Raw genomic sequence first — 57671 nt, forward strand, 5'->3', positions numbered from 1 at the left:
GGTGCCGTTTTTCAAGCTGCAACTGCTTGCGCGCAGGAATTTCACGCATGGACTGTCGACCCTGGTCGGCACCGTGATCCTGCTGGTGGGCGTCGCGGCGATACCCGGCCAGTATCTGGCGAAAGTCCATACCTACCGACCGCTGCAGACCGCGCCGCTGTCGCTGTTTCTGGCCGTCCCGCTGTTGGTCACGCTGCCGCTGACGGCCGCGTTGCTGAATACGCGCCGCGCCGATCACCGCTGGGTGATCGCCACCGGTCTCGCGCTGATGCTTGCTACCTGTGTGTTGGGAAGCTTCATGACCTCGGAGTGGATCCGCGACAACTTCTACCTGCTGCAATCGTTGCAGATCGTCGCGCAGCCGCTGGTGATCATGTCGATCCTGATGGGCGTGACCACGGGGCTGCCGCCCACCGAAGGTCCGTTCGCTTCGGCGATGTTCAATACCGTCAAGACGTTTTCCGCGGCGGTGGCAAGCGGGCTCATCGAAGGCGTGGGAACCGCGCGCGAGCATTTCCATTCGAGCATGCTGGTCGACCAGCTAGGCAACCGCCCGCTGATGGCGAACCAGGGCTTCGAAGCGAACTACGGTCTGGGTCAGCTCGCGCACCGGCTCCACGAACAGGCGGTCGTGCTGACTTCCGCCGATCTGTACCGCGTGATGGCGTGTGTCGCCATTGCGCTTCTCCTACTGGTTCCAGTGCTGCCGGTGCGCATCTATCCGCCGTGGAGCACGACGCCGCCTTCTTCGCATTGAGAAACGATTCCCATGTCAACGACTATGCCATCCCCATTGAAGATCTTTCGTATCGCCGCGGTCATCGGCGTCGTCGGCCTCGCTGCATGGGCCGCGACGAGGCTGCTCGCGAGCCCGACGACCGAGTCCACCAACGACGCCTACGTCACCGCGGACTTCACGCTCGTCGCGCCGCGCGTCCCTGGCCAGATCACCGAGGTACTGGTCAACGACAACGAGGACGTCAAGGCGGGCCAACTGCTCGTGCGCATCGATGACCGCGACTTTCGCGCGGCATTGATGAGCGCCGAGGCGGAAGTGGTCGCGGCGAAGGCGTCGGTGGCGAACTTCGATGCGGAGATCGCGCGGCAGCCGTCGCTGGTCGAGCAGGCGCGCGCGACGCTGCGCGCCGACGACGCCTCGCTCGGTTTTGCGCGGGCCAACGCGTCGCGCTACCAGAACCTTTCCGACGCCGGCGCGGGCACGGCGCAGGAGCAACAACGCGCGTCGAGCTCGCTCGCGCAGCAGCTTGCGCAGCAGTCGCACGACCAGGCGGCGTTGCTGGCCACCGAGCAGAATCTGGACGTGCTGCGCACGCAGCGCGACAAGGCCGCGGGCGCGCAGCAACACGCCGAGGCGGCGCTCGAGCAGGCCAGGCTCAACCTGTCGTACACGGAGATCCGCGCGCCCGTCGACGGCAAGGTCGGCCGTCGTTCGGCGCGGGTCGGCGCATTCGTGACGCCCGGCGCGCCGGTGCTGGCGATCGTGCCGCTGTCGGATGCGTACGTGGTCGCCAACTTCCAGGAGAGCCAGATCACCAATATGCGCCCGGGTGAACGCGTGCGCGTGACCGTGGACAGCCTGCCCGGCGTGGTGATCCTCGGCCGCATCGATAGCCTCGCGCCGGCGACCGGCGTCGCCTTCGCGCCGATCGCGCCCGACAACGCCACCGGCAACTTCACGAAGGTGGTGCAGCGGGTGCCCGTCAAGATCACGATCGATCGCGGACAGGCGAGGGCGTCCGCGTTGAGCGTGGGGCTGTCGGTCGAAGCGGACGTCATGGTGGGCCGCGGTGGCGAAGGGACGGCCGAGGGAGCGGAACGGGAATGAACACGAGCGAATACTCTCTGCGCGCGCTCATCGCGGCGCTTCTGAGCTGTGTCGCGCTGACGGCGTGCACGGTGGGTCCGAACTTCGAACGTCCGCAAACTGCCACGCCGCAGGTCTTCGAGCGCACGCAAGCCGCGCAGTCGCCGAGCCGGGCCGTGCAAGCCCAGTTCGGTCCGGATTGGTGGACGCTGTTCAACGATCCGGTACTGAACGATCTGGAAAAGCAGCTGGCGGACGCCAACCTCGACGTCGCAGCGGCTTCCGCGCGTTTGCTGCAAAGCCGGGCCGAGCGTCGCGTGGTCGGCGCCGCCGAATACCCGACGCTCGACGGCGCCGTCTCGTACAACCGCGAACGCGGCAGCGAAAACGGCATCCTGTCGCTGCTCGGCGTCACGCCGACGCAGAGCCAGCCGCAATCGGCTTCGGGCAGCGCGCCGCTCGGCGTGGCGGCCATGCCGGGCTCCAAGGGCTCGCCCGCCTACAACCTGTATCAGGCCGGCTTCGATGCGTCCTGGGAGGTCGATTTGTGGGGACACGTGCGCCGCAGCGTCGAGGCGGCGACCGCGATGTCGCAGGCCTCGTACGAGGACCGCAACGCGGTGCTGTTGAGCGCGCGCGCGGAGCTGGCGCGCGACTATGTCGAGCTGCGCGACACGCAGGATCTGCTGCAGATCGCGAAACAGAACCTCGACATCGCCAACGACGTGCTGAAGCTCACGCGGGTTCGCGCGCATGAAGGCGTCACGACCGATCTCGACGTGTCGAACGCCGCCGCGCAGGTGGAAAACATCGAAAGCCTGATTCCGACGCTGGAGTCGCGCAGCGAGACCACGATCAACGCGATCGGGCTGCTGCTCGGGCAGGAACCCGGTGCGCTGCGGCAAACGCTTGCCGACCCGCGCGAGGTGCCGGTGCTGCCCGCGCAGGTGCCGATCGGCTTTCCGTCCGAGCTCGTGCAGCGGCGCCCCGATATCCGCAAGGCGGAGGCGGACCTGCACGCGGCAACCGCGAGCGTCGGCGTCGCGAAGGCCGATTTCTATCCGCGCATCACGCTGAACGGCAGCGCGGGCTTTCAGAGTCTGCAGTTGTCGAACCTCGCCAGCTGGGCGTCCGGGCAGTTCGTCGTCGGGCCTTCGATTACGCTGCCGATCTTCGAGGGAGGCCGTCTGAAGGGCACGCTGCAACTGCGCGAAGCGCAACAACAGGAAGCGGCGATCGTCTACAAGCAGACGGTGCTGCGCGCGTGGCGGGAAGTCGACGATGCGCTCGTCACCTACGACGCCGAACAGCAGCGCCGCGATCGGCTCGCCACGGCCGTCGGCATGAACGAGCGCGCGCTGGCGGTGGCGCGGGAACGCTACAAGGCGGGCGCGCTCGACTATCTCGACGTGCTGAACGTGCAGCGGCAATTGCTCGAAGCGCAGAGCAATCTGCAGAAGAGCAAAGCCACCGCCGCGACCAATCTGATCACGCTATGCAAAGCGCTGGGCGGGGGATGGGAGTCGACCTACGGCGGCTGACGAAGGGCTCGGCGAAAAGCGTGGCTGACGTGGCCATCGTGTCCGGAGTAAAGAGCGCAGCGACGCGTGCGCAGTCAGGTTTCGCCGACGCCGATCGGCTCGCCTGAGATGCGCGCGTGTAGCCGCGGCGTCGCGAAGTCGAGGAACGCGCGCAGCTTCAAAGGCAACGGCGTTTGCCCCGCGTGCACCAGATGGATCGGCAGCGGCGTCGACTCGAACGCTTCGAGCACGACACGAAGTTCCGTCGCGCGGATCGCGTCCGCCACCTGGTAGGAGAGCACACGTATCAGCCCGACGCCGAGAATCGCCGCCGCGATCGCGGCGTCCGCCGTGTTCACGGCGAGGCGCGATTGCACCGGCACGGACAGCACGGACTTGCCGGACCCGAAGGTCCAGGCGCGCGTCGACTCGAGCGCTTCGAACGTGATGCAGCGATGCGCGCCGAGATCCGCCGGTCTGGCCGGCACACCGTGCGCATCGAGGTACGCGGGACTGCCGCAGATGACCCGGCGCACCGCGCCGACGCCTCTCGCGACGAGCGTGCTATCGGGCAATTCGCCGATCCGGATCGCGACGTCGGCATGCTCGTCCAGCAGATGCACGACGCGGTCCGTCAGCACGAGATCGATGTCGATTTCCGGGTAGTGCGCCAGAAAATCCGCGACGACCGGCACGACATGCAGACGGCCGAAAAGGACCGGCGCGGTGACCACCAGCTGGCCCCTGGGTGCCGCGTATTCGCCCGTTGCGGCGCGCTCGGCCTCGCCGATCTCTTCGAGGATGCGCCGGCACGCGGCGACGTATGAACCGCCGGCTTCGGTCAACGAGAGCTTGCGCGTCGTGCGGTGAAGCAAACGTGTTTTCAGATGCGATTCGAGTTCTCCAACCTTGCGGCTGACCGTGGCGAGCGGCAGGTCGAGCCGGCGCGCTGCCGCCGACAGACTGCCGGCGTCCACGACCGCGACGAGGATGGACATTGCTTCGAGACGATTCATGACCCTATCGATAAATGGAAGGATGAATCTCGATACTGATGGATTCTCTTGATCAACGCAAGCGCGTAACGTTCATGAGTGGAAGCCGGAGCGCGGCATGTGGCCGCAAAAGCCGGAGCAAATAAACAACAAGGAGCCTGCAGTGCGCGACTCAACCCACCTCACCGATCGACCCGCCGCGCCCGCATTCGCGTCGCGCGGCAAGATCCTCATGATGGCGATCGTCGCCGGCGCGGTGATCACCAACATTTACTGCACGCAGCCGATCCTGCCGCTGATCGCCGCGGGTCTGCGCGTCGACGTGACGACGGTCGACCTCGTCGCCGCCGCAGCGCTGCTCGGCTTTTCGAGCGGGCTCGCGTTGCTGCTGCCGCTCGGTGACCGCTTCGACCGCCGCAAGCTGGTGCTGATCCAGATCGCGCTCGCCTGCGTGCTCGGCGTCGCGGCGGCCGTCGCGCCCGGCATCTGGGCGCTCGTCGCGGCGTCGTTCGGCCTTGGCATCGTGAGCTGCGTTCCGCAGCAGCTGGTGCCGTTCGCCGCCGTCATGTCGATGCCGAGCGAGCGTGGGCGTAACGTTGGGACCGTGGTGAGCGGGATCATGGTCGGCATCCTGGCCGGCCGTACGATCGCCGGCGTGATCGGCGCGGCGTACGGATGGCGCGCGGTGTACGGCGCCGAAGCGGCCTTCATGGTGCCGGTCTGGATCGCGGCCGCGGCACTGCTGCCACGCGGCGTGCCGTCGACGGATCTATCCTATGGGCGCCTGCTCGCTTCGTTGTGGCCGCTCGCGCGGGATAACCGGCCGATCCGCGAATCGATGCTGATTCAGGCCTTGCTGTGGGCCTGCTTCAACGCGTTCTGGGTCAATCTCGCCGCGCTGCTCGCGAGCGGACCGTGGCATCTCGGCAGCGCGTGGGCGGGCGGCTTCGGCGTGATCGGCGCGGCCGGCGCGTTTGCGGCTTCACTCGGCGGCAATGCGACCGACCGCGTCGGCTTCCGCAAGGTGATCGGCGCGAGCATCGGCATCGTCACGCTGTCGTATCTGCTGCTGTCGGGCGCGGCGAGCTCGCTCACGCTGTTGATCGTGGGCGTGATCGTGCTCGATATCGGCGTGCAGTCCGGCCTCGTATCGAATCAGACGCGCGCGTTCGCCGTCGATCCGAAAGCGCAGGGCCGCATCAATAGCCTTTATATGACGGCCACCTTTTTCGGTGGTGCGGTCGGTGCCACGGTCAGCGGCTGGTTGATGACACGCTATGGCTGGACCGGCATCGTCGTATTCGGCATCGCGCTCGGCATGCTCGCCGCCGCGATTCACTGGATGGGCGCGAATCGGGGGACGGTGGTCGACGTCCAGGCAACCCCCGATTGATCGCGCGTTACCGCCTGGTTCGAACGTTGTTGACTGGAGAGGTGAATCATGAAGTTCTCGATGAAAACTGCAATCCGCACAGACGATACTCCGACGATCGTGCATGCGATGAAGTCGGTCGATCCCGACGCGAAAGTCGAGGTCGATGTTGGCGCGCAAAGCGTGAGCGTCGACTCGTGGCTGATGCCCGAGGAGTTTCTCGTCGCGTTCTACGACGACAACTACGAGGTGAAGATCAAGGAGTGGTGACGCGAACGACGCTCGAGCGCTCGAGCGCTCGAGCGCGTTTCGCGGAGGGCGGATCGCCAACGGCGGGAATGCGCCGCGCTGCGGCGCGATGGCCGTCGCGATTCGAAGCCGCTTCGACGTCATGGACCGCCACACCGATTGATGTCCCGGATGCGCGCCATCATGTCCCAGGGATGAACCATTTATCCGCGCAAGCCGCGTCCATTGTCGTCAGAATTTGAAGGACCAGTTCCACGCGAGTCAGTTATGAGCAAAACCCCGAAAATTGCCGTGCAGGAAATTCAGAAGTCACCGTTTGCCGGTGAATCGTTGTCGGGTGCCGACATCATCTTGCGCGTGCTCAGCGAACAGGGCGTCGATACGGTGTTCGGCTATAGCGGCGGCGCAATCCTGCCGACCTACGACGCGGTGTTCCGTTTCAACGAACTGCATGCGGACGATCCGGCGCGGCAGATCAACCTCGTCGTACCCGCCAACGAACAGGCCGCGGGCTTCATGGCGGCGGGCTATGCGCGCGCGAGCGGCAAGGTGGGCGTTTTCATGGTCACGTCCGGCCCTGGCGCGACCAACGCGGTGACGCCGATCGCCGACTGCAACGGCGATTCGGTGCCGGTCGTGCTGATCTGCGGACAGGTGCCGCGCGGCGCGATCGGCAGCGATGCGTTTCAGGAAGCGCCGGTGTTCAACATCATGTCGGCGTGCGCGAAGCAGGTGTTTCTCGTCACCGATCCGGACAAGCTCGAACAGACGCTGCGCACCGCATTCGAAGTCGCACGCACCGGGCGGCCCGGTCCCGTCGTCGTGGATGTGCCGAAAGACATCCAGAACTGGACCGGCACGTGGCAAGGGCAGGGTACGCTCGCGTTTCGCGGCTACTCGGATCGTCTTCGCAAGGTGGCCAAAGGCGCGCATCTCGACGAGCGCAAGCGCGGCGAGTTTTTCGAGCTGCTCGCGCAAAGCCGGCGTCCGCTGCTGTATGTCGGCGGCGGCATCATCACGGCGGGCGCCACGGCGGAACTACGCCAGTTCGCCGAGCGCTACCGGATCCCGGTGGTGCACACGCTGATGGGTCTCGGCACGATCTCGGTGAAACACGAACTGGGCCTCGGCATGCTCGGCATGCACGGGGCAGCGTGTGCGAACTATGCGGTGGAAGACTGCGATTTTCTGATCGCGGTGGGCGCGCGGTTCGACGACCGGGTCGCCGGCGGCCGCCCGCACGCGTTTGCGCCGCGAGCACGCTACGTCGCGCACATCGATATCGACGAAGCGGAAATCAACAAGGTGAAGCGCGCGCACTGGACCCATGTGGGCGACGCGAAGGATGCGTTGCTGTCGTTGATGGAGCACGATGCGCAGTTCGAGGCGCCGTCGGCGTGGGTCGAGCACATCGCCGAACTGAAGCGGCGTTACGGCATGAACTACGACCGCAACAGCGAGCTGATCCAGCCGCAGTTGGTGGTCGAAAAGTTGAGCGAGATCACCGGCGGCCGGGCCATAGTGACCACCGGCGTCGGTCAGCACCAGATGTGGGCCGCGCAGTTCTTCGACTTCGTCGAGCCGCGCAGCTTTCTGAGCTCGGGCAGCATGGGGACGATGGGGTTCGGGCTGCCCGCCGCGATCGGCGCGCAGATCGGGCGCCCGGATGCCCTCGTGATCGACATCGATGGCGACGGCAGCATGCGCATGAATATCGGCGACCTGGAAACGGCGACTACCTATGGCGTTCCTGTCAAAGTGCTGCTGCTCAACAACGTCGGTGACGGGATGATCCGGCAGTGGCAACGTCTCTTTTACGACGGACGCCTGTGCGTGAGCGACAAGTCGCTTCATCGGAAGGACTTCGTGATGGCGGCGCAGGCCGATGGGTTCGAGTTCGCGCAGCGCGTCGAATCGCTCGCGGAACTGGAAGGGAAACTGAGGGCCTTTGTCGAATTCGCTGGACCGGCGTTCCTCGAAGTCATGATCGACCAGAACGCCGATGTGTTTCCAATGGTCGGGCCGGGACAAAGCTACGCGCAGATGATCACCGGGCCTTTCATCCCGTCTCGCGATGAGCGGGAAGCCGGGGGCACGCACGCGGTGCGTCAGGCGGCGTCGGATATGTTCTAAATGAAGTGAGCCGGCCCACCGCCGGCTCATGAACCCGTTCGAGCCGCGCGGCGCGAAGCGGGAAGGGCATGGGCCACGCGTGGCGCGCGCCGATCAGGCGGGTACGATCTCGGCGATGACGACGATCACGACGGCGGCGTTGGCCGGGCCCTGGCTATGCGAGAACGCCGAGCGCGCATGTCCCGCCTTGTCGCCGAGCACGGCGGCGAACAGGTCCGAAGCGCCGTCGACCACAGCGGGCTGATCGAAGAACCCATCGGCGGAACTGACGTGCCCCTCGACGCGAACGATGTGATGCAGACGCTCGAAACCGCCGAGATGACGCGAGATCTGCGCGAGTGCGTTGAGCGCGGCGAGTTGGGCAGCCTTGCGGCCCTGTTCGAGCGTCAAGGTGTCGCCGACACGCCCCGTATAAGCCATCTTGCCGTTGGACAGCGGCACCTGCCCCGAGACGAAGAGCAGGTTCCCGGTTTCGCTGACGGCCGTATAGCTGCCCAGCGGTTGCGGCGGAGTGGGCAGTTCGAGACCGAGTTCGGCGAGTTTCTGTTGAACGGACATGGTGAGCTCCTTGAGTGTGGTGTCGAGCGCGTGAATCGGATCACGCGCGCAATGTGCGGAGACCCGCACCGACGGTGAATCGCGTCGTGGGTGCGGGTGGGGTTCGACTTGCCGGTCGTGCAGGGCAGGCGCTAGACCATTTAATTGCCGGCGCTCTGGCCGCCGTCCACGTGCAGGATCTCGCCGGTCACGAACGGTGCCGAGTCGAGGTAGAGGATCGCGTTGACGATGTCGCTCATGTCGCCCATGTGGCCGACCGGATGCATCGCGCCGAGCGTCGCGTGCGATTCGGCCGGATGCATCGGCGACTTGATGATGCCGGGCGACACAGCGTTGGCGCGGATACCGGCGCGTGCATATTCGATCGCGAGCGAACGCGTCGCGGCATTCAGACCGCCCTTCGTCAGCGACGCGAGTACCGACGGAACCTTGCTGTTCGCCTTGTCGGCGAGCGTGGTGGTGATGTTCACCACGTGACCGCTGCCGTGCTTCTGCATCGCGTCGATCGCGTACTGGGTGATGTAAAAGAAGCCGTTCAGGTTGACGTTCAGGATTGCCGCGTAGTCTTCGGCGGTGTACTGCGTGAAGGGCTTCGCGATGAAGATGCCCGCGTTGTTGACGAGCGTATCGACACGGCCGAAGTGCTCGATGGCGGCGTCGACGACGCGGCGCGCGGTCGCGGCGTCGCCGATGTCGCCGGCCACGGCGACGTAGTCTGCCTCGGCGGCCGGTGCGATCGAGCGAGCCGTGGCGACGACGCGATGACCCTGCGCGCGGAACGCTTTGCCGGTTTCTGCGCCAATGCCTTGCGATGCGCCGGTGACGATGACGACTTTGGAAGTGCTCATGGTTTGTCTCACAGTGTGATTGATCCGGCCTGCCGGCCGTTCGAATCGATGGACCCGATGCAGCGCACTGTAGGCGCAACCGCCGCGAATTCGAACACACACCGTGGACAAAGAGTCTTGCGTCACGAGAACAAATCTCGTGGCATCGGCCGCCTAGAGCCAGCGCCAGATGCCGGCCGGCACGCCGGCGAGCGGGATATGAGCCCAGCTCGCCACCAGCCAGAAAACCACGCCGCTTGCCAGCGCGTGCATGCCGAACCCGCCCAGCCGCGCGCGGCCGGCGGCGATCGCCGCGAACGGCAGATAGCTCGTCTTCGACTCCCATGCGGGCCACAGCTCGGGTTGCAGCTGCCGCTTCTTGCGGTCCTGCAACGCGGCACCGACCAGCGCGAGGACGACGATCGCGCCGGCAAGCACGATGTTGCGGGTGACCGGGAACAACGCGATATGACAAAGACCCCATAGCGCGAACGACCACATCATCGGGTGACGTGTGACCGCGTACACGCCGTGCGCCGCGTCGGGAAACGCGGCGGACCGGCCGACGCTGGGCAGCGCGGGGTTGCGGATCAGCGAGCCCATCAGAAGGATCGATGCGATCAGCATAATCACGGTCACGACCGCCCACAGCGCGGCGCCTGCCGGCCATAGCGGCGCGGAAACGGGCGTCCTGTCGTAAGCCATCACCATCCAGCCGAATGTCAGTATCGCAATCAGCGAATAGATGCCCATGGCTCCCCGTTCGCCGACTGCATGGACCATCCCCGCGCGCAACGGATGGGACAGAAGAAAGTGGCTGCCGACAAAAGCGAATGCCGCTACGACAAGTGTGTCGATGCTATCCATTGGCCCGGCTCCTCAAGTCAGATGATCGGTCGAACAGGTGCACTGCAGAATACTATGTCGCGTGCCGCATCGAGCGCGGCGAGCGTCGCGCGGTTTCGATTGCCGCGTACCGGCGCCCGGCACGGGTTACAAACCTTTACACGGCCTGCCGACGGGACATCAGTCGTCCCTCGTTAAAGAGAGTAGGTGATCGAACGATCGCCGAAACCAACTTTACAAGGGAGAGAGATCATGTTGAGGCGGAAGACTCTTATTGGCAGTCTCATCGTCGCAGCCGTCGGAACACTCGCCATCGGATCGACCGCGCAGGCGGGGCAGTGGGCGGCGAACCATCCCCGGCGCGTCGAAGTGAACAACCGCCTTGCCAACCAGAACAACCGCATCCATCGAGACGTTCAGGACGGGCAGATGTCCAGAGGCGAAGCCCGCAATCTGCATCGCGACGACCGGCAAATCCGGCAGGAGGAGCGCGATATGGCGTCGCAGGATTACAGCCATCTGACGCGTGCCGATCAACGCGCGTTGAATCAGCAGGAAAACCAGGTTAGCCGGCGGATCGCCCAGTAGCTTTCGTTAGGGTTCCGATCGACCCACGCGCGCTCGGGACCGGGCTTGCCAACCGCTGCCGAAGGGTGACCGACACGCGCTCGGTCGCCTTCGACGCAATAAATTAAACGCCTCAGGTATTTGGTCGAAAAAACGAGGGATCGCAGAATGTGAAGGTAAACGTTGAGCAAATAGCCCGCCGATAGTTATCATACAAATGTCCAATTTCGATGAGATCGACAGCATGGATGCGTTCGTTATTCGAGTGATACTTGCCGATGATCATCCTGTCATGCTCAGCGGTATCGAGCATGAGTTTTCAAATGTAAAAACGATCCAGCTGGTAGGAACAGCGAGGAATTCGACTGAATTGATCGCGCTTCTCGCCAGCACGCCATGCGACGTTGTCGTATCCGATTACGCAATGCCTGCGGGCGAATACGGTGATGGAATCGCGCTGTTCTCGCTGATCAAGCGTCGCTATCCCGAGATCCGGATCGTGGTTCTAACCATGCTGGACAACCCCGCCGTGGTACGCGCGCTCGTGACGCAAGGCGTAACGTGCATCGTGAGCAAATCCGATGCTGCTGGCCACCTGATCCCCGCCGTTCATGCCGTTCATAGCGGCGGCAAATACTATTCGCCAACGATCAACCAGATCGTCCAGTCGATTGACTGGAACCGCCGGGGCAGGGGCACAACGGACGTGCTGAGTCAGCGCGAATCCGAAGTCGTGCGTCTTTTTGCATCCGGGCTGACTGTGAACGAAATTGCCGAGAGGTTGAGTCGCAGCAAGAAAACCATCAGCACCCAGAAATCGAAGGCGATGGAAAAACTGGGCATTGAACGGGAAGTCGATCTGTATCGATATGCGTTGGAAAATGGACTGGTGACTTCGTCGCAGAAGACTTCGGACAGTTCCTCCACGGAATAAACGCGGGAACCGAGCCTGCGCTTTCAAAAGACATTCAATAAGCAATGCTCTTATCGGATGGCTGAAGTCTTGTGGATCTGCCTTCCGTCGTTGACCGGACAGTCGCAATGACGAACGTAGGCGTTGACAGATTCTCAACTTACTCCACGTCCAACACAAAGATCTGGACTGAATGACCGTGACTGTCCGGCACTTGTAGCGACCGCACGCTGGCTGTTCACGACCACGCCCGTCGATCCGCCATTTTCTCTGAATTTTCTCACTTATCGGACTGCGCCTATTACTGATGGGATGCAGCGTAGCTAAAGTCTTGCCCTTTCATTGTCAATAGGACAGAACACAAGAAGCACGAAGTCGCTCTTTGGCAATTTCTGTCACAAGGGAGCAGGGCAGCGGAAACGAATGACAGGCATCGATCGCACGGATGCTTGAGCGGGCCGTGCAGGGTAGTCGACAGGTGCGGCATCACCGCGTACGCGCCTATGACCTGGGGGCTTTGCGGCTCATTTTGGTCACCGGGTTGCGGCAGACGAAACATGTGTTGCTCGAGCCTTGAGATAGGGCGATTCAGGCTTGATCGCTGGCGCTAGCGAGCGCAGCAACGTCCCCGCGGGACAGCACTGGTGATTCGCGCCGAAGAGTTTTGCCTGCATGCCCGTCGTGCTTCTCGAAATCTGTCCTGACGCCCCATTTCGAATGGCGTTTCCAACGCCGCCAATTACCACTACTACGGAAGCCGACTATGACCTCAACCAGAATTCGCGTAATGCTTGCAGACGATCATCCCGTGATTCTCGAAGGCGTGAGATACGAACTGGAACGAAGCAGCACGATCTCGGTCGTCGGGACGGCAAAAAATTCGACCGAACTCATGGACGCGCTGGCCAACTCGCCTTGCGACGTGCTGGTCTCGGACTACGTGATGCCCGGCGGACGTTATGGCGACGGGCTGGGACTTTTCGCTTCCATTCGTGAGCACTATCCCAACGTGCGGCTAGTGGTACTGAGCATGATGGAAAATCCGGCGGTTCTGCGCCTGCTCATGAAGGGAGGGCATTGCTGTATTTTCAGCAAGGCTGATCCGATTGGTAACCTGACGGTGGCGGTACATGCCGCGTACGCGAATGGCCGCTATCTGTCGCCCCGCATCGCGGCGATCTCGGATGCGATCAAACCGGGTGCGCGCGGCAGCTCGGTCGGGTCCCCATTGACCCGGCGTGAACTGGAGGTCGTACGCCTGTTTGTTTCCGGGATGACCGTGACGGAAATTGCAGAGCTGTTGCGTCGTAGTAAAAAGACGATTAGCACGCAAAAGAGCTCGGCAATGCTCAAACTGAGTATCGAGCGAGACGCGGACCTGGTGCGCTATGGAATGGAAAACGGGTTGGTGTCGGCCGCGGAGCCGGCCACTTCGGAGTACCGCCCGACGAGTGAGTTTTCGGCTTCACCCCTGAATCAGCGTCAGCATGATCAGAGTGCCGAGTTTCCTGACGACGCTGCCGGCCTTGGGCTGCGCCGTTGATGCCGATTCGGGCGCTCGCGATTCACAAATCATCTGTCGCGATCCCGCACGCGATCGCGGTCACATTACATCGATCACTGCGCCTGCAATCCGCGGGCGTTTCCTTGTCGCAGGTCGCGAGAAGCCGAGTTTTTGGATTTGAGTGCCGCGATGTCGCGGGTGGCGGCCGCTGGAAAAGACTCAGTTCCCGAGTGAAAGCCGAAAAATCACCAACACGACATTATAGTACTAATGTCGTGTATCAGAATTAGATATGTAGCATATTTAGCGTTTTACGTTGTATTATCAACATACCCCAGTTTCCCACGGCCGCTTCCACATGACCCTCGAAGCCGACATCGAAATCGCCCGCGAAAACGCGCCCGACACGCAAACGCTCTATCGCGAGGTGTGCGCGCTGCTGTTTTTCCGCTACGGCGAAACGCCGACGGCGAACCGCCTGTACCAGCTGGTGCGCAAAGGCAGCATGAGCGCCCCGGCCAAAGCGTTGCGCGAATTCTGGACCGACGTGCGTGACAAGACGCGCGTCGACGTCGGCCGGCCGGATTTGCCGCCCGAGGTCGCAGCGGCCGCCGGCGAGTTCGCCGCCCAGCTGTGGCGTCAGTCGAGCGATGCCGCGAACGCTGCGCTCGACGTGTTCAGGCAGGACGCGGACGCGCAAATCGCCGCGGCGCGAGCGCTGGCCGAGCAACAGCACACGCAGCGTCAGGCAGCCGTCGAGAAAGCCGAACGGGCGGCGAACGAAGCCGCGACTTTGTACTCGCGGATTGCCGGCCTGGACGCCCGCATCGTCGAGTTGCAGACCGCGAACGACATGCTGACGGCGCAACTGGCGACATCGAAGGAAGAAATCGCGTCAGGAGCCGCCGCGCTCGCCGATGCCCGGCGCGATTTCGCCGACGAACTGGCGAAGCTGCGCCGCTCACACGAGCAGAACGAGCAGCGCCTCGCCGCGGCGGAAAAGCGCGCATTGCTCGAAATCGACAGTGAACGGGCCGCGGCGCAACGTCTGCGCAAGGAGCTTCAGGCGAGTCAGGAGCGGACGGCGACGCTCGAAGCCGAATCGCGTACCGAGCGCGACGCGCTGCGCGACGAGTTGGCCACATCGAAAGCGGAACTGGCCGCCTCCTCTGCGCGGCATGCCGCGACCCAGGGGCAACTCGCGCAAAAGGATGCGTTGCTGGCTGAACGCGTGGCGGCGACCGAACAGTTGCGCCAACGTATCGACACGCTGTCGCGGCAGATCGAGACGGCGCGAACAGAAAAAGCCTCCGCGCGCCCTGCCCGCCGTGCCCGCGAAAAATCACCGGTGCCGGGCCGCGCACCGGCGGGCTTCTCCGGCGCACCGTTCGTCAAACGTTCGGGCAATGCCAAGCCACGCGAAGGCTAAGGGTCACCTGCGTCCCAGCATGCCACCGTCCGAACCACAAAAAGTGGTTACCCCGAATTCTCCAAAACCGGTTATTCCACCAAACCAGTCGACCGTCTAACCTGATCTCACGTTAAACCCACCGCAAGGACGGACAACATGAAGATCATGCACGTCGACGCCAGCGCGAAGCGCGAGCGATCGAATTCCCGCGCGCTCGCCCGCTACTTTCTCGAGCGTCTGCACGAACAACGCGTCGAGTTCGAGGTCGACTATCTGGACGTAACGGTCGACACACCGCCGCACGTCACCGAAGCGTTCGCGATCGCCACCTACACGGCCGCGCACGAGCGCACGGCGGCGATGCAGGCGACGCTGGCGTTGTCGGATGCGCTGTGCGCGCGCCTGCTGGCCGCCGACGCGCTGGTGTTCGCAATGCCGATGTACAACTGGTCGATGCCGTCGGCGTTCAAGGCGTTCATCGATAGCGTCACGCGAACCGGCGTGACCTACCTGAACGCGGAGGACGGCAGCATCGTCGGGCAACTGGGCCGGCACAAGGTGTTGTTCATCACGAGCCGCGGCGCGGATTTGCGCGCGGGCTCGCCGTACGAATCGATGGATGCGCTGACGCCGGCATTGAAGGCCGCATTCGGTTTTCTGGGCGTTGCCGCGCCGACGTTCGTCGATGCGCAGCCGCTGCAGTTCGCCAATCCCGAAGCGCGGGCGGCGGCGCTCGAAAGGGCGCGCGGAGAGTTGGCCGCGGTCGCGGCGCGGTGGGCAGAGGGCGCGCCCGCGGCAAATCACGAAGCCGAGGCGCTGTGCCCGGCTGACGCGGAGTGACGCGATGAACACGATCCGCACACTGTTCGCGTCGGCGTTGCTCGCCGGCGCCGCGCTCACCGGCGCGTCATCGCCCGTCTATGCCGCCGAAACCGGCGAGGCGAGCGCAGCCCCGCATGAAACCATCACCCCCGCCTTCGCCGTGCCGATCGCGAACGTACCGGGCAAGACGATGACCGCGCTCGTCGTCGACTATGCGCCGGGCGGCAAATCGGCGCCGCATCGGCACGGCCAGGCGTTCGTGGTGGGGTATGTGCTGTCGGGCGCGATCCGCAGCCGTGTCGATAACGGCGCCGAGCGCGTCTACCATGCCGGCGAATCGTGGACCGAGAAGCCCGGCGCGCATCACATGGTCAGCGAGAACGCCAGCACGACCGAGCCGGCAAAACTGCTCGCGATTTTCGTCGCGGATACGAACGACCAGCACCTGGTGACGTTCGATAAAAAGTAATCGCCAGCGGGCGGCGGCACTCGCCGGCCGCCCGCATCGATGCAAGTGCAACGAGCCGCGGGCAACGCTGCATCAGAACCGCGGATGACACTCGAAATTGATCGACGATCCGTGCTCGGTCATCGCGCTGACGCCGCTGACCGTCTCCGTATTCACGCTGCTTTGCATGCCGCGACGGTCGCAGTAGTCGCGCGCTTCGTTCATCGCGAGTTCATGCGCGCGCGCCCAGGCCATGCGTCCTCCGGTCGCGCTGGCGGCGACCGTGTAGCTGCCGGGCTTGCCGCTCTCAATCACATCCGTGCTCGACGCGCAGCCGACGAGACTCGCGCACGCGAGCGCCACCGCGGCCGCCCCGCGCATGCGCGTGAGGAGCGGCGCCCTCTTCCTTTCTGAACTTTCCATTCGTGCGACGGACGCGATTTCGCGTACCGGTGCCGATTTGCGCGCTTCGGCAAGATTGTCCGAACCCTGATTCGACATCGTGGAACACCTGCATTTTTAACTGATTAGTCAGGCAGTCATTATCCGGAATCGTTCGCGCAAGATCAGCCGATACAACCGAAAACACTGTTGCACGAGCCTTAACAATGAACGCGTGTGCCCCGCCGCGACGACGTCGGCAATGAGCGGACCACATGGTTCACAAAAGAACTTCCGGAAACGCTTCCAAGCGTTTAGTCTGTAGCGATGCCCGTTCGACGGACAGGCATATGGAACCGCAGACGAACCCCACAACATAGCGGCATACACCGGTCGCCGAACCGGAGGAGACATCAATGGATCTCGAAGCACGTACCCTGCACCGCGTCACGATGCGGCTGATACCGTTCCTGATGCTGTGCTATTTCATCGCCTATCTCGATCGCGTGAACGTCGGCTTTGCGGCCTTGCAGATGAACAAGGCGCTCGATCTGTCCGCGAGCGCGTTCGGCTTCGGCGCGGGCGTGTTCTTTATCGCTTACTTCTTTTTCGAAGTGCCGTCGAATCTGCTGCTCGAACGCTTCGGCGCGCGCCGCTGGATCGCCCGGATCATGTTCACGTGGGGCATTCTCGCGGGGGCGATGGCGTTCATCCCGGACATCTCGCGCTTCACCGGGCTTTCGCCCGCGCACGTGTTTTTCGGCCTGCGCATTCTGCTCGGCGTCGCCGAGGCCGGCTTTTTCCCGGGCATCATCTTTCTGCTGACCCTGTGGTTTCCCGCCGCGTACCGCGGACGCGTGGTCGGCTATTTCATGGCGGCGATTCCGCTGTCGACGGTGATCGGCGGACCGATCTCCGGCGCGCTGCTGTCGCTCGACGGGCGCGGCGGACTCGGCGGCTGGCAGTGGCTGTATCTGATCGAGGCGGCGCCCGCGATCCTGCTGTCGTTCGCGGTGCTGTTCTATCTGACCGACAAGCCCGCCGACGCCACCTGGCTCAGCACCGAGGAGCGCGACTGGCTGATCGCGCGCCAGAAGCAGGAGCGTGAGCATCGCGAGGCGGTGCGCCATTTCAGCGTGAAGGAAGCGCTGATCAATCCGCGCGTGCTCGCGATCGCGCTGATCTATTTCGGGGCGAACGCGACCAACTACGGCCTGAGCTTCTTCCTGCCGCAGATCGTGAAGTCGTTCGGCCTCACCAACCTGCAGACGGGTTTCGTGACGTCGCTGCCGTACGTGGTCGGCCTCTTCAGCATGATTCTGTGGGGACGGCATTCGGATCGCCACCTCGAACGCCGCTGGCACGTCGCGATCGCGCTGTTCGTCGCGGCGGGCGGCATCGCGGCCGCGGCCGGGCTCGACAATCCGGTGCAGAAGATGATCGCGCTGTCGATTGCCGGCTTCGGCATCTTCGGTTGCCTGCCGGTGATCTGGACCTTGCCGGCCGCGTTTTTGTCGGGCGCGGCGGCCGCGGGCGGCATCGCCGCGATCAATTCGCTCGGCAATCTGGCGGGCTTCTTCGGTCCGTTCGCGATGGGCTGGATCAAGGACAGCACCGGCGGCTTCGGCGCCGGGCTGCTCTGCCTCGCGGGCGCGGGGCTCATTGGGATGGCGGCGGTATTGCTGCTGCATCACGACACGTCGCTCGAGACCACGCATGGGAATCCGCATGCACGGCCGCCGGGTGACGCGGGCGTCGCGCGGTACTAGCCCCTCTGCCTCAGCCGGTTCTCACCCAGTTCTTACCCAGTTCTCACCCAGTTCGACACGCACCCGGGCAGCGCGCCCGGGTCGCCTTCAGTTCGCCCCGCTCCCGTTATTCGACCCCTCGCCGCTCTGACCGCCCGCGTCGGGCGGCGTGACGTCGTCCGGCGTCGGAGTCGGCGCGAGCGCTGCGGCACCGCCGCCGTGCGTTTCACCGTCGACGGAATTGCCGGGCGCCGGCGCGGGAGTCAATTCCAGGCCCGGCGCCGGCAGGATCGGCGGCAATCCGCGCGCTTCACCCTGGAGCGGGGACGCTTCCGCTGCCTGTGACGCGGCCGCCGCCGCTGCGGACGGTGGTGAAGGCGTCGCCGGCTGCGCCGGTGCCGCCGGCGCGCGCCGCACCGGCGCATGGGCGACGACCCGCTTGTCCGGCTGCGCGGGCGTGAACAGTTGCCCGAACCAGTCGCGCAAGCGTTCCGCGTGCTCCGCGAACCAGCCCGGCTGCTGCACGGTATCGAACTTCACGTGGCTGTCGACGAGCCGTGAGCGCTGCGCGCGCTGGAAGAAATCGCCGACGATCGGCAGCGCGCTATGCGCACCCTGCCCCCAGTAATCGCTGCGCAGCGTGACGCGGCTGTCGTTGAAGCCGACCCACGCGCCCGCCACCAGTTGCGGCTGGATCAGGATGAACCAGCCATCGGCATTGCCCTGGGTCGTGCCGGTCTTGCCCGCGACGTCGCCGCGCACGCCGAAGCGCGTGCGGATGCTCGCGCCGGTGCCGCGGCTGACCACGTCGCGCATCACGTCGACGAGCGTGCGCGCCGTGTCGGCGGGCAACTCGCGCCTCGGCGTGGCCGGCCTGAATTCGGCGAGCACGTTGCCGTTGCGGTCCTCGATGCGCGTGACCATCAGCGGCTCGACATAGTCGCCGAGGTTCGCGATCGTGCCATACGCCGACACCATTTCCTTCAGCGTCACCGGGCTCGTGCCGAGCGCGAGCGACGGCACCGGGTCGAGCTGGCTGTCGCGCACGCCCATCGCGCGCGCGAGCTTGACGACCTTGTTGGGGCCGACCGACTCCATCACCTGCGCGGTGATGCGGTTGCGCGAATACGCGAGCGCGTCGCGCAGAGTGATCATGCGGCCGCTCGGCTCGTCCTCGTCGTTCGGCTTCCAGATTTCGCCGCCGGCGAGTTCGATCTGGACCGGATTGTCGGGCAGCTTGTCATCCGGCTTCGCGCCGGCCTCGAAGGCCGCCGCGTAGACGAACGGTTTGAACGTCGAGCCCGGCTGACGGCGCGCCTGCTGCACGTGATCGAACGGATCAACGGTAAAGTCGCGGCTGCCGACCCACGCCTTGATCTCGCCGGTGCGCGGGTCCATCGCGAGGAAGTCGGCCTGCACGCGGGTCTTCGTGTCGCACACGCTCTGCACCAGCTTGCGATCGGCGAGCAGGCGTTTGAGCGCGTCGTCGTCGGACAGGCCCGCGTCTTTGGCCGCGCGGAAGTCGGGCGTTTCGCGCAGGAACGTGCGCAGCAGGTCCTTATCCGCCGAGCAGCCCGCGCGCGTGCCCCACGCCGAGTTGGCGATGCCCTGCAACTGGTTGCCCTGCAGCGTGACGGCCTGGGTCGCCATCGTTTGCAGGCGCGAATCGATCGTCGTGCGCACGACGAGCCCATCGGAATAGATGTTGTAGTCATTGCGATCGGCCCACGCGACGAGCCATTTGCGCAACTGCTGCGTGAAGTGCGGCGCGGGTCCGGGCGGCTCGACCTGGCGCTCGAAGTAGAGACGCAGCGGCTTGCGGCTCAGGATGTCGTACTGGGCAGGCGTCAGCTTGCCGTACTTGACCATCTGCCCGAGCACCGTATTGCGCCGCAGCAACGCGCGCTCCGGGTTCAGCACCGGGTTGTAGTACGCATTGCCCTTCAGCATGCCGGTCAGCGTGGCCGCTTCGAGCACGTTCAGTTCGGCCGCGGATTTGTCGAAATAGGTGCGCGCGGCCATCTCGATGCCGTACGCGTTGTACAGGAACGGCACCGTATTCAGGTAGGTTTCGAGGATCTCGTCCTTGGTGTAAAACGCCTCGATCTTCAGCGCGGTGATCGCTTCCTTCAGCTTGCGCGTCAGGGTCGGCGCACGGCCGATTTCGTCGGGATACAGATTGCGCGCGAGCTGCTGCGTGATCGTCGAGCCGCCCTGGCGCTCGCCGGAAAACGTGTGCAGCGCCGCCGACGCGGTGCGCCGCCAGTCGAGCCCGAAATGCTGATAGAAGCGGTGATCCTCGGTCGCGATCAGCGCGTTGACGACGGTCGGCGAGATGTCGTTCAGCTTGACCCACTCGCGGTTCGACGGCTTGAACTCGGCGAGCAGCTTGCCGTCGGCGGAAACAATCTGCGCGGGTTGCTCGATCTTCGCGCGGCGGATGTCGCCGATGCTCGGCGTGAACGGAATCAGCAGCAGCACGTACAGCACGAACAGTACCGGCAGCGCGGCGAGCCCCCACGCGAACGTGCGGCGGGTCGGGTGGCGCAGATGCCACGCGGCCTTCGCGAATAGCGGGTTCGCGAGGGTCAGCCCTTTGTCGAGGGCCGCCAGAAAGGAGGAAAAGAGGCGCTTCACGTGCTGTCGTCGGCTGGGAAAGGCGCAATCGTACCAAGATGTGGGGAGTGCGCCGATTTTTGCTTGATTCGCCGATGGCGTTGGGCTCCGGCGGGGCCACTATAATGTCGCCAATTCCGACAAGAGGTGCTTCATGATCATCAAACCGCGTGTGCGTGGCTTCATCTGTGTATCGACCCATCCGACCGGCTGCGAAGCCAACGTCAAGGAACAGATCGAGTATGTGAAGGCACGCGGCCCCATCGCCAACGGCCCGAAAAAGGTGCTCGTGATCGGCGCGTCGACCGGCTACGGCCTCGCCGCGCGCATCAGCGCCGCGTTCGGCTCGGGCGCGTCGACCCTCGGCGTGTTCTTCGAGCGCGCCGGCAGCGAAACCAAGGCCGGCACGGCCGGCTGGTACAACACCGCGGCGTTCGAGAAATTCGCCACCGCCGAAGGCCTGTACGCGACCAGCATCAACGGCGACGCGTTCTCCGACGAAGTGAAGGCGCGCACCATCGAAGTCATCAAGCGCGATCTCGGCCAGGTCGATCTGGTCGTCTATAGCCTCGCGGCGCCGAAGCGCCAGCACCCGAAGACCGGTGAAGTGTTCAGCTCGGTACTGAAGCCGATCGGCAAGTCGGTCAACCTGCGCGGCATCGACACCGACAAGGAAGTGATCAAGGAAACCGTGCTCGAACCGGCGACGCCGGAAGAAATCGCGCAGACGGTCGCGGTGATGGGCGGCGAGGACTGGCAGATGTGGATGGACGCACTCGGCGAAGCGGGCGTGCTCGCCGACGGCGCGAAGACCACCGCGTTCACCTACCTCGGCGAGAAGATCACCCACGACATCTACTGGAACGGCTCGATCGGCGCGGCCAAGAAGGATCTCGACCAGAAGGTGCTCGGCATCCGTGAAAAGCTCGCGGCCAAGGGCGGCGACGCACGCGTCGCGGTGCTGAAGGCGGTCGTCACGCAGGCGAGCTCGGCGATTCCGATGATGCCGCTCTATCTGTCGCTGCTGTTCAAGGTGATGAAGGAGAAAGGCACGCACGAAGGCTGCATCGAGCAGGTCTACGGCCTGTACAAGGACAGTCTCTATGGCAGCCAGCCGCATCTGGACGACGAAGGCCGTCTGCGCGCGGACTACAAGGAGCTCGACCCGCAGGTGCAAGGCCGCGTGCAGGACCTGTGGAATCAGGTGACCAACGACAACATCTACGAACTCACCGATTTCGCCGGCTACAAGACCGATTTCCTGCGTCTGTTCGGCTTCGAAATGAAGGGCGTCGACTACGACGTGGACGTCAATCCGGACGTGCAGATTCCGAATCTCGTGCAGGTTTGATCTGCCGGGGGGCGGGCCCGCTTCGCGAGTTCGCCCCTGGTGTTGCCCCCCGCCTGACTCCCTCCCCTCGCTCCTTCAACACCTCAGCACGGATACGTGCCCTGCAACGCGCGCAGAATCGCGAGCCCGATCGGGAAATCGTCGGAAATGCCCGGATGGTTCGCAAAGAACGCATCGAGCATCGGATAAACCGTCTGATTGCCGATCGCGAGCGTTTCCGGCGGACAGTACAGCGGCTTCTGTTTCCTCGAGATCAGATCGCCGTTCGCCCAGCCGAACGCGTTGATCGTGCCGGTGATGTACGCCGCGTAGATCGAGTTGTTGTCGACATGCGCCCATTTTTTGTATTGGGCGGCCGTCATCTCGGCGCTCGCGTTCAGAGTGAAGCATGCCGTCAGCAAAGCCAGCGCGAATTTCGTTACCCGCATTTTTGGACCTTCAATGTCGCTAAATGGCCGCCATTGTAGGCGACACAGGGTGCACTGCGCAGAAGCGCCTGCGCGCTCCGAATCGTAAGCATCGACGACGGTTTTTTGTAAGCCCCGAGCGTATCGACGTTCAGGGCGTGCCGTTGCGGCAATACTTGCGATAGCCGTCGCGCCCGGCGAGGCGCGCCATATACGCGGCCAGCGCCGGAAAATCATCGTGCTGCTGCGGCGTTTCGAGCCAGCGGTTCGTCGACAGCGCGATCGGAATATCGGCAAGCGAAAACGCGTCGCCCGCGATATACGCGCCGGTGCGCGCGAGTTGCCGCTCGACGATCGCCATATGCTTCGACCAGTTCGCGCACGACGCGGCGATCTGCCGTGGGTCCTGATGCTCGGGCGAGTGCCGCACGAGCGCGAGAAACGCATAGCTCCACGAGCGGTTCAATTCGCTCGCCTGCCAGTCGATCCATTGATCGCAACGCGCGCGTTCGAGCGGATCGGCCGGATACAGCCCGTCGCCGCGATAGCGATTCGCGAGGTAACGGATGATCGAGTTCGATTCCCACAGCACGAAGTCGCCGTCGCGAATCACGGGGACCATCGCGTTCGGGTTCAGCGCGCGGAATTCGGCGACATCGGTCGAGCGAAAGCCCGAGCCCCAGTCTTCCTGTTCGAACGCAAGCTCAAGTTCCGCGCAGGTCCACAGCACCTTGCGCACGTTGATCGAGGTGGTCTTGCCGAGTATCTGCAGCATGGATCGTCGTGGATCGCGTGGGTTGAACGGGTTGAAGGAATAAAACCTGGAAGCCTGCCAGTTTGCCTTGCGCGCGGCGCGCCGTCATCCGGATTTCAACGTCGCCTGCTCGCGGATCATGTCGTACAGCGCCTGCGCGGCCGGCGACAACTGCGCGGTCTTGCGCGCGACGAGCACCAGCGTGCGCGACACGGTGGGCTGCGTGAGCTCGACGGTGCGCACGCTGGGATAGGCGCCCTTCTGCAGCGCGAGCGCGGGCACCACGGCCGCGCCGACGCGTTGCGCGACGAGCCCGAGCGCGGTCGAGCTGCGCTGCACCTCGTAGAACGAGCGCAACGCGATTTCGCTCGATTCCAACGCGACGTCGAGCAGCGCGCGGTTGCCGCTGACCTCGCCGGCGAAAATCAGCGGGAACGCCTGCAACTGGCGCCATGCGATGCGCCGCCGCTTCGCGAGCGGATGGTCTTCGTGACAGATCAGCACGTAGCGGTCTTCGGTGAGCGGCACGCTGGCGAGCTCGGGATGATGTTCGCGGGCGATGTTGATGCCGAACTCGACCTCACGGCGCAACACGGCCTCCTCCACCGCCGACGACGCGTGATCGAGAATCTTGATGCGATTGTGCGGATAGCGCGCCGAGTACGCCTGCAGGATGCGCGGCAGATACTGCACGCCGACGGTCGGCACGCACGCGATCGACACGTCGCCGCGCCGCGCGATACCCGTTTCGCGAATCTCGACGAGCGCGTCGGCCAGCTCGCCGAGCAGCCGGCGCGCCTGCGGCAGAAAATTGCGGCCGATTTCGGTCAGCGCCATCGAACGCGTGGTGCGCTCGATCAGCGTGACGCCGAGATAGGTTTCGAGCTTGCGCAGCCGCTGGGTGATCGCCGTTTGCGTCACGTGCAGCGAATCCGCTGCGCTCTGGAAGCTGCCGCGATCGGCAATCGCGACGAAGGCCTGTACGCCGAGCGTGTCGATTTTCATTAGAAAAATGAAGCAATCGGAATCATAAATTCATTTTACTCTGCCCCGTCAGCGACCGAGAATGGCCGCAACGAACCCCGCGAAGGAGCAGAAGATGACCGACAAAACCACCAACGAGCACAGCGATTGGTACGCGAAGCAGTACATGCTGTTCGAGAACGAGCGCACGCGGCCGGTTCGCGATCTGCTCGCGGCGGTGCCGTTGGACGGCGCGCGGCTCGCGGTCGATATCGGCTGCGGGCCCGGCAACTCGACCGAGGTGCTGGCCGAGCGTGTGCCGGGCGCGTCGGTGAGCGGCATCGACAGTTCCGCTGACATGATCGCGGCGGCCCGTCGGCGGCTGCCGCAATTCCGTTTCGATATCAGCGACGTGTCGACGTGGGACGCGCGCGGCCCCTTCGACATGATCCTCGCGAACGCGGTGCTGCAATGGGTGCCGGACCACGAGCGGCTGTTCCCCGCGCTGGTGGCGAAACTTGCCACGGGCGGCAGCCTCGCCGTGCAGATGCCCGTCAATCTGGACGAACCGGCGCACCGGTTGCTGCGCGAAATCGCCGTCGACGGGCCCTGGGCGCCGAAGCTGAAAGGGGTCGAGCGCACCATGCGCCACGACGCGAGCTGGTACTACGCGCTGCTCAAGCCGCTGTGCGCGCGCGTCGACGTGTGGCGCACGGTCTATCACCACCCGCTCGCGGGCGCCGACGCGGTGGTCGAATGGTTCAAGGGCAGCGCGCTGCGGCCGTTTCTCGTCGCGCTCGACCACGCCGAACGCGGCGCGTTCTTGCAGCGCTATCGCGACGAAATCGCCAAAGCCTACCCGGCGCTCGCCGATGGCACGGTGCTGCTGCCGTTTCCGCGGCTTTTCATCGTCGCGACGCGCGGCGAGCACTGAGGCCGCACCGGGAACTGCTGCCGGCCGGTAAATACCGGCGCGGGCGGTCATGCACGGGTGGTCCTGGGGGCGATCAGGTCGCCCCCGCACCGCGCGGATGCATCGCCCGAAAACCCGTTTGTGGCGGTACCGCACGCTAGGGTAGGTCAGGAATTGCCGCCCGGGAATTCCGCATGCTAATGTTTGTAAAAAGCGGAGGACGGCGATTGCCGGCCTCACCGGGAAGCCATTTACCGCAGCGAGCGTCGCCATGAGTGATGTACGCCAACATCTGAGTCCCCGTGACCGCCTGGAGCTGTTGTGCTGGCTCACATGCGGAAGCCTCGGCGCTTATTATCTGAACGAAGACTGGCCCGACGCGGCGTTTCACGTGCAGGCCGCGCACAAGTGGCTCGACCGCCGCGCGCGCGAAGCCGACTGGCTGTGCATCGCGAAGCTGTCGGCCACCGCGGTCGAAATCGCGCGGCGCCACGCGCAGTTCGTCGACACCGACTGGGCGCGCGACGCGGTCGAAGAAATTCTCGATACCGACGAACTCGACCCGCAAGCGCGGCTCGTCCGGCAGGTTCTGGCCGACTGCCAGAGCGCGCTGGCCGACAAGCGGATCGCCGATTAGGCGCAGGCTGGTTTTCTTCCTTTTTTTGCAGCGGTTCGGGGGCCAATTTTTGGCCCCTTTTACGTTGTTTCGCGCTGTTCGGCTGCTTGCCCGAATTAATCCGTCGCCGTTGCGAGGCATCAAGCTTCGGGTCGGTAAAATATGCGGCTTCGCCGTCGCGCGTACCTTTCGTCCGAATACCTTGAAACGCAAAATGCCGGCGCTCAACGCGCTGAAAGCCTTCGAAGTGGCTGGCCGCACGGGCAGCTTCACGCGCGCCGCGGAGCTGCTGAACGTCACGCAAAGCGCGGTCAGCCGCCAGGTTCGTCAGCTGGAAGTGCAGCTCGGCGAGACGCTGCTGCTTCGTCACCATCATCATCTGGAGCTGTCGGCGGCCGGGCGCATTCTGCTGCAGGCGTTGCAGCTGTCGTTCGACCGCATCGAGCTGACGGTGCGCGGCCTGCAGGACAAAACCCATCGCAACCGCCTGCGTCTGAATGCGCCGCCCACCTTCACTAGCCGCTGGCTGATGCCGCGCCTCGGACGGCTGCGCGACGCGCATCCGCATCTCGAACTGAGCCTGTCGACGCGGCTCGACGACAAACTCGCCGAGTCGGGCGTGCTCGATTGCGCGATCCGGTTCGGCAACGGCGAATGGGACGGCGTCGACAATCAGTTGCTGATGCATGAGCGGCATATCGCCGTCTGCTCGCCCGCGCTGCTCGCGCGCGAAGCCGGCCATGCGGGCATCGATCTGAACCGGTTCACGCTACTGCACGTGCTCGCAAGCGCCGATCAACGCTATCTGACCTGGCAGCACTGGCTGAAAGCCGCCGGCATCGAGAACGTCGATACGCACGGCGGGTATGAATTCGACCTGCTGGATCACGCGATTCGCGCGGCCATCGACGGCCTCGGCGTGACGATCGCCGATCGCCACATGATCGCGCACGAGCTCGCGACGGGCCAGCTCGTCCAGGTGCTGAACGTCCACGTCGACGGACACCAGTCGTACTGGTTCGTCACGCGCGACAAGCAGGATCCGCTGCCGCACGTTGCACTGTTTCGCGACTGGTTGCGCCAGGAGATCTGGTTGAGCACGCGGGTTCTCGATACGTCGGAGCCCGCGACGCTGGGCGACGCGGAGTGAGGCGGCAGACTGGTGTCAAGCCGCGGCGGCAAGCTCCGCCGTCTTCGCTTCATGCGCGGCCTCGGCCCGCGCGTCTTCGAGAATCATATCGGCGCCCTTCTCCGCGACCATCATCGTCGGCGCGTTGATGTTGCCCGACGTGATGTTCGGGAAGATCGACGCATCGACGACGCGCAATCCCGCCATGCCATGCACGCGCAAACGCGCATCGACGACCGACGTGCGCGGATCGTCGCCCATCGCGCACGACCCGCACAGGTGATAGATCGAACCCGACTGCTCGCGGAAATACTGCAGGAAAGCTTCGCGCGTGTCGACCTGCGGCCCCGGTGAGATTTCCTCGACGGTAATCGCCTGCAACGCCTGCGACGCCATGATCTTGCGCACCAACTCGCAGCCCTGAATGACTTCGTCGATATCCTTCTGCGTGGTCAGCGCGTTGATCCGGATCTTGGCGGCATCTTCCGCACGATTCGAGGCGATCTCGATCGAGCCGCGGCTCGTCGGCCGGCACGGATTGAAGGCCAGCAGAAAACCCGAATACGGCTCGGGTTCGAGATTCGCCTTGCTGCTTTTGGGAATCCGATACGAAAGCGGATTGAAGTAAAGCTGCAGATTCGGTAACGCTTGCTGATCGCTGCCCCTGAAGAAACCGCCCGCCTGGTTCACGCTCATCGCGAGCGGTCCCTTGCGCGTCAGCAGATATTGCAAGCCGAGTTTCAGCTTGCCGAGGAAAGGCCGCATCTCGTCATTCAGCGTCTTCACATTCGAGCGATAGTAGAAGCTCACGCACAGATGGTCCTGCAGATTCTGACCAACCGCCGGCAATTCCTTGACGAGCGTGATGCGGTGCCTCGCGAGCAGCTCGCTCGCGCCGACGCCGGACAGTTGCAGCAGCTTCGGCGAGTCGACCGCACCGGCCGCAAGGATCACTTCGCGATTCGCCATGAACTGCCGCGCGGTGCCGTCTTGCATGACGCTGACGCCAATTGCGCGCTGCTGTCCGTCGAACAGCACGCGCTGCGCGAGCACGCCATGTTCGACGCGCAGATTGCCGCGCGACAGCACCGGATGCAGGTATTCGAAGCTGCTCGACGAACGCTGGCCGTCGCGGGTGTTGACGTCGTAGATGCCGGCGCCTTCGAATTGCGCGCCGTTGAAGTCGTCGCTACGCATGTAGCCAGCCTGGTCGCAGCCCTTCAGGAACACGTGGCAGATCGGATGCACCGCGTCTTTCATCGGCGAAATGCGGATCGGGCCGTCTGCGCCGTGCTGTTCGGTATTGCCGAGCGGATGCGATTCGAGCTTGCGGAAATACGGCAGCACGTGGCGATACGACCAGCCCACGTTGCCGGCCGCGGCCCAATCGTCGAAATCCTGCTGCTGGCCGCGCACGAAGATCATCGCGTTGATCGAGCCCGAGCCGCCCTGCACCTTGCCGCGTGGGCAATAGAGCGAGCGGTTCTGAAGTTCCTTTTCGGGCTCGCTGTAGTACATCCAGTTGTAGGCTTCGTTGTAGTAGGTCTTCGTGAAACCCACCGGAATCCGGAACCAGAACGAGTCGTCCTTGCCGCCCGCTTCGAGCAGCAGCACCGAATGCTGGCCCGACTCCGACAGGCGATTCGCGAGAATGCAGCCCGCCGAACCCGCGCCGACGATGATGTAGTCGTAATTCATGCTGTGTGTCGCCTGACGGCGCTCAATCGTTTGAAAACCCGCTGGTGCTTTAGCCCCTGGCCGGCGCGAGATCCTTGACGTCGGCCGGTTGCGCGGCCATTTGCAGATGCAGACGCTCGCCGGTGTACGGCGTGTGCTGTCTCACCACGTCCATGTTCAGCTCGACACCGAGCCCCGGCTCGCGCGACGGAATGATGTAGCCGTCTTCCCATTGAATCGGCCTGTTCAGCACGGACGCATGAAAACCGTCCCACGTACCGATGCTTTCCTGAATCAGGAAGTTCGGCGTGCAGGCCGCGAGCTGGATGCTGGCCGCCGCGCCGATCGGCCCGTTGTACAGATGCGGCGCGATCTGCGCGTAGTAGACCTCGGCGAGCGCGGCCACTTTCTTCGCTTCGAGCAGACCGCCGACGCGCGCGACGTTCAGTTGCAGGATCGACGCGGCGCCCGCTTCGAGCAACTTGAAGAATTCGTACTTGGTGGTCAGGCGCTCGCCGGCCGCGATCGGAATGCTCGTGTGCCGCGCGACCTGCGCCATCGCGCCTTCCTGGCCCGGCGGCACCGGTTCCTCGAACCACAGCGGATCGTATTTTTCGAGCCGCTTCGCGAGCCGGATCGCGGACGACGGCACCATCTGCCCATGCGTGCCGAACAGCAGATCGGCCTTGCTGCCGACCGCTTCGCGCACGCGCCGGCAGAACGTCTCGCAGCGATCGAGCACTTCCAGCGACAACTGATGCCCCGAATACGCGGTGTACGGTCCCGCCGGATCGAACTTCACCGCGGTGAAGCCGAGCTTCACGTTTTGCGCCGCGCATTCGGCGGCCAGATCGGGATCGTCGTAGTCGTATTCGCCGCGGGCATTGATCGGATACAGATACGTGTACGAACGCAGACGATGGTTCACGATGCCGCCGAGCAGCTCGTAGACCGGCTTGCCCGCCGCCTTGCCGATGATGTCCCAGCACGCCATTTCGAGGCCGCTGACGACGCCCATCATCGTCAGATCGGGGCGCTGCGTGAAGCCGCTCGAATACGCTTCGCGCCACAGCCGCTCGATATGATGCGGATCGCGCTCGAGCAGATAGCGGCTGAATACGTCCTCGATGATGTGGACCATCGCCTTCGGATGGAACGTCGCCGAATAGATTTCGCCGACGCCTTCGATACCGCAGTCCGTTTTCAGCCTGACGAAGATCCAGTACATGCCGCCGATATGCGGCGGCGGCACGGCGACGATATGCGTTTCAAGCGAGACGACTTTCATTTACGCAACCTCTTTTCGTTTGAGCATGTTTCTCAGCGCGAGCCCGGCGAACCCGCCGAGCGCCGCCATCGCGGCCACATAGCCGAAGTACAGCTGGTAGCCGAAGACCCCGGGGTACGTCTGCGTCAGATAACCGTTGATCAGCGGCAGGAACACGTCCGGCGAGTAGCCGAGCACCGAGATCAGGCCGATCGCGAGCCCCATCGTCGCGGCCGGGATATTGCAGCGATCGAGTAGCGACCAGTACAGGCCGCGAATCGCGTAAGTCAGGATGCCGATGAACAGCACCAGAAACACCAGCAGCACATGACTCGAAATGCGCGGCGCGGCCATCAGAGCGACAAGCGACAGCGCGGCGAGAAACAGCGCGATCACGAGCACCGATACCTTCGAATAGCGGTCGCCGAGAAAGCCGCCGCCGATGCCGCCGATCGGGCGCATCCACAGCTTCAGCGTCGTGATCGTGCCGGCCATCACCACCGTCAGGCCCACCTCGCCTTCGTGCAGATAAGCGGAGAAGCTGTAGGTCGCCCAGAACACCTGATAGCCGCAGAACACGATCGCGGCGACGAGCCACAGTTCGGGAATCTTCGCGAGTGTCGCGAGATCGACGAGGACGTTGCCGCGGCGCGCTTGAGCGGCTGCCGCGCGATCGCTCGCGGCGTCCCGAGCGCCCTGCGGGTCCTTGACGAGCGCGAGCAGCACGCCGAGCGCGATGCACAGAAACGCGTACAGGTAGACCACCATCCTGAAGCCGACCGCGACCGGCTCGCCGCGAGTCTGCGTGACCCATGCGAACAGCGTGATCGCAATGGTTGCGAGCATCGCCTCGATCAGACCGCGCCCGCCGTCGAGCAGGCCGAAAAAGCGACCCTGCTCTTCGGCGCCCGCGATCATGTTGACGCGCTTGATCACGGCGGCCCAGAACGTCAGACCGGTCGATAGCCCCCAGCCGCCGAAGATCAGCATCAGCGTATTGAACGACGGCGCGGTCGAATACCAGAGCCCGAGCAGGCCCGTCGCGACCAGTGAGAAGCAGATCAGCAGACGCGGGGCGACGCGGTCGGCCAGCCAGCCGCTCGGCAGGTAACTGAGCAGAAAGATCGTGCCGAGCGACGAATACAGATAGCCGAGCTGGCTGTCGGTGATATGGAACACCTCGAGCATCGTCGGCTGATAGACCTGCCGCAGATAGAGGATCGGATAGATCGCGCCGGCCGCGATCACGAGCAGCGCGAGTTGCAGATAGTGCCGGCCGTTGCTGGCTTGCGCGGCGGCGCAGGCGTCGTTCAACGGAAGCGACGCGGCGGTTCGAACGGGCTGGGATGACACGTGAGCGCTCCTTGGAGACGCACTGCCGGTCCGTTGGACCGCCGGGTCTCCATCATGTTGTTATGGACCTGCTGGATGGGATCGCGCGGCGAGAGCCGCCGCGCGCGACTTCAGTACTTCATGACCACGAGACGGGTTTGGGTGAATTCGAGCATGCCGTGCTTGCCGTCGTCGCCGCCGAGGCCGGAACGCTTCCAGCCCGCGTGAAAGCCCTGATACGGATCGGCCGGGGTGCGATTCACGTACAGCTCGCCCGCCTCGATGCCGTTCGCGACCTTCATCGCGGCGCGATAGTTCTCGGTGTACAGCACCGACGACAAGCCGAATTGATGGTCGTTGGCCATCTCGAGCGCTTCGTCGAGCGTGCGATATTTGACGACCGGCATGATCGGCCCGAACGTCTCTTCCTGGATGATTTCCATGTCCTGACGGCAGTTCGCGAGCAGCGTGGCCGGATAGAAAAAACCGTCGCCGGCCGGCACTTTGCCGCCCGTCTCCAGCGTGGCGCCCGCGGCGAGCGCACGCTCGACCATCGCGTGAATCGACGTACGCGACGCCTCGTTGACGAGCGGCCCCATCAACGAAGGCTGCTTGCTGCGATCGCCGAACTCGACCGCGCTCATGTGCCTTTTCAGCAGCGCGACGAACCGGTCGTGCACGCTTTCCTGCACATACACGCGTTCGATCGCGGTGCACAGCTGGCCGCAATGCGTGGTCTTCGACGCAACGAGTTCGCGCGCGGCCTTGTCGAGATCGGCGTCGGCTTCGATGATCGCGGGCGTCTTGCCGCCGAGTTCGAGCGACGGCTTCGCGATGTTCGCCTTGCAGTAGTCGAGCACCTTGCGGCCCGCGTCGACGCTGCCCGTCAGCGTGATCATGCCGACCTTCGGATGCGTGCAGAACGCTTCGGCGCTCGCATGGTTCATCGCCAGAACGTTGACGACGCCTGCCGGCAGTCCGGCTTTTTCGACAGCCTTCGCGATTTCGAATGCGCTGCCCGGCGTGTTGTTGCTCGGCCGCACCACCACGGTGTTGCCCACGATCAGCGCGGGCGCAACCTTGCGCATGAACGTATAGACCGGGTAATTGAACGGAATCAGACACGCGACCACACCGATCGGCTCGCGATGCAGCACGAGGTTCTCGTCGGCCGCATCGCTCGGAATCACTTCCCCTTCGATGCGCCGCGCCCACTCCGCGTGGTAGCGCGTGATCTGGCCGGCGTAGATCGCTTCGTTCGTCGCGTCGGCGACGCTCTTGCCCGACTCGAGCGCGAGTGCCGCGCCGATGGCCGGCGCGCACTGGTCGAGCGCATCGGCGAGCTTGTGCAGATAGCCCGCGCGTTCGATGGCGGGCAGCTTGCGCCACGCCTTTTGCGCGAGCGCCGCGGCGTCGACGGCGGCCAGCGCCTCGGCTTCGGTCGCGCCGCTCACGTGCGCGATCACGGCGCCGGTGGCCGGATTGCGCACGGCGATCTGCTCGGCGCTGGCCGGCTCGATGAAGCGGCCGTTAGCAAAGTTGCGGTCGAGTCGCATGGTCGTCTCCTGAATGCGTAACGCGGGAGCCACATCTGCTGCGGCCATCGCGGGGATGCCAAAGTTGCATGAACGGAATTTTTCTCCGCGCCCCGGATCGTGACAAGCGAGTAATTCACGGGACAAACATGCGAAAAAGTCACGTTTATCCAGGGATCAGCCTTATACGCGAGCTCCATCTCGAATTGCAGAATTCGGGCTTTTCGCCAACACGCTGGAGCATCGAATGAAAAGAAATCGCCTCGCCGCCGCCGCAGCAGTCACCACGTTCACCGCGCTCGTCGCGCTCACGACGCCTCGCGCCTTCGCGCAAAGCAGCGTGACGCTCTACGGCGTGCTCGACGAGGGCATCAACTACACGAACAACGCGGGGGGCGGCGCGGTCTGGGAAATGGCGAGCGGCTATGCGCAGGGCAGCCGCTGGGGGGTGAAGGGATCGGAAGATCTGGGGGGCGGCACCAAGGCGGTGTTCCAGCTCGAAAACGGCTTCGACGTCAGCTCGGGCCGGCTCGGCCAGGGCGGCCGCATGTTCGGCCGCCAGGCGTTCGTGGGCCTGTCCAGCAACACCTACGGCACGCTGACGCTTGGCCGTCAATACGATTCGGTCGTCGACTACCTCGCGCAGACCACGGCCAACGGTAACTGGGCCGGTTACCTTTTCGCGCATCCGTACGACAACGACAACACCGACAACTCGTTTCGCCTCGACAATAGCGTCAAATACGCGAGCCCGAACCTCGCCGGCCTGCAATTCGGCGGCGTCTACAGCTTCAGCAACGACACGAACTTCGCGAACAACCGCGCCTACAGCTTTGGCGGCCAGTATCAGAACGGCGGCTTGCTGATCGCGGCGGCCTATCTGCAGGCGAACAATCCGGGTGCGGGGTCGGTCGGCGCGATCACCGCGAACGACGCGAGCTTTATCGCGGGACGCATGCGCGTTTTCGGCGGCGGCATCAATTACACGTTCGGCCCGGCGACCGCCGGTTTCGCGTATACCAACTCGAACTACAAGAACCCGACCGGTAACGGCTATATCGGCCTGCCGCTTGCGGCGCCCGGCGTGCGGCTCGATACGCTCAAGTATCAGAACTTCGAAATCAACGGCAAATACCAGCTCACGCCGGCATTCTTCGTCGGCGCGCAGTACGTGTACACGATCATGAACTACGACGCGTCGTCAGGCGGCGTGACGCCGAAGATTCACTCGGCCGGACTGATGGCGGACTACAACCTGAGTACCCGCACCGACGTGTATGTGCAAGGCGAGTATCAGCGCGTGACCGGCCCTTCGACGCAGTCGATTCTCGACAACGCGTTCATTCCGGGCACCCAGGCCCCGTCGTCGACGGGTACGCAGGTCGCCGTGCGCGTCGCGTTGCGGCATAAGTTCTGATCAAGCCTGCGTTCGTGATCGGCGCGGCGTCGCTCGAACGCCGCGCCGCCTATTCTTCGACCATCGCCTTCAGCTTCAGCAACGCCTGATCCCACTGCTGTGAGATCGCTTCGAGCGCATGGCGTGCCGCGTCGAGATGCGTGGGCTCGAACGCCCACAGGCGCTCGCGGCCCACTCTCACGTCGTGTACGAGGCCCGCGTCGGCCAGCACCTGCAGATGCTGCGTGACCGACTGGCGTGTGATGTCGGTGCCGGCCGTCAGTTGCGCGATCGACATCGCGCTACCCGCGCACAACGCCGCGACGAGGCGCAGGCGCGTTTCGTCGCCGAGCGCCGCGAACACCGCCGCCGAACTGCGCAGTGTCGCGGCCTTGAGGCGCACCTTCGCGGAGCCGGCCTTAACTCGCGCCGACATATCGTTCGATGTTGGCCATCTGCTGCTCCCAGCCGCCGTCGTTGAGCCGGAACGCCTGCTCGCGACGCTCGACCGGCAACCGGTCGAAGCCCGATTCGACCACGCGCAGCAGCGTGCCGGATTCAACCTCGGCCAGATCGAATTCCACCAGCGTGGTCGGCTCCGGCGTGTAATCGATCGTGATGTCGATCGCGGCCGGATGCCAGCGCCACGACAGATGATGCTCGGGCTCGACACGCTCGACGAACACGTTCATCAGCAGATGCTCATAGCCCGGATACGTGATGTGCCCCTGCGTGGATTGCCCCGCGACGAACTGCTTGCCGACGAGGTTCACGCCGAACCATTTGCCGAATTCCTCGGCGTTGGACAGCGCGCGCCAGACGCGCGAGCGCGGCGCCTTCAACAGAATCTGCTTTTCGATGCGGTCGGTCGATGAGTTCATATGCAGCCTCCTGACTGCATATTAGAAGCATCACCCCCGATATGCAAGCATTCGACTGCGCTTTTGCCGGACCATGAATCGGGCGGCGTCGGAACGATCGGGCGCCGCCCGCCCTGCCTCACTCCGTCGCATGCGTGTGCATGACGCCGGTCTGCATCGACCACGCCATCCACGGCCGGCGCAGCGCGACGATTGCGAGGAACGCGCACGCGGCCAGGGTGCCGAACGTCGCGAAGCCCATCTGATAGCTGCCGGTGCTTTCCTTCGCGATACCCATCACCACCGGCAGATAGAAGCCGCCGATCCCGCCCGCCGCGCCCACGATCCCCGACATCAGACCGGTGCGGCCTGCCCAGCGATGCGGCACCAGCTGGAAAGTCGCGCCATTGCCGAGACCGAACGCGACGTACATGCACAGCAGCAATGCGATGCCGCCGGCGAACGATGGCATCGCCGAGGCGAACAGGAAGTCGCACACCGCGATGATCGCGAGCAGCACGGTCAGCGCGCGTACGCCCGACACGCGGTCGGCGATCAGGCCGCCGAGCGGGCGCACCATCGCGCCGGTGGCGGCGAGCAGCGCCATGAACAGACCCGCGTCGATCTTCGACAGCTGATACAGATTGGTGAGCAGCAGCGACACATACGAGGACATGCCGACGAAACCGCCGAACGTGATGCTATAGACGAGCATGATCACCCACGTATCGCGCTCCGCGAGCACCGAGCGATAGCGCTTGGGCAGTACCGCGATCGCGAGCAGCGCGCCGATCACCGGCAGCAGCAGCACGCCGGTCTTGCCCGCGCCGAACAGCCCCGCTTCGACGAGCAGCACGAGCACGATCAGACCGACCAGCGTCGTCGCGAAACTGCCGAAGGCGCGCAGCACGCTGCCGGTTTTGACGCCCGCGTCGTTGGCCCAGAAGTACAGCGTGATCGCGGCGATCGCGAGCAGCGGCAACGCGCCGCCCGCGGCGAATTGCCAGCCGTAGCGCGTCGCCAGTTGCGGGAACAGGAAGCCGTCGAGCACCGCGCCGATGTTGCCGGCCGCGGCCAGTCCCAGCACAAGCCCCTGCACCTTCGGCGGATAGTTGCTGCCGGCCATCGGCAGCGCGACCGCGAAGCTGGCGCCGCCGACGCCGAGGAACACGCCGAGCACCAGCAGCGTTTCGTACGACGGCACCGACTGCAGCAACGGCAGCACGATCGTCGGCACCGCCGACAGCAGCACGCCCATCAACGCAATGCGTTTGCCGTGCGCGGACTGATACAGATTACCGAGCGTCACGCGCAGAATCGCCGCGGACAACACCGGCACCGCGACGAGCAGGCCCTGCTGCGCGGGCGTCATCGCGATGCTCTTGCTGATGAACGGCGCGAGCGGCCCATACAGCACCCACACGGTGAAGCCCGTGTCGAAATATAGAAAGCAGGCGGCCAGTGCGCGCCAATCGCCGCTTCGCAGAGAGTGCATCACGTTCTTCATCAGATATCCTCAGTAAATAAATTGCCTGGTGATCCGGTTGCCGCGTTGCTTGTCTTTTGCACCGGCATGTCGCCCAGAGTTTTCATCGGGGTTATACATGCAAGCGTCATGCCATACTGGCGTCTGCTTTGAGGCTTTTTTAAAGGCCTTTTTCGAATCGCGTCGGCACTCTCGCCGCTCGCGATCCGCATGAACCGACCTGCTCAATACACGTCGCGTGCATAGCGCTTTTCGCGCGTCAGACGGCTCACGTATTCGAGTGCTTTGTCTTCGCTCATGCCGCCGTGCGTCGCGATCACGTCCTTCAGCGCCGCATCGACATCGCGCGCCATCCGGTTCGCGTCGCCGCATACATAGAAATGCGCACCGTCTTCGAGCCATGCCCACAGTTGCGCACCGTGTTCGCGCATGCGGTCCTGCACATAGATCTTGTCGGCCTGGTCGCGCGAGAACGCGACATCGAGTCGGGACAGCAGACCGTTTGCGTGCATCGCTTCCAGTTCGTCGCGATAGTAGAAGTCGGTCGCGGCATGTTGTTCGCCGAAGAACAGCCAGTTGCGTCCGCGCTCGCCACGTGCTTGCCGTTCGTACAGAAAGCCGCGAAAGGGTGCGATGCCCGTGCCGGGTCCGACCATGATCATTGGCGTGTCCGAATGATGAGGAGGACGAAAGTGCGCGGACTTCTGCACGAACACGGGCACGTCCATGTCGCCTGCGCGATCCGCGAGAAACGTCGACGACACGCCCTTGCGGTGCCGCCGCCCATTGGTGTAACGCACCGCCGATACCGTCAGATGCACCTCGCCCGGATGCGCCTTCGGGCTCGACGCGATCGAATACAGACGCGGCTGCAGGCGCTTCAGCATGCCGGTCAGCTCGGCGGCATTGAGGCTCACCGGGAACTCGTGCAATACGTCGGCGAGCTGCTGCCCCCACAGCCATTGCTTCAGATCCGCCTTGCGTTCGGGCGCGAGCAGATCGCCCAGCGCGCCGTTGCCGCTGCGCGCGGCGACGAACGCCAGCGCTTCGGCGCTCGGCCGCGCGATCTCGTAGTGCTTGCCGAGCGCATCGGCGAGCCGCATGTCGCCGATACCCGCGACGTGCACCGGTGCCTCCGCGTGCAATCCGCTCAGCGTGATCAGTTCGTCGACCAGTTCGGGGCAGTTGCTCGGCCACACGCCGAGCGCGTCGCCCGCTTCGTATTCGAGGTTCGTTTCGCCCGTTTGCAGCGACACGTAGCGCGTATCCTTCGCGGCGCCCTGCCGGTTCAGGCGCAGATTGCCGACGACGCGCGACGCGGCCGGCCGCGCCTTGGTCGGCACCGCGCCCACCACCGCGTTGATCATGCCGCCCGGCGGCACCGCATGCAGCGCGGCATCCGCCTGCTTGATGCAGACGATCACGCGTTCGAGCCATGCGTCGGCGCTTTGCTGATATTCGCTGTCGCAGTCGACCCGTTCGGTCAGACGCAGCGCGCCTTGCGCGGCGAGCCGCTCGTCGAGACGGCGGCCGTGACCGCAGAACTGATCGTAGTTGCGATCGCCGAGCGCTAGCACCGCGAAACGCACGCCGTCGAGGCGCGGCGCATTGGCGGCGTTCAGATGTGTCCAGAAGTCCTGCGCGTTGTCGGGCGCATCGCCGTCGCCGAACGTGCTGGTCATCAGCAGCACGTATTGCGCTTTCGCGAGCGCCGCGAACGAATAGTCGGCCATGCACGCGGTACGGATCTCGAAGCCCGATTCCATCAGGCGCGTCGCGTAACGCTCGGTCAGCGACTCGGTGTTGCCGGTTTGCGAGGCCCACAACAGCGTGACCTTCGGACGCGCGCGCACGATGCGCACGCCCGATTCGCGTGCCTCCTGTTGCGCGGCTTCCGACGGCAACGCGGCGGCTGACGACTGCGCCGCCGTCGTGCTGCGGCTATACAGCCCCGCGAGCAGACCATCGACATAGAGCCGCCTCGCCGCATCGAACGGCGCGCTGTGCGGCAGCACCGGCACGTTGTCGAGGCCTTGCGCTTCGGCCGAGCGCAGGCCGCTGACGAACCCCGCCAGATACGCGCGCTCCGCATCGCTGAGCGACGGCATGGGCACGGGCTCGGGCGGCAATTGCAGCAAAGTCGTGAGGGCTTCGATACGAGGCATGGGTCGATCCTTGGCGCTGGGCGTTAAAACCGCTGCGTCGGCGGGGGTAGAGAGCGCGTCGTCGTCATTGCGCGTGTCCGCGACATGGCTGGTCCTCACCGGACTCAGCGCGACCGCGCAGACTTTCAGTTCGGGCTGCAGTGAAACCGGATCGACCGCGTCGTTGGTCACCGCGTTGATGCAGAGATCGTCGCCGAACACGTCGTTCCAGTGCATCGGCGCAAAGCATTGGCCGGCGCTCACACGATCGGTGACGACGGCGGGCAGCACCGCGCGGCCGCGCCGCGAACGGATCTCGACCGCGTCTTTCGCGCGAATGCCGAGCTCGGCCGCGTCGTCCGGATGAATCTCGACGAAGGGTCCCGGGTTCAGCTTGTTCAGCATCGCGACCTTGCCGGTCTTGGTCATCGTGTGCCATTGATGCTGCACGCGGCCCGTGTTCAACACGATCGGAAACTCGCGATCGGGCAACTCGGCCGCGGGCTGATACGCGCGCGCGAAAAACTTCGCCTTGCCGCTCGCCGTCGGGAAAGCAATGCGCGGACGGCTGCCGTCTTCAGACTCCCTGAACGTCTGGCTTACGCCGTCATTCAGATAACGAAGCGGATTGCGGTCCGCCGCATCGGCCGACGCGATCGGCCATTGCAGCGGCGAGTCCTTCAAGCGGCGATGGCTCGCGCCGCGCAGGTCGTAGCCGGTCGCAGGGTTTGCCGCACGCGTGAGTTCGGCGAACACTTCGTCGGCGCTCGCATAGCTGAACGCATCGGCATAGCCCATTTCACACGCGATGCGCGCGATGATCTGCCAGTCGGGCAACGCCGCGCCGGGCGGCTCGATGGCCTGCTGCGCGAGCGTCAGATTGCGCTCCGAGTTGACCATCACGCCGTCGGCTTCCGCCCACAGCGCGGCGGGCAGCAGCACGTCGGCGTAGCGGTTGGTTTCGGTATCGAGGAACGCGTCCTGCGCGATCACGAGTTCGGCCGCGCGCAAACCGGCGATCGCGGTCTGCCGGTTCGGCACGGTCGCGACCGGATTCGTGCAGATGATCCAGCACGCCTTGATGTCGCCCGCGGCCATCCGGGCGAACAGGTCGATCGTGCCGGTGCCCGCGTCCGCTTTGAGCGTGCCCGGTGCGATGCCCCACAGTGCTTCGACGAAAGCGCGCTCTTCAGCAACCAGCGCCGAACGCTGACCCGGCAGACCCGGGCCCATATAGCCCATTTCGCGGCCGCCCATCGCGTTCGGCTGGCCGGTCAGCGAGAACGGTCCACTGCCGCGCCGGCAGATGCGGCCCGTCGCCAGATGCAGATTGCACAGCGCATTGGTGTGCCACGTGCCGTGCGTGCTCTGGTTCAGGCCCATCGTCCAGCAGCTCATCCAGTCTTTGGCCGACGCGATCATCTGCGCGGCGCGGCGGATGTCGTCGGCGGCGAGGCCCGTGATGCGCGCGACGTGCTCCGGCGTGTACTCGGCGAGAAACGCGGGCATCGCGTCCCAGCCTTCGGTGTGCTCGGCGATGAACGCTGCATCCGTTGCGCCGTTTTCGTGCAGCAGATGCAGCAGACCGTTCAGCAGCGCGAGGTCGGTGCCGGGTTTGATCTGCAGGAACAGATCGGCTTTCTCGGCGGTCGTGTTGCGACGCGGATCGACGACGATCAGCTTCGCGCCCGCTTTCACGCGATCCATCATGCGCAGGAACAGGATCGGATGACAGTCGGCCATATTCGCGCCGCTGACGAAAAACAGGTCGGCGTGATCGAAGTCTTCGTACGAGCCGGGCGGACCGTCCGCGCCGAGCGACAGCTTGTAGCCGCTCGCCGCGCTCGCCATGCACAGGCGCGAGTTGGCTTCGATATTGTTCGTGCCGATAAAGCCCTTCGCGAGCTTGTTGACCAGATACTGCGCTTCGAGCGACATCTGCCCAGACACGTAAAACGACATTGCATCGGGACCATGCTCGTCGATCACACGCCGCAGACGCGTCGCGGTATCGCTCAACGCCTGCGCCATCGGCAGCGGCACCGGGTCTTCGTCGCGCGCATGACGCACGAACGCGCCTTCGAGACGCCCCGACCTGCGCAGCGCGACGTGGGCCAACTGCCCTTTGGTGCAGAGCCGGCCGAAGTTGGCGGGATGCTCCTTGTCGCCGGCGATCTTCACGACCTGGCCGTCCTCGACGTGCAGCACCATGCCGCAGCCGACGCCGCAATACGGACACACGCTTTTTACGCTGGTAGCAGACATGCGCGAATGATCTGGTTGGAAATCGGAACGATGGAGAAAACCCGCTACGTCAAACCGCGACCCACACCTGGCCGTTTTCGACGCGCGTGGCAAACGCGCTGACCGAATACGACGGCGTTTCAAGGCATTCGCCGGTGCGCAGATCGAAGTGATGCTTGTAGATCGGCGACGCGACCACGATGCGCTCGCCGAGACTGCCGACGAGTCCGCGCGACAGCACCGCCGCGTGCGAACCCGGATCGAAGTTTTCGATCGCGTAGACCGTGGGCGCGGCCGGCGACTCCACTTCGCCTCCGTCCACATGAAACACGGCCACCTGTTCGCCGTTCACGAGCGCGCAAACGCCGGTGTTCGGCACGATGTCGTCGATTGCGCAGATCGCGGTCCAGGCGCGGGGCAAGCGTTCGTTCTTCATGACTGGGCTCCTTTGAGTTAAGCGGAAAAACGGATGAGGTCAAACCGTCTCGACGACGATGGGAATTTCGATGCGCTGCACCTGCCGCTCAGCGGGCGTGGCGGGCCGGATCTGCCCGCGCTCCTCGACGAACGCGACGTTGGTGTCGGACTCGCCGCTGTTGACGAAATGGCGGAAGCGCTTGCGCGTTTCGGGATCGGTGACGGCCTTCTTCCATTCGCACTCGTAGGTGTCGACCACGTGCCGCATCTCCACTTCGAGTTCGGTGGCCACGCCGAGGCGATCGTTGACGACCACGTCGATCAGATAGTCGAGGCCGCCTTCGAGGTTGTCGCGCCACACGCTGGTGCGTTGCAGCCGGTCGGCGGTGCGCACGTAGAACATCAGGAAGCGGTCGATGTAGCGCACCAGCGTTTCCTTATCGAGGTCCGCGGCGAGCAGTTCCGCGTGACGCGGCTTCATGCCGCCGTTGCCGCACACGTACAGATTCCAGCCCTTCTCGGTCGCGATCACGCCGACGTCCTTGCCCTGCGCTTCCGCGCATTCGCGGGTGCAGCCCGACACGCCGAACTTGATCTTGTGCGGCGTGCGCAGCCCCTTGTAGCGATTCTCGAGTTCGACCGCGAGGCCGACCGAATCGCCGACGCCATAGCGGCACCACGTCGAGCCGACGCACGACTTCACGGTGCGCAGCGATTTGCCGTACGCGTGGCCCGATTCGAAGCCGGCCGCGATCAGCTCTTCCCAGATCGACGGCAACTGTTCGACGCGCGCGCCGAACAGATCGACCCGCTGACCGCCGGTGATCTTCGTATAGAGGCCGTATTTCTTCGCGACCTGCGCGACCGCGATCAGACCGTCGGGCGTCACTTCGCCGCCCGGCATGCGCGGCACCACCGAATAGGTGCCGTCGCGCTGGATGTTGGCGAGGTAGTAGTCGTTGGTGTCCTGCAGCGACGCGTGCTCCTTCTTCAGCACGAATTCGTTCCAGCACGACGCGAGAATGCTCGCGACCGCCGGCTTGCAGATATCGCAACCGAGCCCGCGGCCATGCTTCGCGAGCAGCGCACCGAAACTGCGCAGCCCCTCGACGCGCACGAGGTGATACAACTCCTGGCGCGAATACGGGAAGTGCTCGCAGACGTGGTTGTTCACCGCGAGGCCCTGCTTCTTCATCTCGGCCTTCATCACCTGGGTGACGAGCGGCACGCAGCCGCCGCACGAGGTGCCCGCGCCGGTCGCGCCCTTCAAGGCGCCGATGTCGGTCGCGCCCGCGCACACGGCCGCGCATAGCTCGCCCTTCGACACGTTGTTGCACGAGCAAATCTGCGCGGCCGCGGGCAATGCCTCGACGCCGAGCGCCGGTTTCGCGCTGCCGTCCGCTTGCGGCAGGATCAGGAATTCGGGCGACGCGGGCAGTTCGATGCGGTTCAGCATCATCTGCAGCAGCGTGCCGTATTCGCTCGCGTCGCCGACCATCACGCCGCCGAGCAGATACTTGCCGCAATCGGACACGACGAGCTTCTTGTAGATCTGTTTGCGTTCGTCGCTGAACTGGTAGGTGCGGCTGCCCGGCGTATTGCCGTGCGCGTCGCCGATGCTGGCGACGTCGACGCCCATCAGCTTCAGCTTGGTGCTCATGTCGGCGCCCGCGAATTCGGCCGCGTCGCCACGCAACTGCTTCGCGACCACGCGCGCCATGTCGTAGCCGGGCGCGACGAGCCCGAACACCTGACCCTGCCACAGCGCGCATTCGCCGATCGCATAGATGTGCGCATCGCTGGTGCGGCACGCGTCGTCGATGGCGATGCCGCCGCGCGCGCCGAGTTCGAGGCCGCATGCGCGCGCCAGATCGTCGCGCGGACGGATGCCCGCGGAGAACACGATCATGTCGGTGTCGAGATGGCTGCCGTCGGCGAACTGCATGCGGTGCGTGCCCGCTTCGCCGTCGACGATCGCCGTGGTGTTCTTCTGCGTATGCACCGTGACGCCGAGTTCTTCGATCCGGCCGCGCAACACGCGGCCGCCGCCGTCGTCGACCTGCACGGCCATCAGGCGCGGCGCGAATTCGACCACGTGGGTTTGCAGCCCCATGTCGCGCAGCGCCTTCGCGCATTCGAGACCGAGCAGCCCGCCGCCGACGACCGTGCCGGTTTTCGAGCGAGCGCCGCATTCGCGCATCGCTTCGAGATCGTCGATGGTTCGGTAGACGAAGCAATCGCCGCGCTCACGTCCCGGCACCGGCGGCACGAACGGATAGGAGCCGGTCGCGAACACGAGGCGGTCGTACGGCAGCGTTTCGCCGCTCGCGAGCGTCACCGTGCGCGCGTCGCGATCGACCGCGACGGCCCGCGCGTTCAGCTTCAGATGCACGCCATGGCGCTCGAAGAAGCCGGGCTCGACGAGCGACAGGTCATCGGCGGTCTTGCCCGCGAAGAACTCGGACAGATGCACGCGATCGTAGGCCGGTCGCGATTCTTCGCCCAGCACCGTGATGTCGAGATCGTGCGCGGCCTGCTGTGCGAGGCATTCGACCAGTTTGTGGCCGACCATCCCGTGACCGATAACGATGATTTTCATGAGCGCGCTGTCCTCTGGTGTCCGGCGAAAGCGGTTGCGGAAATAAAAACGGCGTCCCGCGAATCCAGCCGAGGGCTGAATCCGGGGGACGCCGTTGTCCTGTTCGGTGCTGCGGGGCGCGTGCAGTCGTGCCGCATGCGCGACGAACCTTCGTTGGTCCGATGGCTACGCTTATTGCAAAGGCCGTGCCAATCTGGATTAATGCGCCGGAAAGCGCGACGTGGCGGGGATTTGCGGCGCATCGCACCGCTTCGGACCGGCGCCCGCGCGCGACGCGTTTTGAGGCGGCAAGGCACACGGATGGTGCGACGCAGCACTGCGGACGTGCGAAACGAAGGCGCACGCCCGTGCGATCGTCAGTATGTTTTCCGCGTCAATCGCAGCGTCTGACAACGACTTGCGCGCCTTCAGCCGATCGATGGCGCGGTCCTTGCATTGATGGTCCGCAACGTCATCGCGGCAACGTCGTCGCGATGTACAGAATCCATCAGACAACAGGCAATGCAACGGACAACGGCGTCCCCTCGTGAGCTTCACGAGCGGACGCCGTTTTCGTTGCGAGCCACGGAAAGCCAACCGCGCACAAGGATATGAACATGAACACCACCACCGGCAAGGTCACGCTGCTGAGCGCGGGCCCAGGCGACCTGGACCTGCTGACCCTGAAGGCCGTCAAGGCGCTCGCGGCCGCCGACGTCGTGCTGCTCGACGACCTCGCGAACCCCGACATCGTGACGCTCGCGCCGCAGGCGCGCGTGATTCGCGTCGGCAAACGCGGCGGCTGCCGCTCGACGCCGCAGGCGTTCATCGAGCGTCTGATGCGGCGTTATGCGCTGAAGGGGCTGCACGTAGTGCGCGTCAAAGGCGGCGAAGCGCTGCTGTTCGGCCGCGCGGGCGAGGAGCTCGCGGTGCTGCGCGACGCGGGTCTCGCGGTCGAGATCGTCAACGGCATCTCGTCGGGCTTCGCGGCCGCGGCGGGCCTCGGCATGTCGCTCACGCACCGGCGCCATTGCCACGGCGTGAGCTTCGTCACCGCGCACACCGAAGATCACGGCGAACCGGACTGGGCCGCGCTCGCCGCGACGCGCACGACGCTCGCGATCTATATGGGCATGCGGCGCATCGACGGCATTGCCGCCGCGTTGCTCGCGCACCTGCCGGCCGAAACGCCGGCCGCGGTCGTGCAATGGGCCGGCGGCAGCGACGAGCGGCGCCTGTTGACGCGGCTCGACCGGCTCGCGGCCGATGCGCTCGGCGCGGGCTTCGGCAGTCCGGCTGTGATTCTGGTGGGCGATGCGGTCGGCGAGAGCGCCGAAGCGCCGTGCTGGGAGCGTGAGGGCCGTGGCGAACGAGGTGGGGATACGCTGCCCGCGTCGGCGATTGCGCGGGCGGCCTGACCGCAGATAGAAGCGGAGGGCGGGCGGAACACGAGCTTGCCTGCCCGCTTCACGAAAGCATTATCGAGGCGGGTCTCGCCCGCCTTCCATCCAGTTCAATCGCCGAAGCCGAGCTCCGCGTCGACCTGCTGCCCGACCCGCAGCCACGCCCCCGCCCCGCTTGCGACCAGCGCGTTGTTGCCGAACGTGACCGCGCCGTGGAAGCGTTCGCTGACGCGATAACCGAGCATCGTGTCGGTCGGCTCGTTCGGCCAGGCGGGATCGGGCGCGCCGCGCGCCTGGTCGATGGTGGGCATCGGGCAGCGCGAGCACAGCTTGACCAGACGCAACTCGACGCGCGCGCTCGCGTCTGCAGCCGCATCGACGGCGAGCGTCTCGACATAATCCTCTTCATAGGCATCGAGGCCGCTGAGCACAATGTTGGGCCGAAAGCGATCGATTCCGATCGACGGTGCGCCTTTACCGTTCAGGCGCGCGTTCAGATCGTCGAGCGAGGCCTGGCCGATCACCAGCAGCGGAAAGCCATCGGCAAAAAAGGTCGTGGCGCCCCCGATGCTGTCCGTATAGTCCGGGTCGACGACGCGTTCGCGCTCGGGATCGAAGCGCAGCAGGCGCGCGGGCAAACCGAGAAACTCCGTGAACCAGGCTGCCGTTTCTGCGCCGGTGTCGAGCCCGTAAGCCGCGTCGCGCCACACCGCGGTATCGACCCTGGGCGCCGCGGCGAGCCGCGCGGCATCGAGCGGCGTGCGCAACTCACGCATGCCCGGCGCGCTGACGATCAGATCGTCGTCGCCAAGCTCGACCTTGATCAGCGCCATGCGCGGATGCGCGCGCTGCGTGAACATCGTGCCCTGAGCATCGATGACCATCCAGTTGCGGTCGTATTCGAGGCCCGTCGCCAGCAGGCGCGCCTCATCGAGCGAAATGCCCGCGCAGGATTTGATCGGATAGACGAACAGCTCGCTGATGGTCGGCATGGTCTGAGGTTTCGTGGAGAGCGCGATTTCGAGGTTAAGACGCGATTGTAGAACGCTGCGCGTGCAGCAGTGCGGGTCGACCAGGGAAGCTGCCGTTCCGCGCGGGGGCGCCGGGAAGTAGAATCTTCGGATCAGACCGGCGCGGGAGCGCGGCGCGCGGCTTGCGGCGCAGTTGCGACACGCGCGCCCCGGCGCCGCATCCACCCGTTACAGAAAGAAGCGGTAGAAGCCATCTTCCCATCACCGAGACAGGAAAATCATTATGCTGAGCAAACCCGTTTTGAGCGTCGCCGAGACGACCCGGATTCTCGATGCCGCCCGCGCGGAAGCCGAGAAGAACAAGTGGCCGGTCGCGATCGTCGTTTCGGACGACGGCGGCCATCCGCTCGCGGTGCTGCGTCTGGACGGCGCGGCGCCGTCCACCTCGTATATCGCGACCGAGAAAGCGCGCACCGCGGCGCTCGGCCGGCGCGAGACCAAGGTCTATGAAGACATGATCAACAACGGCCGCACCGCGTTCCTCAGCGCGCCGCTGCAGGGCACGCTCGAAGGCGGCGTGCCGGTGATCGTCGACGGCCACGTGGTCGGCGCGGTCGGCGTGTCGGGCGTCAAGTCCGAGCAGGATGCGCAGATCGCGAAGGCCGGCATTCACGCGCTCGGCGTTTGAAGCGCCGAACGCCAAAGCAATCCCGTGGCTCAACGCGGACCGATGCCCCCCTCGTCGGTCCCATAACAGATGGAGCAGTCGATGACTCAGATGAACCCGCGCGGCGGACTGCAGGTCGCCGCCAACCTTGACCAGTTCGTTGAAACCGAGGCCCTGCCCGGCACCGGAATCGACAGCGCCGCCTTCTGGTCGGGTTTCGACGCCCTCGTGCACGAGCTGGCGCCCAAGAATCGTGCGTTGCTCGCCGAGCGCGACCGGCTGCAAAGCGAACTCGACAACTGGCATCGGGCCAATCCCGGCCCGGTGCGGGATGTACGCGCGTATCGCGCGTTTCTCGAAGGCATCGGCTACATCGTGCCGGTGCCCGCCAGCGTCCAGGCCACCACCGACCAGGTGGACAGCGAAATCTCCGGGCAGGCCGGCCCGCAGCTCGTCGTGCCGCTGTCGAACGAGCGCTACGCGCTGAATGCCGCGAACGCGCGCTGGGGCAGCCTGTACGACGCGCTGTACGGCACCGACGCGATTCCCGAAACCGATGGCGCCGAAAAACAGAAGGGCTTCAACCCGGTGCGCGGCGCCGCGGTGATCGCCTATGCGCGCAAGTTCCTCGATCAGGCCGCGCCGCTCGCGAACGGCTCGCATGCCGACGCAACGCGCTACAGCGTCGAGAACGGCCAGCTCGTCGTCGCGCTGAAGAGCGGCACGACTGCGCTGAAGACACCCGCGCAATTCGCCGGCTATCAGGGCGAAGCGAGCGCGCCGTCGGCGGTGCTGATCAAGCACAACGGCCTGCACGTCGAGATCCAGATCGATGCGAACGATTCGATCGGCAAGACCGATGCGGCCCACGTGAAGGATGTGGTGGTCGAAGCGGCGGTCAGCACGATCATCGACTGTGAGGACTCGGTCGCGGCCGTCGACGCCGACGACAAGGTGCAGCTCTATCGCAACTGGCTCGGCCTGATGAACGGCGACCTCACCGAACAGGTCACGAAGAACGGCAAGACCTTCACGCGCCGGCTCAACGCGGATCGCGAGTACACCGGCGCCGACGGCAAGTCGCAGGTCAAGCTGCATGGCCGCTCGCTGCTGTTCATCCGCAACGTCGGCCATCTGATGACGAATCCGGCCGTGCTGACGAAAGACGGCCACGAGATTCCCGAGGGCATTCTCGACGCGGTGATCACGACGCTGTGCGCGCTGCGCGACCGTCAGAACAAGCTCAATTCGCGCACCGGTTCGATCTACATCGTGAAGCCGAAGATGCACGGGCCGGCCGAAGTCGCGTTCGCGAGCGAGCTGTTCGCGCGCGTCGAAGACCTGCTGAAGCTGCCGCGCAACACGATCAAGATGGGCATCATGGACGAGGAGCGCCGCACCAGCGTGAACCTGCTCGCCTGTATCGCCGAAGCATCGGCGCGCGTCGCGTTCATCAACACCGGCTTCCTCGATCGCACCGGCGACGAGATGCACTCGGCGATGCAAGCAGGCCCGATGATGCGCAAGGGCGACATGAAGTCGAGCAAGTGGATCACGTCGTACGAGCGCAGCAACGTGCTGGTCGGTTTGAGCGCGGGCCTGCGCGGCCGCTCGCAGATCGGCAAGGGCATGTGGGCGATGCCCGATCTGATGCACGCGATGCTCGAGCAGAAGATCGGCCATCCGAAGGCTGGCGCGAACACCGCGTGGGTGCCCTCGCCTACCGCGGCGACGCTGCACGCGCTGCACTATCACCAGGTCGACGTGCAGGCGGTCCAGCAGGAGCTCGAACGCACGGACTACGCGAAGGTGTACGACGAACTGCTCGACGGCCTGCTGACGATTCCGGTCGTCGAAAAGGCGCAATGGAGCGACGAGGAAATCCGCGCCGAGGTCGACAACAACGCGCAGGGCATTCTCGGCTACGTGGTGCGCTGGATCGACCAGGGCGTCGGCTGCTCGAAGGTGCCGGACATTCACAACGTCGGCCTGATGGAAGACCGCGCGACGCTGCGGATTTCGAGCCAGCACATCGCGAACTGGCTGTATCACGGCGTGATCAAACGCGAGCTCGTCGAGGAGACGTTCAAGCGCATGGCCAAGGTCGTGGACGGGCAGAACGCGGGGGACCCGCTCTACCAGCCGATGGCGCCGGGCTTCGACTCGATCGCGTTCAAGGCGGCGCAGGCACTCGTGTTCGAGGGCCGTGAGCAGCCGAGCGGTTATACCGAGCCGCTGCTGCACAAGTTCCGGCTCGAGGTGAAGAAGCAGGGTTGAAGCCGTCCTGCTGAAACGACCACGGGCGCCGCGTAATGCGGCGCCCGTTTTTCTTTGAGGGCCTGGTAAGCTTAAGCGGCTTCGGCCGTCAATTGCGCCGCTTCGCCGCCTTGCGCTTCGTTCCGCATATACGCCTGCAGATACGCCTCGAATTCAGCCTTGACCTCCGGATGGCGCAGCGCGAATTCGACGGTCGCCTTCAGATAGCCGAGCTTGCTGCCGCAATCGAAGCGCGTGCCGAAGTAGCGGTACGCGAGCACCTGCTCTTCGGTCAGCAGCGACTGCACCGCGTCGGTCAGTTGCAGCTCGCCGCCCGCGCCCGGATTCAGCGCGCGGATATGCTTGAAGATCGTCGGCATCAGCACGTAGCGGCCCACCACGCCGAGGTTCGACGGCGCCTGGTCCGGCGCCGGCTTCTCGACGATGCCCGACAGCTTGATCACGTTGTCTTCCCACTCGCGGCCATCGACGACGCCGTACGAGCGGCTGTCCTCGCGCGCGATGGTTTCGACGCCGATCACCGAGCTGTGATAGTGGTTGAACGTATCGACGAGCTGGCTCATCACCGGCTTCGTGCTATGCAGCAGGTCGTCCGCCAGAATCACCGCGAACGGGCTGCCGCCGACCAGTTTCTCGGCGCACAGCACCGCATGGCCGAGACCGAGCGCTTCGGCCTGGCGCACGTAGAAGCAGTCGACGTTGGCCGGCTTGATGCTGCGCACGAGATCGAGCAGCTTCTGCTTGTTGCGCGCTTCGAGCTCGGACTCGATCTCATAGGATTTGTCGAAGTGATCTTCGATCGCGCGCTTGCTGCGGCCCGTCACGAAGATCATCTCGGTGATGCCGGCGGCGATCGCTTCTTCGACTGCGTACTGGATCAGCGGCTTGTCGACGATCGGCAGCATTTCCTTCGGACTTGCTTTGGTAGCCGGCAGGAATCGTGTCCCGAGGCCCGCTACGGGAAACACGGCTTTGGTGACTTTCAGCATGGTAGGCATTCCCACATCGGTTAGAAGTTGGTGTGTTCGCGGACCTGGCGGCCAATCGATGTCGGCGCAAGAGTAGCAGAAGAAACTGCAAGGTTCACGGAAGCGTTTTATCTTCGATTTAATTCGGATAATTCGTCCATTAATCGCAATTCGCTATTGCGAAAATTTGACGCAATTATTACGTGCATATTGCCTGACGGTGATCAAGCAGATCCGAAAGTCTTACCTTTCGGACGGCCACCGGCATCCCATCTGGCGATCCGGCGACCGGTTCGGGCAGCGCGTCATTCCTGTTCGTCGACCGGCGGCAGCTTGCCCGGGTTCATACGGTAACGCCGGATCGGCTCGTTGCGCAGAGCATCGCGGTAGGCGGAGGCGGCCACCAGGATCAGCAGGACGGCCACGCCGGCCAGTAAATGCAGGTTCATGACTTCACCTCGGGTCAGATAATCCTTGCTTTAAATTAGCACGACAAAAGCGATAAATAATTCGACGCTACAAACGTCGACGCGCAATTACAATTGGTCACAAAATCGATGCCGAATTCAATCTGAAATGCAATTTTTTATTCATTTTTCAGGTTTTCGGTGCTCTAGCATGGATGCGTCGCGGGTGCGCAAGGCGCCCGGTCGACGGGCTGTTCCGCCTCAATCTTTCCTCTTTTTCCGCTTCAGATAAGGACCGCCTATGAGCGACCCAGCACTGGATGCCGCCGGCTCATCCCTGCCCCTCTCGCCGCTGCCGCGCCGGGAGAAAAACCCGGCCGCGGCGCACGCGCGCAGCGATAGCGCGGGCAAGGAGCACGTGATCGATGCGATGCGCGGCTTCGCCGCCCTGCTCGTCGCGTATTTCCATTGCCGCCAGATCGTGTGGGTCGGCATGCAGGCGTTTCATCAGAGCGTCGGACATGCGCTGAGCCTGAATACGCTCGCCGCGTATCTGACGTTTCCGATCGCGTGGGGCTCGGCCGGTGTGCCGCTGTTCTTCGTGATCAGCGGCTACTGCATTCATCGCGGCGGCGCGCTGCGGCTCGCGGGCAACCCGGCTTACCGGCTCGATGCGGGCAACTTCTGGCTGCGCCGCTTCGCGCGCATCTATCCGGTGCTGCTCGCGGCGCTCGTGCTGACCTTCGCGCTCGATTCGTTGAGCCTGCAATTGCCGCCCGTCAGCCACAAGATTCGCGACATCGGTCTGCAGGCGTTTCTGGTCAACCTGTTTTCGCTGCAGGGCGTGGCCGGCAAAACGTATGGCTCGAACGGCGCCTTGTGGACGCTGTCGCTCGAAGTGCAGTTCTATGCGATCTATCCGCTGCTGTTCGCGCTACGGCGGCGCATCGGCATGAACGCGGTGCTTGCGCTCGTCGCGGCGATCAACCTTGCGTCGGCGTACGCGCTGGAGCGCCACGATCTGCAGTTCTTCACGTCGTACTGGTTCTCCTGGACGCTCGGCGCGTGGATCGCCGATGCCAATGCGCGCAGCGCGCGCGAGACGCGCGCGCCCGCCGCCCTGTACCTGCTCGCGGCGGCCTTGATCGCGGCAGGCTGCGTCGCGTTTCATTTCGGCCAGTACGGCGCATTCCAGATCTGGGCGCTCGGCTTCGCATGCTATCTGTACAAGGCGCTCGATGCGCGCCCTGACCCGCAATGCGACGCGTCCGGCGTGCTCGCGCCGCTTCGCGCGGCGTCACAGGCGCTGTCGCGCCTGTTGTCCCGCTTCGGTGACTTCAGCTTCTCGCTATATCTGATCCATCTGCCGATCTTCGTGCTGCTGTCGTCGTGGCTGTTCCGCTCGTCGCTGCAAATGTCGATCTGGCCGTCGTTCGGCTATATGCTGATCGCCGTGCCGGCCGCCTACGTGTTCTATCGGCTGGTCGAGCTGCCGGCGATGAACTGGTCGGCGAGCCTCAAGCCCAAATCCGCTCGCGCAGCGCGATAAAAAAAACGGAGCGAAGGTCGTTCGACTTTCGCTCCGTTACTCTACCCTCGCGCAAAAACCACCGCTTTACCGCTCTGCCACACCCTTCAGAATCGCCGCGACACCATCCACATAGCTGCGCGTGCCGAAGCGCTCCTGCGCGGTCCGATAGCCGTTCCTGACCAGCTTGTCGCGCAGGTCGCCGTTCGAGCGCAATTCGGCGAGCGTATCGGCGAGCGCATGCGCATCGCCCGGCGTACACAGCACGCCGTTTTCGTAGTCGTCGATGATTTCGAGCACGCCGCCCGCGCGCGACGCCACGACCGGCCGCTGCGCGAGCATCCCCTCGACGATCACGCGGCCGAACGGCTCGGGCGTGATCGACGTGTGCACGACCGCGTCGACCGCGCACATGCAGGCCGGAATGTCGTGCTGGAAGCCGAGAAAGTGCACCCGCTCGCCCAGTTCGTGCTCCGCAACGAAAGCACGCAGCTCGGCCTCGTACTGGTCCTCGCCGAACAGCGCCGCGCCGACCAGCACCGCATGCATCTGCGGGTTCAGCACCATCGCTTCGAGCAGCACGTGCTGCCCCTTCCAGCGCGCGAGCCGGCTGAACGAGCCGACGAGGAACGCGTCGCGCGGCAGATTCAGGCGCTCGCGCAGCACCGTTTGCGGCACCGTGCGCAACGCGTCGAACGGCTCCGCGGCAATCCCGTTGAACACGACGTCGATGCGCTGGCTGTCGAAGCGCGTGAGCTTCGCGAACGCCTGCGCCGACGCGGCCGAATTGGCGATCACATGCGTGAGGCCGAGCCGCGCGCACCATTTGATGATCGCGAGCTGCTTGCCGCCGAAATGCTCGGCGCTGACGATGTCGCGCAGATGCCAGACCACCGGCCGTCTCGCGAGCTTGCCGGCCACTGCGCCGATCACCATCGCGCGCTGCGTGTTCGCGTAGATCACGTCCACTTTGCGTGCGCGTTTCGCGGTGGCACGCACGAGTGAAATCAGCCCCTTCAGCGCCTGGCCTTTCGGCAGCGAACCGCCTTGCTTGCGGACATTTTTCAGCACGCCCGCATCGAGTACGGTGACCTCGACGCCTGCTTCGGCGAGAGCGGTGTGGAACGGCCCGTCGTCGAACAGCGCGACCTCGATGCGCGAGCGCAGCGCCTTGACGATTTCGAGCAGCGACAGCTCGGCGCCGCCGAGCACGCCGCTCTGATCGACCGCGAGAACCCGCGGCACGTTAGCGGCGCCCTGCTCGGCCGGCAGATACGGCGTATAGGCCGGCAGTGTCGCCGTGCGCAACGCAGGCACTGCCGCGCGCACCTGCGCGAAAAAGCGCTCGCGGAAATGCGCGGCCGAAAACTGCTCGGCGTTGGCGCGGCAATTGTCGGGCTGGAACCGGTGCCCAAGCTCGTCGAAACGATTGACCGCCGCGATGATCGAGTCGGTATCCTGCTCGTCGAAGAACATGCCGGTCGGCTTCGGCTCCGACAGATCGCGCACGGTTTCGAGCGCCCCGCCCTTGCCGTATGCGATCACCGGCGTGCCGCAAGCCTGCGCCTCGACCACCGAAATGCCGAAGTCCTCTTCGGCCGCGAACACGAATGCCTTCGCGCGGCTCATGCGGTCCTTCAGCACCTTGAACGGCTGATAGCCCATGATCTCCACGTTCGGCCCCGCCTTCGCGCGGATCTTCGCCATGTCGGGCCCGTCGCCGATCACGACGAGCTTGCGCTCGGGCATCTGCGCGAACGCCTCGACGATCAGATCGATCTTCTTGTACGGCACCATCCGCGACGCGGTCAGATAGAAATCTTCCTTCTGCGCGCACAGCGTGAACGCCTCGACGTCGACCGGCGGGAAGATCACCTGCGCGTCGCGCTGATACACCTTCTTGATGCGCCGCGCGATGAACGCCGAGTTCGCGATGAAGCCGTCGACCGAGTTCGACGTGCGGATATCCCAGTTGCGCATGTAATGCAGAATCAGCCGCGCGAGCGCCGACTTCGGGCCGTTGGTCAGCTTCGACTGCTGCAGATACTGATGCTGCAAATCCCACGCATAGCGGATCGGCGAATGCACGTAGCTGATATGCACCTGGTCGGGGCCCGTCAGAATGCCCTTCGCGACCGCGTGGCTGCTCGAAATCACGACGTCGTAAGCCGACACGTCGAGTTGCTCGATCGCGAGCGGCATCAGCGGCAGATACGAGCGGTACTTGCTGCGCGCGAGCGGCAGCTTCTGGATGAACGACGTCGTCACCGGCTTGCCGCGCAGGAAGCTGCGGTCGTCGAGAAAGTCCACGAGGCTGAACAGGTCCGCATCGGGAAAGCACGCGATGATCTGCTCGAGCACTTTCTCCGCGCCCGCGTAGGTGACGAGCCAGTCGTGCACGATCGCGATGCGCACGCTTTTGCCCGGACGCGGCGCGGCACGGCGCGGTGCCGGCTGGATGGCGGGCACGCTCGTCAGTTCGTCGAGCGCGCTGCGCGTCGCGGGCCTCAACAGGTTCTCTTCAAGGACGTCTTGGTTCATGCGCTTTTCCTCGGATTCAGTCGCAATAGCAGTGAACGCGCAAGATTGCGCAAGGCGGGCGTCATCGTGATCGACCACGCGACGTTCGCGCCGACCATCAGCACGCCGGCGGCGATCGCGAGCGCGAGGCCCGGCAGGAAGCTCGCGAGCCACAGGCTGGCGAGCAGGAAGGCGAGATGGGCGAGCATGTCGAGCACGATCTGGCGCGCGCGGATCGCGGCGAAATGCAGCAGCACCGCGTAGTCGAACAGCGCGCGAGCGGAGACCGCCACCGCCGCGCCGGTCAGTCCGAAATGCGTGATACCGAGCCACAACGCGCCGGCGAACAGCGGCAACTCGACGAGGCCGATGCGCGCGGCGGTGGCCGGATTGACCTGCGACTGGATCAGGATGCGCGTCACGTTCGCCTGACCGACCAGCCACACGGCGACGATCATGATGCGGCCCACCGGCGCCGCGACGGTTGCGATCTCGTTGCCGACCCACAGATGCAGGAACGGTTCGAGCACCAGCATCGCGACCAGCGCGACCGGCGTGAACACGCCGTTCAGAAATTCGAGCGACTGCTGCGTGATCGTGTCGGCATCGGCGCGGCCGACCGCCGATAGCCGCGGAAACAGCGTGCGCACCAGCGCGGTCGGCACGATGTTCAGACGCGTGACGAGATTCTGCGGCACCGTGTAATACGTGACGAAACGCGCACCGAGCCGCGAGCCGAGCATCACGCGATCGAGCGAATCGGCGACCATCGTCGTCACGCTCGCGATCAGCATCCAGCCGCCGAAGTTGAACAGCCCCTTCGCGACGCCGAGCCGCGGCGGCTGAATGCTGCGTATCTCAAGCACTTTCAGTGCATAGCGGCCGAGCAGCAGCGCGGCGAGAATCCGCGCGACCACCGCCGCGGCGAGCACGTTCTGCAAGGTCGCGCCGAGCCACCACGCGGCGCCGAGCGGCAGCAGCTGGAACAGGAACGTGCCGATCGTCTGGTTCGTGTTGTAGACGCCGAAGCGTTCCGCGCCGTTGATCGCGCCCGCGAATACCCACGACACGTTGGCGATCGGAATCGCGACCGCGAGCCACGGCAGCGCCATATAGACCTCGTGCTGCAGTTCGGGCGATACCTTGGTGAAATACGCGGTGTACAGGAACGCGCCGAAGTAGATGATCAGACCGCCGATCACGCCGGTCGTCAGATTGAGCCACGTCGCGCTCCAGAACACGCGCGCGCTTTCCTGCTGATCGCCCGACGCGCGCGCCTTCGAAATATGGTTCTGCGCGGCCATGCTCATGCCGAGATCGAGAATCCCGAAGTAGCCGATCAGCGTCCACACGAGACTGATCACGCCGTAGCGCTCGACGCCAAGCAGCCGGATATACGACGGCACGGTCACGAGCGACACGAAGGTCGGCAGCACGAGCCCGAAAAAGTTGATCGCTACGTTCCTGAGAATGCCTTTGTCCATCGAATCCCTTGGGTTGTGCGGTTAGATTGCGTGCGGGGCCGCGTCAGCGAGGCCGACGCACGTCAAGGCTTCCAGCGATACATCAGCACCTTGCCGCGCGCGTCTTCCTCGACGAACACGAGATACTCGCCATCGCTTCGTTTCGCGGCGCTGATGCCGTTCGGCACGTCGACCCAGCCCGATGCGTTGCCCACTTCAGGGCCCGGACGGATCACGCCGAGTTCGCGGCCGCTGTCCTTGTCCCACACGTGCACCGCGCCGACCGGCTCGACGCCGAACACGTATTGCCCCTCGACCGTGAGGCCGATGATCGTCGCGATCGGCTTGCTCTGCGTCTGCCACGGCAGCGTGATCGCGTAGCGCTGCACCGGCTTGCCGCTCGACCACTTGTCGTAGCGCACCAGCACGCGCCCCACTTCCTTCCAGAAGCCCTGCGCGGTCGGCATATCGGCCGTATAGCCGCTCACGTACATCGTGTCGGTGTCGGGCTCATAGATCGCGCGATGCAGTTCGCTGAACGGCGCCGGCACCGGATACTGCGTGAGGTTCGAATACGAGTAGAGCGGGTTGCCCTTCGCATCGAGTCCGCCGAAACGGAAGCGATAGATGCCCTTCGTATCGCGGGTGCGCCAGATGTCGCCGGCCGTATCGACCCACCAGCCCCAGCCGCCCGCGAGCTTCGTGCCGCTCGTGTTCAGCGTGTATTCGTCGGGCTCGAAGCGTCCGTCGCCATTGGTATCGCGCCAGATCCAGTCGCCGCCCGGCGGCGCATTCGGCACCTTCGCGACCGCGCGTTCGCGGCCCGCGATCAGGCCGGAAGGAATCGCGGTCTCGCCGTCGTGCTGCGGATCGAAGCGATAGATCTTCAGGTGGTCCGCGTACATGTCGGTCAGATAGAGGAACGTGTGCCCCTTCAAGCGCCGCGCGATCGGCAGACCCGGATACTGGTCGGTATGGAACACCGGGTCGTCCGGGTACTTGAACCGGTTCGACAGAAAGCCCGCGTATTTCCAGTCCTGCCCGGACGGCTTCGACAGATCGAGTTCGAAGCGCTTGTTGCCGGTATAGACGCTGTCGGGCCGGGCCGGATCGATCCACGCGCCGTCGACGAACAGCAGCCCCTCGACCTGCCAGTTGCGCTTGCCGTCCGGCGCGTAGCTTTCGAGCGTCGCGCCCAGGCCCGCGCCGATCGGCTCATAACGCGGACCGATGCCGTTGGTCGACACGTACACGTTGCCGCGCGCATCGACGCCGACGCCAGTCAGCCCGTTGAATCGCAACGGTCCCGGTTTTCCCGCGATGCCGCTGAAAATGCCGCCGCGCTCGCCGAGCGTGCCCGACTCCGTGTAGCGACCGTCGCGCTTCGTGAAGAACAGCACCTGCTGGCGCGGCCCGTTGTCGGCGATCAGGATGCGGCCTTGCGCATCGACGGCGAGGTCGACCGCGACCGTATCGGCTGGCAGCGTGATGGTCTCGTCGATACGCTGACCGGTCGCCGTGTAATGCTCGATACCCGGCGCGCGATCGCCGCGCGTGCCGCTCAGCACCCATAGCGTGCCGTCGGGCGCCAGCGCGACACGTCCGGGCTCGTGCACGTTCCACGTCGCCTTCTGCTGCATCGACTCGGCATCGTAGACTTCGA

General features: G+C 64.7%; 47 protein-coding genes (2 of these 47 cut by a window edge). 22 read left to right on the forward strand and 25 right to left on the reverse strand.

All coding sequences use genetic code 11. The annotated features are described in order from the left end of the window. The 3 genes in view from EVC45_RS22305 to EVC45_RS22315 are tightly spaced (at most 12 nt apart) and all read left to right on the forward strand, a layout consistent with a single transcriptional unit that may run on beyond the window. Positions 1 to 757, forward strand: partial view of an MFS transporter gene (locus EVC45_RS22305; RefSeq protein ID WP_129960405.1) — the final stretch only. It extends 851 nt beyond the left edge of the window; the window shows 757 of its 1608 coding nt (coding positions 852-1608); its start codon lies off the left edge, out of view; its stop codon occupies positions 755 to 757. Positions 758 to 769: 12 nt separating this feature from the next. Beyond that, positions 770 to 1846: an HlyD family secretion protein gene (locus EVC45_RS22310; RefSeq protein WP_129960406.1), complete on the forward strand. Its 1077-nt coding sequence runs from the start codon at positions 770 to 772 to the stop codon at positions 1844 to 1846. Continuing rightward, a complete protein-coding gene (locus EVC45_RS22315; RefSeq protein ID WP_129960407.1) occupies positions 1843 to 3366 on the forward strand; it encodes an efflux transporter outer membrane subunit in 1524 nt (507 codons plus the stop codon). The genes EVC45_RS22310 and EVC45_RS22315 overlap by 4 nt, the downstream gene beginning before the upstream one ends. 74 nt (positions 3367 to 3440) lie before the next feature. Here the strand turns inward: EVC45_RS22315 and EVC45_RS22320 are convergent, their stop codons facing one another. After that, positions 3441 to 4361, reverse strand: a complete 921-nt coding sequence (locus tag EVC45_RS22320) for a LysR family transcriptional regulator (RefSeq protein WP_129960408.1) — start codon at positions 4359 to 4361, stop codon at positions 3441 to 3443. Between the two features lie 97 nt (positions 4362 to 4458). Between EVC45_RS22320 and EVC45_RS22325 the strand changes: the two genes are divergently transcribed. From EVC45_RS22325 to ilvB, 3 genes are all read left to right on the forward strand, one after another. Beyond that, the gene (locus EVC45_RS22325) at positions 4459 to 5733 is read left to right on the forward strand and encodes an MFS transporter (RefSeq protein ID WP_129960409.1); all 1275 of its coding nucleotides are present in this window, start codon (positions 4459 to 4461) and stop codon (positions 5731 to 5733) included. A 48-nt stretch (positions 5734 to 5781) separates the two neighbouring features. Then, positions 5782 to 5982, forward strand: a complete 201-nt coding sequence (locus EVC45_RS22330; protein WP_129960410.1) for a copper chaperone — start codon at positions 5782 to 5784, stop codon at positions 5980 to 5982. A gap of 246 nt (positions 5983 to 6228) precedes the next feature. Further along, on the forward strand, positions 6229 to 8094 hold the full coding sequence (gene ilvB / locus EVC45_RS22335) for a biosynthetic-type acetolactate synthase large subunit (RefSeq protein ID WP_129960411.1): 1866 nt from the start codon (positions 6229 to 6231) through the stop codon (positions 8092 to 8094). Between the two features lie 93 nt (positions 8095 to 8187). On the opposite strand, the gene EVC45_RS22340 is transcribed toward ilvB, so the two are convergent. The 3 genes from EVC45_RS22340 to EVC45_RS22350 all read right to left on the reverse strand — a co-directional run bounded on the left by EVC45_RS22340 (position 8188) and on the right by EVC45_RS22350 (position 10346). After that, positions 8188 to 8652: a RidA family protein gene (locus EVC45_RS22340; protein ID WP_129960412.1), complete on the reverse strand. Its 465-nt coding sequence runs from the start codon at positions 8650 to 8652 to the stop codon at positions 8188 to 8190. 140 nt (positions 8653 to 8792) lie between these two features. Further along, entirely contained in the window at positions 8793 to 9500 is a 708-nt protein-coding gene (locus tag EVC45_RS22345; protein WP_129960413.1) for an SDR family NAD(P)-dependent oxidoreductase, read from the reverse strand. A gap of 153 nt (positions 9501 to 9653) precedes the next feature. Beyond that, the gene (locus tag EVC45_RS22350) at positions 9654 to 10346 is read right to left on the reverse strand and encodes an NnrU family protein (protein ID WP_129960414.1); all 693 of its coding nucleotides are present in this window, start codon (positions 10344 to 10346) and stop codon (positions 9654 to 9656) included. A 231-nt stretch (positions 10347 to 10577) separates the two neighbouring features. Here EVC45_RS22350 and EVC45_RS22355 point away from each other — a divergent pair, with 231 nt between their 5' ends. The 6 genes from EVC45_RS22355 to EVC45_RS22380 all read left to right on the forward strand — a co-directional run bounded on the left by EVC45_RS22355 (position 10578) and on the right by EVC45_RS22380 (position 16011). Further along, on the forward strand, positions 10578 to 10913 hold the full coding sequence (locus EVC45_RS22355; protein ID WP_129960459.1) for a hypothetical protein: 336 nt from the start codon (positions 10578 to 10580) through the stop codon (positions 10911 to 10913). Positions 10914 to 11109: 196 nt separating this feature from the next. After that, positions 11110 to 11826 (forward strand): response regulator transcription factor, encoded by a 717-nt coding sequence (locus EVC45_RS22360; RefSeq protein ID WP_129960415.1) that lies wholly within the window; start codon positions 11110 to 11112, stop codon positions 11824 to 11826. Positions 11827 to 12568: 742 nt separating this feature from the next. Continuing rightward, positions 12569 to 13348: a response regulator transcription factor gene (locus EVC45_RS22365; RefSeq protein ID WP_129960416.1), complete on the forward strand. Its 780-nt coding sequence runs from the start codon at positions 12569 to 12571 to the stop codon at positions 13346 to 13348. Between the two features lie 319 nt (positions 13349 to 13667). Next, positions 13668 to 14738, forward strand: a complete 1071-nt coding sequence (locus EVC45_RS22370; RefSeq protein ID WP_129960417.1) for a DNA-binding protein — start codon at positions 13668 to 13670, stop codon at positions 14736 to 14738. A gap of 138 nt (positions 14739 to 14876) precedes the next feature. After that, positions 14877 to 15560, forward strand: a complete 684-nt coding sequence (locus tag EVC45_RS22375) for an FMN-dependent NADH-azoreductase (protein WP_129960418.1) — start codon at positions 14877 to 14879, stop codon at positions 15558 to 15560. Positions 15561 to 15564: 4 nt separating this feature from the next. Beyond that, positions 15565 to 16011: a cupin domain-containing protein gene (locus EVC45_RS22380; RefSeq protein WP_129960419.1), complete on the forward strand. Its 447-nt coding sequence runs from the start codon at positions 15565 to 15567 to the stop codon at positions 16009 to 16011. A gap of 72 nt (positions 16012 to 16083) precedes the next feature. On the opposite strand, the gene EVC45_RS22385 is transcribed toward EVC45_RS22380, so the two are convergent. Further along, positions 16084 to 16491: a hypothetical protein gene (locus EVC45_RS22385; protein ID WP_129960420.1), complete on the reverse strand. Its 408-nt coding sequence runs from the start codon at positions 16489 to 16491 to the stop codon at positions 16084 to 16086. A 296-nt stretch (positions 16492 to 16787) separates the two neighbouring features. On the opposite strand from EVC45_RS22385, the gene EVC45_RS22390 reads away from it, so the two are divergent. After that, positions 16788 to 18140 carry an MFS transporter gene (locus tag EVC45_RS22390; protein ID WP_129960421.1) on the forward strand — a complete coding sequence of 451 codons (1353 nt, stop codon included), beginning with the start codon at positions 16788 to 16790 and terminating at the stop codon, positions 18138 to 18140. A gap of 87 nt (positions 18141 to 18227) precedes the next feature. On the opposite strand, the gene EVC45_RS22395 is transcribed toward EVC45_RS22390, so the two are convergent. After that, positions 18228 to 20756 carry a penicillin-binding protein 1A gene (locus EVC45_RS22395; RefSeq protein WP_129960422.1) on the reverse strand — a complete coding sequence of 843 codons (2529 nt, stop codon included), beginning with the start codon at positions 20754 to 20756 and terminating at the stop codon, positions 18228 to 18230. 133 nt (positions 20757 to 20889) lie between these two features. Between EVC45_RS22395 and fabV the strand changes: the two genes are divergently transcribed. After that, the gene (gene fabV / locus EVC45_RS22400) at positions 20890 to 22086 is read left to right on the forward strand and encodes an enoyl-ACP reductase FabV (RefSeq protein WP_129960423.1); all 1197 of its coding nucleotides are present in this window, start codon (positions 20890 to 20892) and stop codon (positions 22084 to 22086) included. Positions 22087 to 22169: 83 nt separating this feature from the next. Here the strand turns inward: fabV and EVC45_RS22405 are convergent, their stop codons facing one another. The 3 genes from EVC45_RS22405 to EVC45_RS22415 all read right to left on the reverse strand — a co-directional run bounded on the left by EVC45_RS22405 (position 22170) and on the right by EVC45_RS22415 (position 24252). Then, positions 22170 to 22514, reverse strand: a complete 345-nt coding sequence (locus EVC45_RS22405; protein WP_129960424.1) for a hypothetical protein — start codon at positions 22512 to 22514, stop codon at positions 22170 to 22172. A 130-nt stretch (positions 22515 to 22644) separates the two neighbouring features. After that, positions 22645 to 23268, reverse strand: coding sequence for a glutathione S-transferase family protein (locus EVC45_RS22410; protein ID WP_129960425.1), 624 nt, complete (start codon positions 23266 to 23268; stop codon positions 22645 to 22647). Positions 23269 to 23352: 84 nt separating this feature from the next. Further along, complete coding sequence (locus tag EVC45_RS22415; protein WP_129960426.1) at positions 23353 to 24252, reverse strand: LysR family transcriptional regulator; 900 nt, start codon at positions 24250 to 24252, stop codon at positions 23353 to 23355. A gap of 94 nt (positions 24253 to 24346) precedes the next feature. Here EVC45_RS22415 and tam point away from each other — a divergent pair, with 94 nt between their 5' ends. The 3 genes from tam to EVC45_RS22430 all read left to right on the forward strand — a co-directional run bounded on the left by tam (position 24347) and on the right by EVC45_RS22430 (position 26889). Continuing rightward, on the forward strand, positions 24347 to 25144 hold the full coding sequence (gene tam / locus EVC45_RS22420; RefSeq protein ID WP_129960427.1) for a trans-aconitate 2-methyltransferase: 798 nt from the start codon (positions 24347 to 24349) through the stop codon (positions 25142 to 25144). A gap of 250 nt (positions 25145 to 25394) precedes the next feature. Continuing rightward, positions 25395 to 25760, forward strand: a complete 366-nt coding sequence (locus EVC45_RS22425) for a hypothetical protein (protein WP_129960428.1) — start codon at positions 25395 to 25397, stop codon at positions 25758 to 25760. A 193-nt stretch (positions 25761 to 25953) separates the two neighbouring features. Continuing rightward, positions 25954 to 26889, forward strand: coding sequence for a LysR substrate-binding domain-containing protein (locus EVC45_RS22430; protein ID WP_129960429.1), 936 nt, complete (start codon positions 25954 to 25956; stop codon positions 26887 to 26889). Between the two features lie 15 nt (positions 26890 to 26904). Here EVC45_RS22430 and EVC45_RS22435 read toward each other — a convergent pair whose 3' ends face one another. From EVC45_RS22435 to aldA, 4 genes are all read right to left on the reverse strand, one after another. Continuing rightward, positions 26905 to 28566: a GMC family oxidoreductase gene (locus EVC45_RS22435; RefSeq protein WP_129960430.1), complete on the reverse strand. Its 1662-nt coding sequence runs from the start codon at positions 28564 to 28566 to the stop codon at positions 26905 to 26907. A gap of 49 nt (positions 28567 to 28615) precedes the next feature. Beyond that, positions 28616 to 29833, reverse strand: a complete 1218-nt coding sequence (locus EVC45_RS22440; protein ID WP_129960431.1) for a mandelate racemase/muconate lactonizing enzyme family protein — start codon at positions 29831 to 29833, stop codon at positions 28616 to 28618. After that, positions 29834 to 31165, reverse strand: a complete 1332-nt coding sequence (locus tag EVC45_RS22445) for a nitrate/nitrite transporter (RefSeq protein ID WP_129960432.1) — start codon at positions 31163 to 31165, stop codon at positions 29834 to 29836. A gap of 110 nt (positions 31166 to 31275) precedes the next feature. After that, positions 31276 to 32700, reverse strand: a complete 1425-nt coding sequence (gene aldA / locus EVC45_RS22450) for an aldehyde dehydrogenase (RefSeq protein WP_129960433.1) — start codon at positions 32698 to 32700, stop codon at positions 31276 to 31278. 226 nt (positions 32701 to 32926) lie between these two features. Here aldA and EVC45_RS22455 point away from each other — a divergent pair, with 226 nt between their 5' ends. Then, positions 32927 to 34096 (forward strand): porin, encoded by a 1170-nt coding sequence (locus tag EVC45_RS22455; protein WP_129960434.1) that lies wholly within the window; start codon positions 32927 to 32929, stop codon positions 34094 to 34096. 49 nt (positions 34097 to 34145) lie between these two features. Here EVC45_RS22455 and EVC45_RS22460 read toward each other — a convergent pair whose 3' ends face one another. From EVC45_RS22460 to nirB, 6 genes are all read right to left on the reverse strand, one after another. Beyond that, on the reverse strand, positions 34146 to 34511 hold the full coding sequence (locus EVC45_RS22460) for a helix-turn-helix transcriptional regulator (RefSeq protein ID WP_129960435.1): 366 nt from the start codon (positions 34509 to 34511) through the stop codon (positions 34146 to 34148). Next, positions 34495 to 34956 (reverse strand): SRPBCC family protein, encoded by a 462-nt coding sequence (locus EVC45_RS22465; RefSeq protein WP_129960436.1) that lies wholly within the window; start codon positions 34954 to 34956, stop codon positions 34495 to 34497. The genes EVC45_RS22460 and EVC45_RS22465 overlap by 17 nt, the downstream gene beginning before the upstream one ends. A 118-nt stretch (positions 34957 to 35074) precedes the next feature. Then, complete coding sequence (locus EVC45_RS22470) at positions 35075 to 36442, reverse strand: MFS transporter (protein WP_129960437.1); 1368 nt, start codon at positions 36440 to 36442, stop codon at positions 35075 to 35077. Between the two features lie 203 nt (positions 36443 to 36645). Next, positions 36646 to 40830: a bifunctional nitrate reductase/sulfite reductase flavoprotein subunit alpha gene (locus EVC45_RS22475; RefSeq protein ID WP_129960438.1), complete on the reverse strand. Its 4185-nt coding sequence runs from the start codon at positions 40828 to 40830 to the stop codon at positions 36646 to 36648. A gap of 49 nt (positions 40831 to 40879) precedes the next feature. Then, positions 40880 to 41245 carry a nitrite reductase small subunit NirD gene (gene nirD, locus EVC45_RS22480; protein ID WP_129960439.1) on the reverse strand — a complete coding sequence of 122 codons (366 nt, stop codon included), beginning with the start codon at positions 41243 to 41245 and terminating at the stop codon, positions 40880 to 40882. 39 nt (positions 41246 to 41284) lie between these two features. Then, complete coding sequence (gene nirB / locus EVC45_RS22485; RefSeq protein ID WP_129960440.1) at positions 41285 to 43825, reverse strand: nitrite reductase large subunit NirB; 2541 nt, start codon at positions 43823 to 43825, stop codon at positions 41285 to 41287. Positions 43826 to 44421: 596 nt separating this feature from the next. Here nirB and cobA point away from each other — a divergent pair. Continuing rightward, the gene (gene cobA / locus EVC45_RS22490; protein WP_129960441.1) at positions 44422 to 45222 is read left to right on the forward strand and encodes a uroporphyrinogen-III C-methyltransferase; all 801 of its coding nucleotides are present in this window, start codon (positions 44422 to 44424) and stop codon (positions 45220 to 45222) included. A gap of 95 nt (positions 45223 to 45317) precedes the next feature. Here cobA and EVC45_RS22495 read toward each other — a convergent pair whose 3' ends face one another. Next, positions 45318 to 46199 (reverse strand): MOSC domain-containing protein, encoded by an 882-nt coding sequence (locus EVC45_RS22495; RefSeq protein WP_129960442.1) that lies wholly within the window; start codon positions 46197 to 46199, stop codon positions 45318 to 45320. A 262-nt stretch (positions 46200 to 46461) separates the two neighbouring features. Here EVC45_RS22495 and EVC45_RS22500 point away from each other — a divergent pair, with 262 nt between their 5' ends. Continuing rightward, positions 46462 to 46866: a heme-binding protein gene (locus EVC45_RS22500; protein ID WP_129960443.1), complete on the forward strand. Its 405-nt coding sequence runs from the start codon at positions 46462 to 46464 to the stop codon at positions 46864 to 46866. A gap of 81 nt (positions 46867 to 46947) precedes the next feature. Continuing rightward, positions 46948 to 49122, forward strand: coding sequence for a malate synthase G (locus EVC45_RS22505; protein WP_129960444.1), 2175 nt, complete (start codon positions 46948 to 46950; stop codon positions 49120 to 49122). A gap of 71 nt (positions 49123 to 49193) precedes the next feature. Here the strand turns inward: EVC45_RS22505 and galU are convergent, their stop codons facing one another. Continuing rightward, positions 49194 to 50111: a UTP--glucose-1-phosphate uridylyltransferase GalU gene (gene galU, locus EVC45_RS22510; RefSeq protein ID WP_129960445.1), complete on the reverse strand. Its 918-nt coding sequence runs from the start codon at positions 50109 to 50111 to the stop codon at positions 49194 to 49196. A gap of 284 nt (positions 50112 to 50395) precedes the next feature. Continuing rightward, positions 50396 to 50539: a hypothetical protein gene (locus EVC45_RS45695; RefSeq protein ID WP_008921966.1), complete on the reverse strand. Its 144-nt coding sequence runs from the start codon at positions 50537 to 50539 to the stop codon at positions 50396 to 50398. Between the two features lie 259 nt (positions 50540 to 50798). On the opposite strand from EVC45_RS45695, the gene EVC45_RS22515 reads away from it, so the two are divergent. After that, positions 50799 to 52046 (forward strand): acyltransferase, encoded by a 1248-nt coding sequence (locus EVC45_RS22515; protein WP_129960446.1) that lies wholly within the window; start codon positions 50799 to 50801, stop codon positions 52044 to 52046. 66 nt (positions 52047 to 52112) lie between these two features. Here the strand turns inward: EVC45_RS22515 and EVC45_RS22520 are convergent, their stop codons facing one another. From EVC45_RS22520 to EVC45_RS22530, 3 genes are all read right to left on the reverse strand, one after another. Continuing rightward, positions 52113 to 54566, reverse strand: a complete 2454-nt coding sequence (locus EVC45_RS22520; protein ID WP_129960447.1) for a glycosyltransferase family 4 protein — start codon at positions 54564 to 54566, stop codon at positions 52113 to 52115. Further along, the gene (locus tag EVC45_RS22525; protein WP_129960448.1) at positions 54563 to 56029 is read right to left on the reverse strand and encodes a flippase; all 1467 of its coding nucleotides are present in this window, start codon (positions 56027 to 56029) and stop codon (positions 54563 to 54565) included. Before EVC45_RS22525 ends, EVC45_RS22520 begins: the two co-directional genes overlap by 4 nt. 62 nt (positions 56030 to 56091) lie before the next feature. Further along, positions 56092 to 57671 carry the 3' portion of a hypothetical protein gene (locus EVC45_RS22530; RefSeq protein ID WP_129960449.1) on the reverse strand. Its footprint extends 622 nt past the window's final position, so the window shows 1580 of its 2202 coding nt (coding positions 623-2202); the start codon falls outside the window, past its right edge; its stop codon occupies positions 56092 to 56094.

This window comes from Paraburkholderia sp. UYCP14C (assembly GCF_004197395.1).
In the GTDB taxonomy this organism is placed as follows: Bacteria; Pseudomonadota; Gammaproteobacteria; order Burkholderiales; family Burkholderiaceae; genus Paraburkholderia.

What these genes read in the sequence shown, in the direction of transcription:
- EVC45_RS22310 (WP_129960406.1), top strand. Translation starts at nt 770, where the DNA reads ATGTCAACGACTATGCCATCCCCATTGAAGATCTTTCGTATCGCCGCG.
- EVC45_RS22315 (WP_129960407.1), top strand. Translation starts at nt 1,843, where the DNA reads ATGAACACGAGCGAATACTCTCTGCGCGCGCTCATCGCGGCGCTTCTG.
- EVC45_RS22320 (WP_129960408.1), bottom strand. Translation starts at nt 4,361, where the DNA reads ATGAATCGTCTCGAAGCAATGTCCATCCTCGTCGCGGTCGTGGACGCC.
- EVC45_RS22325 (WP_129960409.1), top strand. Translation starts at nt 4,459, where the DNA reads ATGTGGCCGCAAAAGCCGGAGCAAATAAACAACAAGGAGCCTGCAGTG.
- EVC45_RS22330 (WP_129960410.1), top strand. Translation starts at nt 5,782, where the DNA reads ATGAAGTTCTCGATGAAAACTGCAATCCGCACAGACGATACTCCGACG.
- ilvB (WP_129960411.1), top strand. Translation starts at nt 6,229, where the DNA reads ATGAGCAAAACCCCGAAAATTGCCGTGCAGGAAATTCAGAAGTCACCG.
- EVC45_RS22340 (WP_129960412.1), bottom strand. Translation starts at nt 8,652, where the DNA reads ATGTCCGTTCAACAGAAACTCGCCGAACTCGGTCTCGAACTGCCCACT.
- EVC45_RS22345 (WP_129960413.1), bottom strand. Translation starts at nt 9,500, where the DNA reads ATGAGCACTTCCAAAGTCGTCATCGTCACCGGCGCATCGCAAGGCATT.
- EVC45_RS22350 (WP_129960414.1), bottom strand. Translation starts at nt 10,346, where the DNA reads ATGGATAGCATCGACACACTTGTCGTAGCGGCATTCGCTTTTGTCGGC.
- EVC45_RS22355 (WP_129960459.1), top strand. Translation starts at nt 10,578, where the DNA reads ATGTTGAGGCGGAAGACTCTTATTGGCAGTCTCATCGTCGCAGCCGTC.
- EVC45_RS22360 (WP_129960415.1), top strand. Translation starts at nt 11,110, where the DNA reads ATGTCCAATTTCGATGAGATCGACAGCATGGATGCGTTCGTTATTCGA.
- EVC45_RS22365 (WP_129960416.1), top strand. Translation starts at nt 12,569, where the DNA reads ATGACCTCAACCAGAATTCGCGTAATGCTTGCAGACGATCATCCCGTG.
- EVC45_RS22370 (WP_129960417.1), top strand. Translation starts at nt 13,668, where the DNA reads ATGACCCTCGAAGCCGACATCGAAATCGCCCGCGAAAACGCGCCCGAC.
- EVC45_RS22375 (WP_129960418.1), top strand. Translation starts at nt 14,877, where the DNA reads ATGAAGATCATGCACGTCGACGCCAGCGCGAAGCGCGAGCGATCGAAT.
- EVC45_RS22380 (WP_129960419.1), top strand. Translation starts at nt 15,565, where the DNA reads ATGAACACGATCCGCACACTGTTCGCGTCGGCGTTGCTCGCCGGCGCC.
- EVC45_RS22385 (WP_129960420.1), bottom strand. Translation starts at nt 16,491, where the DNA reads ATGTCGAATCAGGGTTCGGACAATCTTGCCGAAGCGCGCAAATCGGCA.
- EVC45_RS22390 (WP_129960421.1), top strand. Translation starts at nt 16,788, where the DNA reads ATGGATCTCGAAGCACGTACCCTGCACCGCGTCACGATGCGGCTGATA.
- fabV (WP_129960423.1), top strand. Translation starts at nt 20,890, where the DNA reads ATGATCATCAAACCGCGTGTGCGTGGCTTCATCTGTGTATCGACCCAT.
- EVC45_RS22405 (WP_129960424.1), bottom strand. Translation starts at nt 22,514, where the DNA reads ATGCGGGTAACGAAATTCGCGCTGGCTTTGCTGACGGCATGCTTCACT.
- EVC45_RS22410 (WP_129960425.1), bottom strand. Translation starts at nt 23,268, where the DNA reads ATGCTGCAGATACTCGGCAAGACCACCTCGATCAACGTGCGCAAGGTG.
- EVC45_RS22415 (WP_129960426.1), bottom strand. Translation starts at nt 24,252, where the DNA reads ATGAAAATCGACACGCTCGGCGTACAGGCCTTCGTCGCGATTGCCGAT.
- tam (WP_129960427.1), top strand. Translation starts at nt 24,347, where the DNA reads ATGACCGACAAAACCACCAACGAGCACAGCGATTGGTACGCGAAGCAG.
- EVC45_RS22425 (WP_129960428.1), top strand. Translation starts at nt 25,395, where the DNA reads ATGAGTGATGTACGCCAACATCTGAGTCCCCGTGACCGCCTGGAGCTG.
- EVC45_RS22430 (WP_129960429.1), top strand. Translation starts at nt 25,954, where the DNA reads ATGCCGGCGCTCAACGCGCTGAAAGCCTTCGAAGTGGCTGGCCGCACG.
- EVC45_RS22435 (WP_129960430.1), bottom strand. Translation starts at nt 28,566, where the DNA reads ATGAATTACGACTACATCATCGTCGGCGCGGGTTCGGCGGGCTGCATT.
- EVC45_RS22440 (WP_129960431.1), bottom strand. Translation starts at nt 29,833, where the DNA reads ATGAAAGTCGTCTCGCTTGAAACGCATATCGTCGCCGTGCCGCCGCCG.
- aldA (WP_129960433.1), bottom strand. Translation starts at nt 32,700, where the DNA reads ATGCGACTCGACCGCAACTTTGCTAACGGCCGCTTCATCGAGCCGGCC.
- EVC45_RS22455 (WP_129960434.1), top strand. Translation starts at nt 32,927, where the DNA reads ATGAAAAGAAATCGCCTCGCCGCCGCCGCAGCAGTCACCACGTTCACC.
- EVC45_RS22460 (WP_129960435.1), bottom strand. Translation starts at nt 34,511, where the DNA reads ATGTCGGCGCGAGTTAAGGCCGGCTCCGCGAAGGTGCGCCTCAAGGCC.
- EVC45_RS22465 (WP_129960436.1), bottom strand. Translation starts at nt 34,956, where the DNA reads ATGAACTCATCGACCGACCGCATCGAAAAGCAGATTCTGTTGAAGGCG.
- EVC45_RS22470 (WP_129960437.1), bottom strand. Translation starts at nt 36,442, where the DNA reads ATGAAGAACGTGATGCACTCTCTGCGAAGCGGCGATTGGCGCGCACTG.
- EVC45_RS22475 (WP_129960438.1), bottom strand. Translation starts at nt 40,830, where the DNA reads ATGTCTGCTACCAGCGTAAAAAGCGTGTGTCCGTATTGCGGCGTCGGC.
- nirD (WP_129960439.1), bottom strand. Translation starts at nt 41,245, where the DNA reads ATGAAGAACGAACGCTTGCCCCGCGCCTGGACCGCGATCTGCGCAATC.
- nirB (WP_129960440.1), bottom strand. Translation starts at nt 43,825, where the DNA reads ATGAAAATCATCGTTATCGGTCACGGGATGGTCGGCCACAAACTGGTC.
- cobA (WP_129960441.1), top strand. Translation starts at nt 44,422, where the DNA reads ATGAACACCACCACCGGCAAGGTCACGCTGCTGAGCGCGGGCCCAGGC.
- EVC45_RS22495 (WP_129960442.1), bottom strand. Translation starts at nt 46,199, where the DNA reads ATGCCGACCATCAGCGAGCTGTTCGTCTATCCGATCAAATCCTGCGCG.
- EVC45_RS22500 (WP_129960443.1), top strand. Translation starts at nt 46,462, where the DNA reads ATGCTGAGCAAACCCGTTTTGAGCGTCGCCGAGACGACCCGGATTCTC.
- EVC45_RS22505 (WP_129960444.1), top strand. Translation starts at nt 46,948, where the DNA reads ATGACTCAGATGAACCCGCGCGGCGGACTGCAGGTCGCCGCCAACCTT.
- galU (WP_129960445.1), bottom strand. Translation starts at nt 50,111, where the DNA reads ATGCTGAAAGTCACCAAAGCCGTGTTTCCCGTAGCGGGCCTCGGGACA.
- EVC45_RS45695 (WP_008921966.1), bottom strand. Translation starts at nt 50,539, where the DNA reads ATGAACCTGCATTTACTGGCCGGCGTGGCCGTCCTGCTGATCCTGGTG.
- EVC45_RS22515 (WP_129960446.1), top strand. Translation starts at nt 50,799, where the DNA reads ATGAGCGACCCAGCACTGGATGCCGCCGGCTCATCCCTGCCCCTCTCG.
- EVC45_RS22520 (WP_129960447.1), bottom strand. Translation starts at nt 54,566, where the DNA reads ATGAACCAAGACGTCCTTGAAGAGAACCTGTTGAGGCCCGCGACGCGC.
- EVC45_RS22525 (WP_129960448.1), bottom strand. Translation starts at nt 56,029, where the DNA reads ATGGACAAAGGCATTCTCAGGAACGTAGCGATCAACTTTTTCGGGCTC.